The following is a 51,762-nucleotide window of genomic DNA, read 5'->3' on the forward strand; positions in this document are numbered from 1 at the left end:
AGTTAATTTTTATGTCTCTAAACTATCACTAACTATCTCAAAGCCTTATGCCTCCGTTTTTACGAAGATATCAAAGTTTTGCCCCAAAGCTTTGAACAGTCTGGCTTTGGAGTTTTCGGACAAGTCTTTTGCAACCGACCAAACCTAAGCGAGCTAAAGCAAAATCGTCCACGTCTAAGAAATCCGCCTCAACTAGTACTAAGCGCCAGTCCACTAAGCCACGCAAGATAACTGGAAAGTACCAAGAAAATTATAGTTAACCCGTCCTTAGCTAAAACCCGCATTTCTCACAAGCTTGAGGGAAGGGACAGAGGGGCAAAGTGCAAAGAACAAGGCACATTGAACTCTCCTCTGCTCCCACTAGTGAACCGGCACTTGCACAGGCTTTGAGCATCGGTTATAAATCCGGGTCAAACGGCTACGCCAAAGCGAAAGTGATGTATTCATATAATAGATATGGTCAGCCTTATAGCCACGCAAGGAACTCTGTTTGACCTAGAAACAGTTCTGGATTATGGGCAATCAATCCTCAACGTTGCTCAAGAACTCACCAAATCACTGATTGAGCAACGGACTATCTCCACCAGGACAATCCAAGCCCAGATGAATCGCTATTTTCTAGGCACTGCTGCGTCCGGTGCGTGGCAGTGGAAAGACGCTTACGAAGCTGTGGAAGTGGCGCAAATCTTATATCTGCGTCATCTGGGAATTAAGATTTTATCACAACAACCTCAAGTGGTTGTGCAACAATTAGAAGAATTAACAGCCCTCTGCCCAACGCAAACACGGCGCAGTGAAGAATCAGTACAGCTTCAGCAATTCTCGACACCTCTGCCGCTTGCTTATCTGGTAGCCAAAGCAGGATTTATACAAGCTACTGATTTGATTCTGGAGCCAAGTGCCGGAACTGGTCTATTGGCACAAATGGCTAAACTGCACAGTGCAAGTCTGATGCTCAACGAGCTTGCACCCGATAGATCGAAGATTCTGCGGCGATTATTCCCTGGCACTCCACTATTCTCAGTAAACGCGGAACAGATTAACGACTATCTGGTTGGCAAGACTCAGCCCTCAGTTGTGCTGATGAATCCACCTTTCTCTGCATCTCTCAAAATCAACAGTCGCAACCCCGACGCAACTAAGAGCCACATCAACTCAGCATTGCAAAGGCTAGCTGACGGCGGACGACTGGTAACAATCACAGCCAACTGGTTTTCTCCAGCTAACCCAAGCTGGCGAGAGACTTTCCTTAAGTGGCAGGAGAAGGCACGAGTTTTAATGTCAGTCGGGGTTAACGGCAAGGTGTACTCAAAGCATGGTACACAAGTCGACACTCGGATTACAGTGATCGACAAAGTTCCGGCTGACTCCAGCGAAATCCCTTGCATTACTGAAACTTTGGATCTGCCTGAAATACTGGCACTGATTCAGCAATTGCCTGGGCGTTCGTCTTTGACGTTGCCGCAGGCATCGCAATGCAATGCTGCAACTATTAAAGCTGCTGTCGTTGCAGCGAAGGTTCTTAAACTGCCAACGAAGCGTACAGCGATCGCTTTACCAGAACCCTCCGCAGAAATTTCAGATGTGGTTGTTCTGGAGTATGAGGTTATCGAATGGTCTGTTACTGAAGGACTCAAAGATACTTTATACGAAACCTATCGCCCACAGCGAATCCGAATCAAGGACGCTTTGCCTCATCCCTCGCTGCTTTGCGAAAGTGCAGCCCTAGCACTTGTCTCGCCACCAGCACCAAATTACAAACCGCATCTTCCTAGCAACATTATCACACAAGGCTTGTTGTCAGAGGCACAACTTGAAAGCGTTATTTACGCAGGTCAGGCGCACTGTGAATTTCTATCTGGGTCTTATATTGTAGATGATTCATGGGATAATGTGACTGTAGCAGCAAATAGCTCAGAAAATGCTGTAAAATTTCGTCGTGGCTGGTTCTTAGGCGATGGGACGGGTGCAGGGAAAGGAAGACAGTGTGCGGGAATCATCCTCGACAACTGTTGTCAGGGGCGGCAAAAAGCAATCTGGGTATCCAAAAGTTCTGCCTTAATTGAAGATGCCCGTAGAGACTGGTGTGCGCTCGGAGGTAGTGAAAAAGATATCATCGACCTGAGCAACATTAAACTTAGCGACCCAATCCCGTTCACCCAAGGCATCCTATTCTGCACCTACTCAACTCTACGATCCCAAAAGAATGGTAAAAGTCGGCTTAAGCAAATCGTTGAATGGGCAGGTAAGGATTTTGAGGGTACTATCTCCTTTGACGAGTGCCACAGCATGGGCAATGCAATGGCACAAGAGGGCAAACTTGGTATGGTTGCAGCATCCCAGCAAGGTATTGTTGGGCTGCGGTTGCAAAACGCACTGCCATCAGCACGGGTTATCTATGTCTCTGCGACTGGTGCAACTAAAGTCTCAAATCTCTCATACGCCAATCGCCTGGGACTTTGGCAGACTGGGGATTTCCCGTTTACCTCCCGTGAAGATTTTGTGGAATCCATTGAGGGCGGTGGTATCGCCGCGATGGAAGTGGTCGCCAGGGATCTCAAGGCTTTGGGACTGTATCTGGCGCGGAGCCTTTCATTCGAGGGAGTTGAGTATCAAACTCTCTACATTGATTTAACGCCCACGCAGGAACGGATTTACAATAGCTATTCTGATGCTTTTGGTGTTATTCATAATAATTTAGATAAAGCCCTGGAAGCTTGTAATATCTCTGGTGACAAAACTTACAACCGTGCTGCAAAGATGAGCGCGGTGTCTCAGTTCGAGTCGCACAAGCAAAGATTCTTCAACCATCTGTTGACTGGCATGAAATGTCCGCAGTTAATTAAAGCGATTGAAGAGGATTTAGCTGTGGGTAACGCCATTGTTATTCAAATTGTATCAACTAATGAAGAGTTGCTTAAGCGCCGACTCAATGAAGTTGCACCCGAAGAATGGAAGGATCTCAATCTTGATCTAACTCCACGGGAATATGTCATGGATTACCTGATGAGTGCATTTCCCATTCATTTGCATTCCATCTATTCAGGTGTTGACGGCTCAGAAAGATCCGAGCCAGTCTTTGATGCCGATGGTTCTCCAATTATTTCTATTGAAGCTGTAGCCTTGAGAGATGCCTTAGTAGATAAGTTAGCAAGTCTTGATCCAATCCCTGGTGCTTTAGAACAATTGCTGTGGCACTTCGGTAATAAGCAAGTGGCTGAAGTTACAGGTCGCAGCAAGCGAGTTCTCAAGGATGATTCCGGGCGTTTGTTTGTTGATTCGCGTGGTAGTGGCGCGAATATTGCTGAAACTGCTGCATTCATGCAGGGTGACAAACAAATCCTCATCTTCAGTGACGCTGGTGGGACAGGCAGAAGTTATCATGCTGATCTAAATGCTGCGAATCGTCGGCGGCGATCGCATTATTTGTTGGAAGCCGGCTGGAGAGCAGACAATGCAATCCAGGGGTTGGGGCGATCGCACCGCACAAACCAAGCATCAGCACCCGTGTTCAGACCTGTAACCACTAACGTCATAGGTGAACGCCGCTTTATCTCAACCATCGCTCGAAGGCTGGATAGCTTGGGCGCTCTTACTCGTGGTCAACGGCAGACGGGTGGTAATGGGATATTTGAGGCTAAAGATAATCTGGAATCGAACTATGCAGAACACGCGCTGTATGAATTATTCAGACAAATATACCAAGGTCGATTTTATGAAGTTCCACTAGGGACTTTTGAGCAAATGACTGGACTCTCGCTCACTTCCCACGAAGGCGGCATGAAAATCGATCTCCCACCCCTGCGCCAATTCCTTAACCGACTGCTGGCTTTACGCATTGATATGCAAAACATCATTTTCGAGCGTTTTGAGTTGTTGCTAAGTCAACAGATTGAAGCAGCGATCGCGGCAGGAATTTATGAGGTGGGAGTGGAAACACTTCGAGCAGAACGATTTAATATCGAAAGCTGTGAATCAGTTTATACTCATACTCAAACTGGTAGCGTGACCAACTACTTGAAGATTGAGCGCGTTCAGAAGAACAACATCAGAACAGCTATTGAGATGCTTGAGTTTGCTACTCAGTATCAGGGGAGACTGATTGTTAATACTAAATCTGGTCATGCGGGTGTGTCAATTCCAACTCACAGTCTATTCGACGCTGATGGTGGTGTTGTACCAAGAGTGTTACTCGTCCGTCCCCAAAAAGAAACACGTATACCAGTTAAAGATTTAGAATCTTCCACTTGGAAAGCGGTTTGTGTCGATGCGTTCATTGCTGCTTGGTCGAAAGAGGTAGATGCGCTGCCCAAGTTCACTACCGATTTCCTGCATTTGGTAACTGGTATTCTCCTACCCATCTGGAAAATACTACCACAGCAGAATAGCCGAGTATTCCGGTTGCAAACCAGCGATGGACAAAAGATTCTCGGTCGGGTGGTGAATGCTCACGACATTCAAACCGTGCGCGAACAACTTGGACTAAGAAATCAGGTGCTTTCTCCAGAAGAACTTGTGAAGCTGGTACTGAACGAGAGATATACACAGCAGTTACCGGGTGGCGTGACTTTGCGACGTTCTTTTATTGCTGGTGAACCTCGCATAGAACTGGTTAATGCTATCTCGCTGGCAGAGCGACTCTTAGCTGTGGGTTGCTTCACCGAGATCATCAACTGGAAAAAGCGGGTATTCATTCCGGTTTCAGACAAAGCCCCAGCTATTCTAGCGGCTGTGATTGAAATCTTGGGATAATTTCCAACCTCAAAGACCCAGATTTAGTGTCTGGGTCTTTTTATACCCTCAAAAAATTAATAATCGCTTTGGCAAGCGCTCCGCGAGGGATTGATGAAATTCTTGGGGAGAAAGCAATCATGGCTAAGAAAGAATTTGCAGCCGCCCAAGCTGTTGAGTTGTACATCGGCAGCTATCGGTTTGATGCTATCAGAATAGAGCAGACGAAAGAGTACCGCATGTCTCAAAATCAAATCCTTTCAACAATTGGTATCAATCGTAACTGGCTAATCACGTTACCTTTGAAAGCACCCAAAGTCTATCAAAACCTTGTAGAACAAGGACTAAATCATGTTACCCTTTTTGCGGAATATACTGTCAATGGCGTGGGAACCCGTGCTGAAACTATATCGGTAAAGGATGCCAGAATAATTTGGCGCTATTTCGACACGAAAAGTCCTTGTGTTCACAATTCAATGGATGCAAAAAGCTTTAACCCAGATGAGCGTACAACTACATAAACTGGTCAGCGATATCACTGGTAAGCTAATCAGCATTTAAGCTGCAACATAGTTGACATTGCCTTTATTTTTGATTTTCCGATACCACTTAATCAGTAGCTTACCTTGATTTAACAGTTTATCTAGTAAGCTAATCAGCATTTAAGTTGCATAAAAGCAGGACTGATGCTATTACTACGAGCAAATCATTCTGGAAAAATAAATAACGATTAGCTTACCGAATGGTTGAGGGATAGTCCACCTATGCTCACCTTACTGTCAACAATTTACCCCTGTCAATTCACTACGAATTTAGGCAAAGCTTTACTTAGTGCTATTCCTTACCTGATATTTGGAATAAATGTGAAAGTCTACCCAACTTTATGACGTGACTGAATAGTGACAGAGTAGGATAATGTCTTCGATCGCATCCTGAATAGACGTTATGTCATCCTTGCTAACTTTAATTGACCGAGAACCGAAACCTTCTGAACTCGGCATTTCTCCGTGCAGCAAATTGCCAAATGTCGAGTCACGCTCAAGGGTAACTTTGTCTGTTGACTCATTTTGGGGTGTAATTGTGTTTTGATTGTTTAGTTCGTCCTGAGCTGCGGAAGGTTTAGTCACAAACAGGTTAATGGATTGGGGAGGGTTGGCTATTGTATCTTTTAGCTTTAGGAAAAGCTGTACGCTCTTGAACTGAATTGACTTACCCCGGAGTTGGAATGGGAATCGCTCTTGTGTCAGGTCAAGTCTCATGCTTTGGGCTTTTGTTACTTCGTCACTGGGGTGCAGGAATCGATACCACTCAGTGGAGAACTCGTGCTTGGCACTGAACATCCGCAGCAGCCCTTCTGTCTGCTGTAAGCCCTTCAACGCGCCTTTGGCTTTATCTTGCAACAACTCTCCACCTTCACGGGCAGTATAGTTGAGCTTGATAATGACATCTGAGATGGTGTCGAAATCAAAGGCATTGCAGTCTTTGGGCATATCGAGTCGCCATCTGGAGATGACACCTGCACCTTCAAAAGGCAGATAACGTTCGTCTCTGAAGTTTAGCTCAAACATACCGCTGTCATTCTGGGCAGTACTAGTGACAATGGACTGAATTGCACCGAAGTTAGCGACGAAGCGATCATCATCTTCTCCTTCTACATAGGGGTCTACTGGGGTACTTTTGATCCGAGTCTTGTTATTCAGCAACGTGAGCGTACAGTTGATGCTGGTGTAAGGTCCTGTAACGCAGGGGATGGTGATATTGACGTTCTTAATCCGGCGTATGTAATGACCGGGATAATCCATATCGAAGAGTGCCTCAGGTAGATCTATCTCGCATACACCCATCTCTTTGAGAGAGATTAGCGCCAGTGGGTTGTGCAGCACTAAGGAGATATGCTTAGTGATCTCATACTCGCGTTTATTTTGGTCGAGGTACGCTACTTCCATACGCTTGAGATCGTAATGCAGTTTTTCACCAGCCAAGAGACCTTTTTTCAGGCTATCCCAGTAGCCAGGTTGGATGAATTTGGAATTGGTAATACCCAGTTCAAACTGATATGCTTTTTCTGTTCGCTTGGCAACGTCGTATGCGAGTTGATAGCTCTGGAAGTACAGGGTTGAGACTTGGGACACCATCCAGTTGTAAAGCTCCTGATTGGTGAACTTTTCCCCCATGTAGGTATCGACTTCCTTGGCGTTTTCTACTTGCAGGTCGTGATTTTTCAAATCTCGCTCTGCGATCGCCAAACGAATTTCGTTAGCTACAATCTGTTTATCAATTTGGTTTAATTCCTTAGCTGCCAAATCTTCCTGTAGTTTCCAATCGTCTTGTCTTCTGTCATACCCTCCCTTAATAGAGGCTATAGTCGCTTGATAGCTTATTAGGGAAGCCACCAAACTCATAAACCGACTATGCGCTTGTAGAGATTGTCCAACATTTGAACCGCCAAACCTCACCTTTACTACTGGGCTGCTAATGCCTGAAGTGCCTATATCAAATTCAGGAATTGAGAAGGCTGTGGAGGCGGCAAGTTCAAATCCTTGTCCAATTGTTTGCAAAACATGCGCTGTTTCTAATTTTGCCAGATGAAGTTTTTCATTGGCATTTGTGTACTCTCGACTGGCGTAGTACTGGTGTCGGGTTTCAGTGACTATGCGGGATTGAATCAAGCCCTCTAGTGTTGCCTTTGCTTCATCAATCTGCTGTTCTTTAATTTGACGCACAGCATCTAACAGCTTGATTTCATGACCGGAGCGCAGTAAGGATAGTTCCTCGGCGTCCTTCTTCTCAAGTGCTGAAAGCAATGCTGCGCCTAGCGCCTTCACGTCAGCACACAGTTCAACTGCTTTTTGCAGCACGACCTGGAAGCGATAATGGGGTAGTGGCGCGTTGAGGTCATTGAGAGCGCTGCCGATATCTATTCCTGCGGCAGCAGCCTTGACTAGAAGAGCTGGATCGATGGGTGGCTCGAAGAGCGGTAGTTCGCGAACTACGCCTTCGATGTTCATGCAATTGCGGATTTTGAACAGGCGATCGGCTACGGTATCCCAATAACTGAGCAATTTATCGTTCTTTGGAATGCAGAAGTACAGGATTGTCCCCAGAGGATGTGGAGGTTCAGGCTTAGGAGGAGCAGCTTTATTATCCGCTGCTCCAGCAAAATCATTGATTCCCAGTGTTTTTTTCTTTGAAGGACTTATCTTATCTTGCACTGGTGGCAATGTGTTTTCCACTTCGATAAGAGCATTGGAAAAATCGTCTAGGCGATCGCGCAAACTATTGTAGGTTTCAGGCTCGCGTTTTTGGGCTTGGATGCTCTGTGGACGTGGCCCCAATATCTCAGCCGCTAAGATATAAAGCTGGGTCGCTTCGTTGATAGACTCAATCGTATCGCGGCGGAAGAGTTGGTCTCCCCAAGCGATTAAGTTGTCGAGGTATTTCATGACCACAGCTTTTTGATAGGCTGTAATCCGCATTCGTGCAATTAGGTGGGGGTTAAAGGGGTTATTATTCCACTTCTCTATCTGAGCGACTAACGATTGCTTTTCTTTAGAATTGTCTTCATCTTCACTTAGCAGTTTCAGCAGTTTATCAATTCTCTTGGTGGCATCTTCATTGTCAACAAAGGGTTTGATTTTCCAAAAACGCTTTGTTCCAGAAACATCAGTACTGCGATTCGTAGGATCGAAGATATAGTGGAACCACTTGTGGGCTTCCTCAAATCGTTGATTCTGGCTCAAATGGTTAGCAATCAGGAAGGGTGCATGGAAGAAAAATTCCCAGTTGTAGAGTGAATAAGCTCCATCTAAGAAATCAAAGTCTTGCACGGGATGAGGAGACTTCACCGCAGATGTTGGGTCATACTCATCAAAAAATGTCGTGGAAAATTTTTGGCGATATAGCTTTTTAGTATCTATAGGGTTGAGGGTGTAATCTAGCCCGTATAAATTGAGATGCGTGATGATCTGCCCCACAAATGGGTGATAGAACATCTCAAACAAGTAGTGCTTGCCGAAAAGGGAGTTCCTAGCCATGTGAAGCTGACCATTTCTTGGAGGGTTTTGTAGTGAAAGCGCGAATGCTGCATTTGCATTTGAACCGACATTTGTTAATGGTGCTGCCGTTATTGTTATCGCATTGCTATTAGTGATGGTAGGCTCTTCTACATTCTTCCTGGTGAAATTGAGAAGTATGCCACTCCCTACTGTCTCTGGCAAGGCGGTATTCAACGTTATTCTGTCTAGCTGACGTTCGTGAGGTGTGACGAAGAACGTTCGGGTGTCATCCTCATAGAAGAACGGGGCTTGAGTCATGAAATCCCGGAACTGAGAAGGGAAAGCAATTGTGAAAATTCCTGGAGTTTTCTCAAGGGTTGGTAGATCCGTTCCTGGGCTTAACGCAAATCCGTTGCTGTCTACCTGACCTGAAATGAGTACAAGTGGTTCATCAGGAGATGCTTGACGTTGTTGATTCTCCAACAATTTCATGTCTTGGAAATAACTGTAACGTGAAGCCACTATTTCTGAAACTGTTTCGGCTAAAAGACTTTCTGTTTTAATATTCCCGTCCCCAAATGAGAGTATAAATCGTCCAATAATGTTAGTAGCTAAACTTGCCGCATAAACGGAAATTATTAGGTTTCCCTCTATACCCTCTATAATTGAAGCGAAGCGGTACATTCTTTTTGGTGGAAAGGCAGAGCTTTTAACAATGTTTTCATTTCCAGAAACTTTCTTTGCAGACCATTTTCCGTTTTTGTCCTCACTCCAAGCCAGTTGGATTTCCCAATATTTCCTCGGCTCACTTCCTTCTTCTTTTTCTTGCTGAGTTGGCTCGTTGGCTTTCTCAGTAAAGATGGGCCAGAAAAGGTATAATCGCTGGTTCCACACAACTGGAATCAGATGATTGCCTTCGATATCCAAATCAACTCGCTCCCAAGGTGTCCAATCGGCAGAATTTTCCCAGCGGCGATAGTAATAGATGTGAGGGATGCCCCGCGTGCGACCAAATACGTGGAGGATTTCTTCACCTTCCTGGTAGTACATACCGCTGATTTCCAGGCGGGCTACCTCGTCGAGTTTCTCTAGATAACGCCGGAAAGCCCCTTCCACCGTCTCTAATGTCACTTCGTTTTGCAGCAGTTCGCTTTCTAGGTCTTTGAAAAATGGCGATTTGTTATCCCGTAGTTCTGGCTCAATCCAATTTTCCGGGTAGAGGAAGACTTTACGGTTAGCTTCCCAGACGCGATACCACTTCTTCCAAGAAGTCCACTTGTCAGCGTCATCTGTCGTCATAGTCACGTCTGGCTCTAAGTTCATCAGGCAGCGCTGGATAAAGAGTTGCACTGAACTGATTGCCTGCTTGATGCGCGATGTCAGCATACAGGGAGCCATTTCGACATCGATTAGATAATGGGCAAAAAGGTCGTTGGTATCCTTGAACTTGGCATTCCCGCCCACCAGGTAACAGACAAGTGCATTCCGTTGCTGTATACGTAATTTATCCCGCAGCGGCGAAGCTACTTTGAGCCACTGGTCAAAGCCGTATTTCGCTTGGACAGCTAGGCGAATGCTGCGGGCTGCCTTGGCGGTCAGATCGGGGGTAAGCCACTTAAAAATTTCTTGGGCTGACACACCAAGCCGTTTGCTCATCTCCAAGCAAGCCTGAAATCGCGTCAGAGCTTCTCCATTTCGGTAATCTTCTGGGAAGGAGAGACTGATTAGCCCGTAGTTTTGTGTAGGTTCGTTGGGAAAATCATCAAGATGTTTAGCCAAAAGCCTCAGGTCTGATTCACTCCAGCCAGTCAGTTCGCTCAATACCTGAGCAAACGTTTGTCTGTTCTCTGCATTGAGTAATTTGAGCAAAGATGGATCATCTAGTCGTAGGGCATCCCGCATCTTAATCAAACGGAGTAACTTTTTCAATTGCGAGAAAGACACCAAAGACACACCAGTATTCTCGAAAGACAGGGCGTTCAAATTGATCAATAGCTCTGACCCGGACTCGAAAAGCCAGGGTAGCATTATGGAGGTGATGGCAAGTTTGTTGAGAATCAGAGCGATTTTCCACAAAAGTGTGAAAGTTTTGACAGCTTCTTCAAAAGCTTTGACGGCTTCTTCGGTTAACGTGTCGTTGATAAACTCTTGTTTGAGAAAAAACGCGATCGCCTTCTGGTTGGGTTCGGTGGGAACTATCACTAACTGCGTCAGTAAGAGTTCAGCCGCACGGACTTCCAGATTCAACGCCTCAGCCATTGCCCGGATGATGAGATTCTGGCTTAAGTAACGGCGCAGGTAATTTAGGAGAGGTTGCAGCACACTACTAAAGCGTTGTTCTGGTTCGGTAGGCGCGTTGTTAACCATGAGCTGAACCATAGCCTGGGCAACTTCAGGGAAAGAACCAAACTGCTCGTTTATAAAAGCTTCCGCATCATTTGGCAATGGCTGATTCCCCTGAATCAACTTCATCGTTTTTTGCAGCGTCATCGCTTTTTCGACTTCTTCACCTTCCAGGGGGAGCTTTGCTAAATTTGCTTTCGTTAATTCACCTGTTGGGTCAGGTGTCAAGGTGGTTTCAGCCGAGATTGTTTTGAGTCCATCTTGCAGTGTACTCAGAATCAAGGTAATGCTATCTGTTTTTGGTGCAACCCCAATTGCTGGTGTCTCAATATGCCACAACAAATAGGTCAATTCTGACAGGCTGAAAGCCGACTCCCAGACGAACCTCACTTCCTCCACAAATTGCATTGTTTCTTGAGGGGACTGGAATGGAATACCTCCAATTAGATACCAGAGCGTCAAGTATTCACGGACAGAGAGATGGAGAGATTTTGCCAGCGAGACAACACAGTATAAACCAGAGAGATTGGCTAAATTTAATTGATTGGTTATTGTTGGGCTTAGAGAATAAAAGTCTTCATTGCTGATGCCCAAAGCAGCAGCAATTGGGGCGATGTACTCGGTGATATCATTTGGGGTTGCTTTGAGTTCCGTGCCCGATCCATTCAGATCGAAAGGTTCGATCTCTTCTGGAGTGCTGAAGAAGGCTTTGTTGAGAAAGACTTCAGCATAGGGCGACTTATTGATTACTTCGCCGTCGAGTTCGTAGGTGCGAGTATCGAGTTTAGTTCCCCACCAGCTCAACAAGTGGGACAACGGAACTTTTAAATCGCTCTGTAATTGCTTGATATAGGACAGTTGTACTAGAAAGTTAGCGTTCAAATCCTCTACATTCAGGGCTTTAATTGCCCTTACCAAGTTGAATATGCTCCAGCCTAACTTCCGTTGTAGGCGAACAAAGCGGACTATTTTGAGTGCTGTTTTTTGATCGAGATTAATAATAGATGCCTTATCAAGATCGCATTCTTGACCGCTAAATTCAATCCGGAGATGCCCTTCTGGAAACGGTACTGTGCGTGGATTAATGAACGATGTAAGCAGCAATTCACGCAGTTCTTGATAGCTAAGTCCCGATTTCTCCAAAAATTTTGGTGCGTGTTTCAAGGCTTGCACCCAGTTTGAGGCTTCGCCTACATCTTCATTAGACATCCCCCACAACTTTTGTGGCTCGTTATCGAAATCGGAGTCAAGACCAATAATAATATTCCATTCCAATTCGGTCAGCCCTAGTGCTGCCATAGCAATGTCATAAATTGACGGTTTAAGTACTTCGCTATCTCCTCGATAAAATCTTTTCATTAAATCGGAGCGCTTTATCCCCAAATGTTCTAAATACACTCGCCCCTCTTCATTCCACAGATGGAAAGGCAAATTCCAGGGATATTTTTGCTCTTTGAGTATTTGGTAAGCTTTGATGTTTAGGTGTTCCGGCATGGCGCGTAACTCTTCTGCCGTGCCTTCTGTTTGATAGACTTTGTTGGTAGGCGCTATAGCATTTTCGAGAATTTCATTTACCAGGTCTATGTAGGGCAGTGGAGTGTTGGTGTTCTGGCAGGAAAGCTTAATATTGCCAATGTCACCTCTGCGTTTGGCAAATAGCTCATTCAGTGCGGTTTTCCCTCCTTTAGCAGATACCCCTGCCAAAAATTGCAAGCTATCAACAAGGTAGGCAGCAGGGCTGTAAATAGAGCAGCAGTGTTCGCAGGCACAGAAATCTGCGGAGCCAAACAAGGTCTTCCAGTTAGGAAGTTTCTGAGAAGGTTGATAGGCTATCGAGTCAATTACATTGAGGGAAATATTGTTCATCGCTGCACTATAATCAGCGAAGAGCGCTAGTGCCGTTGCAGCAGTTTGGCTGGCATTGTGGTAAAGAGTTAGTGCTGCTTCTGTGCCTCCAATTTGCTCGGCGTAGTTCCTGACGAAGGCACTTTGCCCCATTTCCCGGATGGCTTTGGCAGAAGTAATACCGCCTTGTCTCAAGGTTCGCACAGCAGAATAACGGTTAACTTCGGGGGCGATACGGAACAACCGTTCGGTGGTCTTCAGTTCTTTTCTCACACCCTGTTCATCTTCGATGCCTCTCAGAGCTTCAGGATGAGCTGCCAAATAGCGTTCAACTGGAGTTGATAATTCAAAATCTTGGTTGTTTGCAAAGAAGCGGTTTAAATCTGCTTGGTTGGCAAAAGGGCTGTCGTTGTCTTTTGCTAGGCGACTGGCGAACACGGCTGTCGGCAAGGTGGTTTCCATCATTCCGACCATTGCCTTGGCATAGTTCTCAGCCTTTTCTGCCTGATTCTCGCCGGAAATGTCTGGCGATGTGCCAATTTGTTGGTTATTGATTAACTCTAGCCAATCGGCAACATCAAATCGTGCTAAGTCTCGCAGATTGTTAACATCTGGTTTGGCTTTTAATGCTCCTACTAAGGGCAGATGATTGTTCGTCAAAATGCCCAATTGTAGGGTGAATTGCAATTGTTCTACTGCACCGTTTTGATTAAATTCGGAGTCTTCCCGTAACCTTGACCAGAATTCCTCAATTGAGCCAGTGTAAGCTACGTAACGAGTCAGGAATGCTACCCGTTTTTCCGGGTTCAAACCTGCGACTTCCAACAAAGCACCCAAGGAAAACTTGCCAGGAATTTCTGATTCTGATAAAGCGTATTCGACGCTGAATTCCTGGAGTCGTGCGAGAATTTTATCTAGAGACTCGCGCAGCCTTGCGGGAATGATGTTTTCATCTAAGGCATCTTCTAGGGAACGGCGCAGTACCTCTCTATCCTGGGAAAGCAAGTCGGGGAGAGTGGTGGGAAGCCCTTGGCGGAAGAATCCGTAAAACGCTGCTTCTGGTATGCCAGTTTCTGTTGCCAGCAGTGCGTCCAGAACATAAAAAGTAACCTGTTCCGGGTTTAGCTCATACTTGCACGTCAAGAAATCGATATCTTCTTCAGTGAGTGCGGTGGCGCTGACTCCTTCTGCCCGGAGAATGGGAATGAGTTGGTTGCTTAGTTGCGTGTACTCTGATGGCCCTGTGTAGGAACCACCGACAACAAGCTGCACGGTTTCTACGGGTTTTGCCTTGCAAATGGTGGGAGAGGCAACTAGCACGTTACCGCTTGAGTCAACAGCGCGGACAATCAGGCTGATACTACCTTGTTCGGGGCGAGGATACTCAATTTTATAGCGCCCTGCCTCATCGGATGTTGTTGTACCCAACTGGGTTTCGCGACGCAACCCCCTCTCGGCGGCTTGTACCTGTACGCCAACAACTGGAGTGCCGTCTACCTGAACAACTTCTCCCTGAAGAATGAATGACTTAGGTTGTAGTGCATCTACTGCTGCGTTGATGAGTCTGGCAGTTGCTTCATCTACGACACCCGTTGCTTCGATGCTTTGCTGTCTCTGGAATTCTTGTACAGCTAGGAAAGTGCTGTTACCAAATAAACTTTCTCTGTCTTCAATGGTGAAGCCGAGTTGGCGCAGTTCTTGTTGAAGGAGAGTGACATCTTCACCTGTCATTTTTACGGATAAGTTTCGTCCTTGCAGTTCCATGATTATCCTCCTTTATTATTTATTGGGCTAAAAACGTTTTCATGATACCTATACCAATGTCTTGAGGACTACTGGCTCCACATGCTCCTGGCTCTCTTCCAGGTCTTCGGCTCTCAAGTTTTTAAGTAGGGGAGCTAATTCTCGTCGGATTTTGTCAAAGAGGGCTAGGGGACGGAAAACCTTAGCGGGAATGGTTAAATCAATCTCTGCAACGGCTGGGGCATTGAACAAAATGGGCGAAGCAACCAGGACTGTATTATTGGTAGCAAGGCCTTTAACAACGAGGTCGGCTTTGCCTTTCTCTTGCTTGCGAAATTGATCTGCTTTATACGCAATTTGATAACCACCTTGGCGAACCGTTTGTGTTTGACCCAGAATTTGCTAGTTGCGTAAATCCATATCGAAAGCAGACACCAAAACCCCATCAGCCGGATCGCCATCGGCTTGACGGACTTGTCCTTTGACAATGAATGGCGGGGTAGTCAAAGCGTCCACTTCGGCGTTAATGCGTCGAGCGGTTTCTTCATTGACCATGCCGTTTGCTTCCAGCCCATGATCTCGCTGGAATCGTTGAACTGCCAGGAAAGTCATGGAGTCAAACAAGCCATTGACCCCAAGGGTAAAGCCTAGCTGATTCAATTCCGTTTGCAGGCGGTGAACATCATCACCGCTCATGTTGGGTTCAAGATTACGTCCTTCGAGATTCATGGTGAGAGCTCCTTACATCAGAACATCAATTGAAACTTAAACTTGCTTGCAACTGTGACCAACCACCTCATACTTGCTACGGAAACAAGATTATCAATCATGAAGTATTCAAAACGACCAAGGCACAGCTAAGGGTCCAGTATAGGTTCGTGGATTTACTTGTTGTGTGGGAGTTAGCGACGGTTCCTGCTTTTTCTGCTGAGATGCCGATTGCTGCCGCAAAGGGCGCTCTCCAGGCAACTTTTCTGCTTCAATATAATTCCAATGCCAGTATTCTCCTGGTAATTGTACAAATCCAAACTTTCGTGCCTTTTCTCCATCATCCTTTTCCATCCACTTTCGGAGTGATGAACTACCAAAAATTGATTTTTTAAAGTCAAGCGCGAGGGCACGCTGATGTTTGCTGTAGCCTGGAGTAGCATACTTGGGTCTAATTTCCTTAGCCAGATTAGCTGCTCCCTCTTGGGTTAAAGTTCCACCTTTCTTGAGGAAGGCTTTGAGTTTAGAATCAAAGCTTTTATTCCATGCATCGAACTGCTGATCTGCTGTCCTGTAGCTTGACTCTGGTGATGAGAGAAGTTTTTCAAATGAGAAGTTTTCTCCAAGTTCCAAGTTTGCCTGTGCTAACATAGCCTCCCCAGCGGCAAGCACATCAGATTGAACAAAGACACCTTTCTTAACTTCAGAAAGAAACTGAGCATCTACTCCCGAGACAAATCTAATTCCGAGGGCTTCACTTTGCTTCACAGCCTCTCTATAAACTTGCTTTTTGAATTCAAACTCTTGGTCTGATAAAGAACCTTGTGTTATGTCATCAATACGGTATGGGTTGGCTGGACTAAAGTCATCCAAGAGAAGGCGCTTCTCCAATTCAATGCCAGAGATCTTGGGTGGATCTGTTGAAGGAGATACCGTCTCTGGTTCCATCTCACCAAAGTTTTTCGCATTATTTCTTTGTTCCTTGGGTGGCGCAGCAAACGTCCCTTTGTCATCAACGTACTGGATTGGATTCCCATGAACATAGAGATAAAGGTTAAGCCCATCTTGTAACCCAATTGGGTCTGCCAATGTCCATCTACCCAACCATGATGCGTAATATCTTTTTCTGTGATAATACAATCCCGTCTCTTCATCTCGCTCTTTCCCGGTATAACGATACCGTTTCAAACTCACTTCAGCTATAGCGCGCCCAGCCTGATATGCTGTTGTACCATAGGGATGATATTCCTCATAGGAAAGCACTGCTCCATCCGCATCTAATTCTAAACTGACCGAACCTAAATGATTACCAAACTGATATCGAATCATTGGAGCTAATAAGAGAGTTTCACTGATGTTCTCAGGGTCAACGGTTTTCGTTTCTACGAAAGCAATTGGTTGCCGATCATCCATTACATGAAGTGTTTCTCGCTCCAGCTTCACCGTACCAATATCGCCACCATACTCTCGGTAAATTTCAAATCCACTCAGATAAATTCGCTCATTCTTACGAGTTGGGGTTTCTCCTACTGCTGCTTGGCGTTCCGTTACCTTCCGCACCCGTTGACCACTGCCGTCATAAACGTAATAGGTCGTTTCTGGTGTCCCCTCATTGACTACCTGCCGACTGGTCGCTTTTAACCGATCGCGATCGTCCCACTGCATCAACGGCAAATGAGGCATTGTTGTCATATTGCCGTGGGTATCGTAGGTGTAGGCGGCTGAAAACTCACCATCCCCATCACCAGGTCGGCTGGTTGCCAACAAGCGATTGCTGTCCTCTGCATATTGGTAACGGCGTGTCCAGTTGCCATTAGTTGCGGCGTGAATCATTGCCAGGATATTCCCCACGCCGTCGTATTCGTAGCGTTCCGTGTAGTTCCGCATCGCCTGACCGTCATTGGCATGAGGTAGCGGCATCACTGGGACATCCTGATGATCTGGCTGCGTATCCGCCAGTTGTCCAGCGTGTTCGCGTCCCTCCGCCCGCATGAGACGATAGAGAGCATCGTACTCATATCGCGTGCTGGGTGACACCACAGCATTATTGAAGAAAATTGTCTGTTGGGCATCATCCCGAATCTCGGTAATATTTCCCACCGGATCGTAGGTGTATTGCAAATCCTGTAGACGGGCATTATCTGATATGCGAGTGGTTAGCAACCGCACCAGTCGAAAGGTTTTTGGGTCATAGGTATAGGCTGTTCGTACCCCATTGCCATACTCAATTAAAGTCCGCTGACCCTTCGCGTCATAGTCAATGTTCTGCACAAAGACCGTTTCTGTTGCTGCACCCCGCAACCGCACGTACATTTGCTCCAGTAGATTCGCTTCGTTGTACACTGGGCGTGTCACGCTCTGGTCTGAAGTGGTTAACAAAGTGGGACGGTTCAGGGCATCGTATTCTGTATTGGTAGTAAACACCTGCGATTCCAGACTCTTGGTAGGGGAACCCTCTGACCAGTCAATTACGGGCGCTTTGTAGTCGGTAACCACTTGGCGCGTGACTTCCAGCAAGTTACCTTTGAAGTCAAACCGCTGATTCGTTATTAGCCCACTGGAGTCATAATGCTGGTAAACCTGTCCCCGTAGGTTACGATTCAGATCGTCCGGTTCCCCTTCCCCATAAATAAACCGTTCAATCACCTGGGGAGAGCCATCCTCAACTTGCAACTGCTGTTCTACGGGACGACGCAAGGCATCATAAACTGTGTGAAAACGACGACGTTCCAGCACGGGAGAACCCTCTTCCATCACCCGTTCGTTCTCATCCCAGGCATAGAACGGTTGTCCCGTCGCATCCATCAGCACCCAGCGATCGCCCGCATCCATGCTGTGCTGAAAAAGTAGATTTCCAGCAATGTCATAGCAGGGAACAAAGTCCGTTTCTGCACCAGGGAGGTTGATATACTCCATCACTCGATTCCCCCGCGCATCCTGAATCCACAGGGGTTTGCCTTCTATGTCGAGTTTGGTGTAGGTCAGATATTTGGCTTCAGTGATGACATCATTTTGCCGCCACTTATTGTGAGCGATCGCCACCACCTCCCGACCCAAACTATCGAGATGAGTCACCGCTGGAGTATTGGCATGAATTTCAGCAAGACCAGCAGCCCGTTTTTCCTCAGGCGTACCACTGGAATAGCGAGTATGCCAGCTATTGTTCGGTTCCAGCACGGTATCATTCCCATCGTAGGTTGCCATGAACCAGGGGGAAAACTCGACCCGACTGTAAGTGCCATCTGGCATCTCTGTGCGAACCTGCCGTCCGGCTGCATCATAGTAAAGAATCGCTGTGACTCCCACTTCCTGGGGTTCCTCAAACCGATGATCCGGTTCTCCAAGTTCGTTCTGGCTGAAATAGGGTTCGTACTGTTTAACAGGCTTACTTTTGTTGTTCAGAATTGTCTTGCCACTGGCAATCCAGCGTAATGAGCCGTCCTCAGTCTCCGGTTCTGCCTGGATTTTATTCACCAACACAGTCCCCATACCGTCTGAATATTCAAACGTAACCTGAAGCGGACTATCCTCGTCTCTATGCCGTTCGCGCATAATGCTACAGGCACAGGCAGGATGCTCACCCCAAGTCGTTGTGTCATCAGCATTCTGTTGTTCACCGAAGTAATACACATATCTGGCTGTCGCACTCTCTAGCCAGATTCGGGCTTGGCTCTCGTCGTAGGCATTCTCTACGAAAAAAGCATTCAGTTCTGTCGGGGCGGGATTCGCCAACGTATCATTAAATGAACTTAGGCTGTCTCCTTCCTCTCCTTTACCCATGACTGCCATTGCCGTTGGCAAGCCCAGCACATCAAAATAAACCCGTGAAAGATTGCCGTTGATGTCCCGCATTTCGGTTGGAGCCAGCACCCGAAAGTCAAACTGAGTAACTTGGGTTGTATTGCCAATGGGGTCAGTGCTTGACTCAATGTAGATATCTCGTGAGTCGTAGACCAGTGTTGTAGTTTGCCCAAAGGGATTGGTGTAGCGTTCTGGCAGATAGAAACGATCCGCAGCATCAGATGCAAAGCCAGCAATGCCAGAACGAATCCAATACTGACCACTGGTGTCCATATCCGGAAAGCGTTCTGCTAGGGTTGCTCCACTTAGATAGCCACTTAAGTCAGCGTTGTCCAGATTGCCACGTACTTCCGGTGTCAGGTGTTCCGGTTTGAAGACAGCATTCAGTAATTCATTCGTTAGTGCCAGCTTGTAAGTTTCGTAGGCCATGCCCAGGTGGTTCAGTTCTCCCCAGGATAAAGATGTTTGTAGGTCATCGCTGAAATAAAGCATCCGTACCAGCTCCACTAACCGCTTCTGGGGAGTCGTGCGATCGGGGACAATATGGTAAGGAATTTCTGGAATAGTATTGGCGATATCGCTTTGCCGCAGCTCTTCTAGGGTATAGTAAAAACCCTCAGCGGGTGCAATGCCCGTTAGTTCATAGGTTTTAACCTCGCAGGGTAGGCGTAGGCGGTAGTGGTCATCTGCAATTGCATCGTTAGTAAAGTGATTTTCCGTGTAGACCAGATGGCGCTCCTGCTGTACCTGGGCAATCAAACTTTCTGCTCCCTCTGGCAGTGTTTCATCCTCCTGCTGTGTGATGCGAGGATAGACTACAGCTACCGATTCCAGCACATTACCGTACTCATCGATTCGTAAATTCAGCGTGTGAGCAATACGCGGATCGGGTTGTAGAGAAGCTGGTTGTAAATCCAGTTCGTAGTGATAGGTAATTGCCTCGCTTTCAGTTACTAGAAAGACTGCATGGCGATTGATACCGCGAGGTTGGAGACGCTGAATGTGGCAGTTGTGAAAAGCAGTTGAAAATAGCTTGACTTTTCGTTCTTCACCTTGCTTCAGAGCATCTACCTCTAGTTCATACACCTCCTGCCGCAACATTATTCCCTTGCAAGCCCGCAATGCTTCCCGCCACTCCTCCGCACTGAGTCCTTCGCTGATGAGGTCGGGTTCCAACAGGATGTTCTCTTGAAAGTCCCCCAAGACATTTGTCTCATCGGGATTGAGTGCCTCAAACCAGCCGGGGAAATATTCGTCGGCAAACTGCGAAAGGATGCGATCGCGATCTAAAAACGCCCCTGTATGAAACCAGGTAATGGTCTTAACTGGAGGTTGGTACAGCGTCTGGTCATCGCTGACGTAGGGACTTGCAGTATTTCCAGCCGTAAAAGTCCCAAAATCTTCGATATCAGTTTGTTCGACCCGCCCAAATCCTCGGAATTCTCGTTCTACACCGTCAAAATACCCGTGGTGGTAGCTGTAGGTAGAAGTAAAACGGGTCTGTCGCCATTTATCGAAAACCGTGACCTTTTCTACCACATGAACCGGAAAGGGCAACTTGGTAATCCAAGGTTTACCCGCTAACTTATCTTGCAAATAAAATTTAGTAGAAGGCGCATACTGCACAACGGTCTCTGCACCTAAGTTGTTCACCGTTTTGAGCAACAAATGTGGCTTTTGCCCACCCATTAAATCGATGTAGCGCATGACACGACGACCATTACTGGGCAGGGGAGAAGACCACACCAAGCAAGCAGTTCCATTCCCCAATAGGTCGATTATCGTCACTGAAGCCACATTATCAATCGCTGGGAAATGTCTCAATGTGCGCTTCGCTGCCCAACCGTTGCCTGACTGATTGAAATAAACCTGAACGCCTTCGCCACTCAAGTACAAAATATCTGTTGTCCCAGAGCCATCAATATCTGCCAACACAATTCGGCGTTGATTAAAGATATCCGGTGCATCGAACCAAGGGGCATTATCCATCGTCACCTTCGCCCCAAACCGTCCATAGCCTAGATTAGGCCAGTAACAGACTTCTCCATTACGAATCCGTACAATATCCGTCAGTCCATCCCCCGACATATCCGCCAAGTGAATTGACTGGGTACTGTCGGCAAACACAACACGAGGCCCTTGTTCTTCATCCCAAGGTTGATGTACTCGTTTTGCCGCTCCAAACCCATCTTCAGCTAGAGATGGATACCAAACAAAACAATCATCTTCTGTAATCAGAATATCGCTGTGTCCATCACCATCTAAGTCAATAAACTTTAAGTTCGGGTTATCCCAATCCAGGTTGGGCAAAGACTTAAAGGCAATAAATGATTCCCAATTTTCGTCGTAAGTACGTTCATAAAAACCAGGAGTTGGACTACGTAAAGCTACCACATCAAGTTGACCATCACCAGCTAGGTCAAGAAACTGTGCGCCATTACTTAGAGCGATCGCAGGTTTGCTGGCAACCAATTCAACCGGAGCAAAACGCGCCTCTATATGTTCAGAACCATCAGTTTTAACAGTGTTAATCGGGCTGAGATTACGCTTGTAAAACCACCCATTCCCCTGTTCCGTCAAAATTCCTGACAACCCTTCTCCATCTAGATCCACCCACTGATACCGAGTTCCATCCAAACCTTGGGGTAAATTTTCTAAACTGGCAGGCTCAACTTCACGTACTGTCTCGTCAACATTAGCTTCACTGTAACTAAATTCCAGAGGGGGCAAAGATTTCTGTATATAGCCGCTTTCAGAATTTCGCTTGTAGCCCGTCTGCTTTACTGAAAGTAATAATGAATATATAGGATTGGGGACATTAGTAGGGTTTTGTTCGTAAGAATAGGTAAAGTCTAGCGATCGCACCAAACAATCTCGCCCAACATTTGCCTCATCTTGAAAGTGATGAAACATTAACACCCGTTGGCAGAGGCGATAAGTGCGAATTTCAAAACCAGCCCTATAAGAGGAGAATGAGTCATTACGAACCGACCACACTCCGGGGTCATTCGGTTTAGGATCAGTTGGATGATGGTCTCCATAATCAAACACCACTTCAAACAGCCAATCTGTCTCCGCGAGGTCAGGCTGCATCAATCGAGAAACCAGATTCCCGTATTTAATTCGCTTCAGGTAGCGGTTAGCTGAACGGCTTTCTGAGGTACGGTTGCGCTCGTGAGCTTGAGCTATATCCACACCCTCAGAATTCTCTGCGTTGTATTTGTAGAGGATGACATTGCCTTTATCGTCGTAACTCTCGCAGATTAGCCAACTAAAAACATGCGTTGGTTCATTAGGGTCAAAAATGCGGCTTTCGGCAGTTCTGCCATAAATTATCGTAATGTTGTCTTTAGAGATGGAACGCCAATGAGTCTCTCCCTCCAGGTTTGTCCAGCGTTCAATTCGGGCGAACAATCCTTCAATCCGAGGACGGTACTTGCGAATGCGGTATCCATCTCGTAAAGTTTCATCAAGTGTGCCATCTAATTCAAGTACAGGCACTAAATCTTCTGCACCAGAAAGAATAAAAATATCCGATTCTTCATCATCCCAGTATCGGGGTAAACCTTTGTCTGTCTTACGTGTAATTTCAGATAGTGACAAATTCCAGCCTAATCCGAACACCCCATTGCCTGCTCCCGAATCATAAGAGAGAGAAAGCTGTGGAGTAAAACCAGAACGACCTGGAGTAGTACTAATAGGCACACTCACTGAGCCAGTTCCAGTCACGGGATTAGCCGCAAACTTCTCCCCCATACCTTTGATCGCACCTCCCCCCTTTGGTAGCGATATCGCAGGTGGTAAGGAAAAATAGCTTTTATCTGTTTGGTCTACTTGATTATTACTATTCTTGTTTGAGTCTTCAAGCATACGTGTATTAATTTGTGATTACTGAAACTAACTATGTTCAATCAATGAATAATTAATAACAATGAGTTTTTTTATTAAAATTGTAAATCTTTTCAGTTCAAAAGAAGAAAGTCAGTGAGAGGAAAGTAGTTCCTCTAAATTTAATTTCTATAAGTTGTTCAAAATCTAATTTGTGTATTTTAGTAGCAGGTGAACAGGGATCTAGAGATTAATAAAGGGGTATTGACTTCCGTCTAAATCAAAAATATGCAAGTAAATTGTGAAATAACTATATCTAGCTTTTATTTATAAACCGTTCTTTTTAATCAGAGCTATGTAGATAGATGTAAACAAATTATTTTGCATCTCTATAAAACTAGACAGATTATCTTTTGTATATTATGCAAATATTTACAAAACTAAATAATTAAATTTGCGATTAAATTATTTATTAAGATAAATATCGAAATATTTTGCCAAATACTACGAATTGTAAATTTAATTAAAAATACTCGTAAAACATGATTTTGCATCATTTACGTCTCAAACTTAACTTGATTTTTCTAGTAAAAATATTGCCAGAGGAAATGGGCAAGTTTATGCTAATCATTGGCAACATCAATGATGTTTCCAATATTCTAAGTAGTTTTTCTTAATCCTTAAAGTGGATATTAGCAGTATCAGTAGATTTATAATAGTAGTAAAAATTAAGTAAATCTAAATTTTTTAACTAAATATTTGCTGTGTCTTTATTTAGCCTTGATCCTAGCGTTTACAAACAACTCTTTATCTTCTATAAAAAAGAAATATAGTTTACAGTTCTTATTATTTTTATTTTTAATATTTTCCTCTGTAAGCATTTTAATTGTCAAAATCCCCACACCAATAATGGTCTTTTACCAAAACCCGATATTTATATCTTCAAATATCCAAAAGTTCTTAAAAGCTTATGCAAGGTTCTAGTGTTGTTCACACGGCTCCACCAGTCGCAAAACTAAAGGCTTAAGATAGTTCTTCTGAGTTGAATGGCACACTTATAAACCTTTAAGGTATACTCCATAAGCGCTACAGCTTATCTTGGCTATTATTGAAGAGTGGAAAGTAAGTAGTTTAATTAATGTTGGGAAGTAAACTTACATCACCCTAAACTCCGCAAGCGTCCCTGTAGCCTTACAGCAGCATCAGCACATTCGTCAGTACTGCAATCTGTCTCTGTCGTGCTAATAGTTGCTCACTAACCCAGCCATACCCGCATCTGGTGAATTCTTTAGTGCAATCCTGTGCGGGCGTTAGTCATCCTTGCAATGAATATTTTTTCTCTATGAAATTCAAAAGTTCTTCCTCAAACTCAGTTAAATATGGTCGCTTCGCTTCCCTTAGATGCTTCAGCACGGCACGGGCAGCTTCTTCTAAATTCTCGCTTTCCCGTAGCTTACTGATGCGATCACTCTTAGAGAAATGCCAATTATCTACATCTTCTGAAATTCTATTGAGTTTTGTTCATTTCTAGCCAGTTGTAGAGTGGGAACTGAACTCTGTTGAGCGCTGTATAAATCATGTAGAGGGGTTCTACAGCACTCAACTAAACAACTGGCATAGCTGGATGTCAAGAAGCAGGAAGTTTTATCTTTTCCCTCGTACAACTTCTTCACTGTCCCGTTGTGTTGCTAACTCCATTGAAACTGCAACCCAAAGCCATTGGATGCCAATTTGCCAAAATTGTTTAGGGTGTTATCTCTCTGCCATATTCAGACTCCAAAACACTCAACAATTTCTCTTCCACCGCAGTAAGATAGGGTCGATTCACCTTCCCCAACAACTGCAACAGACTTTTGACTGTTTCCTCCAGTGAATCGGAATACACTCGATTAATGCGATCGCTAATTTCCCGAACCTGCTGACATTCCGCAGGCAGGTAGTTGTAAGATTTCAGGTGTTGTAAAGCAATGGTGTACACACCATCCCAGAGTTTTACAGTGCAGATGAATTCGCCCACATGGTTAACGATACCCCAACAGCCACCTTTGCCTCTCAGTTCGGGATTGTCCTTAGCAAGAATTTGGCACACTTCACCTAACTGGTAGGTGTTTGGTACTTTGGTTCTCTCCATTATTTTTTGCACAACGTCTTTCACGATCCTACCAGTGGGCACTTTCCCGCCAGCAAGTTCTACTGCTCTTAGCCATACTTCTTGCTGTTCTTGGGGTTCCAGTTTGGTCATGGGCCGAACTTGTCCTTCGCTGGTAGGTAAGATTTGTAGCTGATCGGAGTGGACTGTAGCAGGATCATCTTCAATTTCATTTTGTGTCCAATTTGGACACATTTTGATCAAATTATCTACAACTCCAGCAGCTTCAATTAATCTGTAAGGATGACGACGCTCAAACCCAAACCTGTCCTTGCAATACTCTTCAAAGGTTGAATGCGTCGAACGGTACAGCCGGCGATCGCGCAATTCTGCCAGTGCCTTACCCGCCTCAAAAAACGCTCTTTCCACACGCCGCTCTAGGTGAAGGCGATCGCGCTGTTCTTCCTCTGTCAACTCTGGAACTTCGACAGAGGTAACAGTTATGTCTGCTGAAACCGGATCTTCCTCGTTTGACATATTGATTAACGCCGTTTCCACTCTATGAAGCAAATCGACATTAAGTTGCAACTCAGTTGAGCTAATCTTGCTTAATACATATTCCGTAACTATCAGCAGTTATGGCTAATCCATACTGGGAAACGGATTTACCGAGCGCCAAATGCAAGGAATGGTAGCTTGAAGTTCATTGCAACGTAATAAATACTTAAGATGACAGAAGCGATCATCCCTTCAAGAGAAGCAAAAAAGTAACACTTAAAAGGTTTATTTCATTCGAGAGCATTAGCTGATTCCTTTACTGCCGTCATCAGTTCATCAAAACTGCACTCGTACAGTTTCATGAGTTCGCTGAACTGATCAATTCGTAGTTTTGGAATAGTTTTTCCATACTCCCAGTTACGAACGGTAGATTCTGCTATGCCTACACGGCTAGCAACATCTACTGTTCTTAGTCCTTTTCTTTCTCTTAGCTGCTTCATATTCATTACCTAAGTTTACCAAGAGTGTATTATATCTCATTAACTTATCTAGTTAGTAAACTCAGTTAAAATATTTCGTTGTGCTATTGACAAGCGCTAACGGGTTAGCAGATAATGACAATATTAGAGAAGCGCCCTGGACTCGCAATCTCAAGCGCTTCTCTTGCCCTAAATTTAAAGGCTCATCAATCATGACATACCAAATCTACAGCCAACAACAGCTGCACTTGAAATCGATTGCCCGTCTCAAGGAAATCTACAGCGAAATCGGCTGCACAGTCGAAGTAAGCGATAAACGTTGTAAGGATGCCTGGATTTCCGCCATTGTTAACTATCAGGCAAGCAAGGTTCAGAAACTCACCCCTGCTACCTCCGACAACCAAGCCCTCGCCCAAGCCGAACTCGACAACTACATCGCTGACCAAGCCCAAGTTGTAGCTCCCGAACCCCTCAGAATAGTCGAAATCTCGTTTGACCATCACGAATATTACGCTGATGACAAACTGGTAGCCAGCATCAGCAATGACGACAACCACTTAACGCAACGCTGGGTAGTAATGGTCAACGATAAAGAAGTATTCCGTGCCAACACTCTAATGCGTTGCGATCGCTTCATCTGCACTCACTATAAAGACGGCTCATTACCTGTGCAGGAACAACTTGCAACACCCCCCACGACCGAAAACCAAATCATGGCGCATATCTTCAACGAGTGCCAGAATTATGGGTTTGAAATTCTCGATGATGGGATTTATACCCACGATACTGAAGACGGCAAACTACGCAAATTGGGTCAAGTCGGATGCACTAACGGTAACTGGTGGGTAATCCAGGATTCTTCAGGTCAACAGCAGTATTCTAACTCAGTCTATGATGCAGTGCGATCGCTGTCGATGGCAGATACTTCATTTGCAACTGAACCCATTCCTGAATACTTGCAGCATCGCCCATTGCAACAGCTGACTACTGACGAATTACAGCAGTTGCTAAATGCAGAAGTGGCTAACTGTGAGCAGTTGTTAGACCGCCCTGTTGACGAACTGACCTCCCAGGACTGGGAATGGTTACGGGAATATGAGCCGTACTTGGAACTGGTAGCAGCGTAATTCCAATTCCCAATTCGCAATTCGCAGTTTAATTGCGACTTGCGAATTGGAAATTGCGAATTGATATTGCCCTTTCCCCCTTCCCCTAATCATTCACTCATTACAAATATGCAACCCACAATATCCATTCCCCAACACTGGGGCTACCCTCGCTTTCCCTTAGAACAGCGTACACAACAGGGCATCATTTTGGGACTTTATTACTATCCCTCTGGTACAGAGTTAGCTGAACAATTTGATGATGGTTGGCGCTATGTACTGATGCCTAACAAGAATTCTGATGAAATATCGTACTTGAAAGAGGATCAAATCCAACCGCTCACGCCAGAAGAATTATTCCAGCAAATTACCGCAGAGATTGACTTTTATCAACAGCAGATAAGCATTCTCAACCGACAGTTAACCGTATTAACTAAGGGTGCAAACAATGGCTAATTCTACAAACAGTTTTGACCGTAGAGCCAATCATTTGCTGCGTTTACTTCAACTTTGTGGTGGTTGTGTTCCTCTACACTCTCTCCAATGCAAAGTTTCAAATTCAGTAATTCAAACACTACTAGATAGAGAACTGGTGCAAGTACAGAACACGGGACGCGGCTTTTTGTTGGAGATTGCCAAGGATTTTTAAGTTATTAATTCCAGAGGAAAAAATCATGAAACTTTACGCGAAAACCATTTCAGCTACTCTGCCAGATTGGGCAAGCGTCGTTACAAAGAGCGCAGATTTATTTGAGGTTGAAATTAACGATGAACACCCGAATTTCCAATCTCTGCTTGAAGAGTTAGAAACCGAGATTGAGCCAGGAACATTCGGTGTGAAAGCTGAGGATTTATGTTCAAGGCTCGGTATTGAAATGTTTAATCCGCATCTCTGCCAATTACTTGAGCAAGCCCAAAATCTGATATCCCAGATTGCTACACACCCAGATTACAAACAACTCTTGTCAGCAGGGTATCAGCCAGATTTAAACATTGCCGATGCTCAAACTGCTTTGACTTATCTGCAATGGGAGTTAGAGCGGAATCAATAACTTTCTATTTAGAAAAAAAGCGATTGCTTGAATATCAGCTTTTCTTCAAGCAATCGTAAAGCACTGAAAGTTTACGTTACAAACCACCAATTATCACACATCCCAACAAAATATGGTTACTGAAATCAAACTAGGTTTATGCAACCCTCCCGAACCCATCTATTTATTTGTCAATCAGGGGGAAGTAGACGGTGAATCATTCGTTTGGTACAAGTTTAATATCAGCCAGGATAAGAAAATCCCTGTGACCCAAAGAGCATTAACTGGGTACTTATCAGAACTGCGATTGACCACCAAAGAATTCAAAGGCAAGGACAATCTCAAACTCGATATTGTTGTCAGTGCCGATGAACTTTATGTAGTGAGAACTGGCATTGAAACCAATTTTGCTAAAAGCTTCCTTTTAGCTGCCTCATTAGTCCAACATTTCTCCAAACCACTGATTATCGTTGCTACTGCTGGCGACGAGAACACGGTTTTTTGTAATCTTTACGATGCTGCAAGCAAAACCAAGATTTACAGAGAATGGAGTAGAGATTTGGATTGGGCAACTATCATTCGTGACATTCAATCCCGCTTAGGTGGCACATCCTCAACTATTCTATCCTCAACTATTCCATCCTCAACTATTCCATCCACACCAAAACTTAGCGTAGTACCTCAACCAGTACATCCTCAAGATTTGCGAGTTAAAAATATTCGCACTTTGCTTGATTATCCGCTTGATTTAGTCAAAGAGTGGTTGCAATTTCAGGATGTTGACCGCCCAAGTCTACTTGATATTAACCAGATTAATGAACTAATCAAAACCATGTGTTTAGCTTGGGCAGCAGGCAAGTCTGACCATCCCAATCATGCTGAGTCTTCATATCAAAATCAGGTTGTTGATGCTGTTGGCTTAGGTGCTGATGAATTAACGGCAATCAATGGATGGATGCAACAGTTGCAAACTGCAAAAGCTGGAGCAGTGTAAATCACAAATCAGGATTCAGAATATTTTTACTTCTGAATCCTCAATTAATCAAATAGGAATTACCCATGAGAATTATCGTCACAGTAGTCGAAAAAATCGTCAGTGAAGCGCACATCGATATCCCTGATGGGCTGAATCAATCTGCTATCAAGCAGCACATCGTAGACCGCTACAACAGTGGGGAAATGTCCACAGATATGAACATCTTTCAAGTTGACTTTGAATCTATTACTGCTCGGATTGTACAAAGACAGGCAGACACCAATTCTATCTCTTCAGAGAAGGAGGTAATCAGATGAGTATCAAATGGACTGATGAAGAACTCGCAATTATTGAGGCGAAAGCTGAAGTCTATACAGTCAAGCAAATAGCTTCAATCCTAAAAAGACGAGGATATCAACGCACACCTGTTGCAATTTACCTGAAGTTAAATAACTTAGGTTATTCAGCCCGTCCCACTCTTGATAACTACTCTTGCAAAGAAATTGCTCAAGTTCTTCAATTGAATTTCTCAACTGTCACAAGGTGGGTAAAAAGAGGATGGCTCAAAGCCACAAGACGCTCTGCTAGACATTACCAAATTCGGAAATGGGATTTAAAACAGTTTTTTGACAATCCCCCACAATCCATTAAAAAACGTATTGCTGCTCTTGATGTTGAAGCGATTAATTACCTATTAGGGAGACAAGCATGATTGACCACATTAACGCACTTCAAACAAGCTGGTATCTCTCTCCACCTTGGCGTGGAACAATTCCACCTATTGCAGTTAATTTACTGGAGAGAGTTTTTCTCCGCACAACAAGAACATTTGGTTACTGCTGCGGTATGCAATGGAAGCACGAATGTTGGATTTATTCAATTGATTGCGGAAAAGAAATCCGCCACGCCACACAAAACCAAATCATCGGGACTGGAGAATTAGAAGCCATCAACGTGCAAAAACCTGCTTTCGTTTTGGGCGAAAGAGTAATCCTCTGTTCTCACGACAAGGGAACAAAACAACGGCTGATTTTGGGGATTGCGCTGGTGCATAATTCTTGGTTTTACCTCGTTGAATTGATGTCACCAACGTTAATTAAGACACCAACTATATCGAATCGCTTCTCCCTGCTTGGTGAAAAAAGTTTGGTGCGGGTAAATGTTTAAAGTCTTGAAATTTACTTAGGAGTCGAACAAGATGAGTTTACCTTTAAATCAAAATGTTTTAGTCGAGTCTCCATCATTAAGAACTTCTGCACTTTCTAACCTAGATGATTCTCGCGCCCAAGAAGTTCTCAGCAAAGCAAAGGCAATAGTGTTCGCTGTATGGAACGGGGAGGGATGGGCCACAGTTGAGCAGTTAGCCCAGTATTTTCAATCTTCTATACCAGCTATTAAGCATATCTACGAAAGAAACAGTAAGGAGTTTCAGGCTAAGGAAACCAAAAAACTAACTGGTAAAGACTTGTCTGATGCTCGCTCCAAGTTGGAGCTAGCATCCCGAACAGCCCAAGCCAGAGTCTTTTCACCTTCTGGAACACTCCGCATCGCAATGTTGCTCACTGAATCGGAAGTAGCTGCTCAAGTGCGAACAATCATCTTAGAGCTAGTTGCAGCAGTGCCTAGCATTACACCCAAAGTTGATACTCCCACTGCCCCTACCCCTGCCTTGCCACCGGTTGAGCAGCGCCTACAAACTTTGGTCGAAGCGATGAAGACTTTAGCAGAACTTACAGGTGGCAGACTCAACCCGTACATGGAGCAGCATTTTCAAGACTTCGCCGCTAATCTCTTAGCCCAACACAATCAACAAGCCCTTTCTGGTAGCAAAGAAAAATGGATGGGCGTTGTGAACTTTGCAGAGAGCGAACTGGGAAAGAAAGTCCCATTAAGCGGTTCGCATTATCGCGGTCATCTCGGTACTTGGGTTCGCACATTTTACCCACAACTAGGAGAGCGCCAGGAAATGCGCCTGGTCAATGGCACTCAGCAGCCAGTTTTCGTTTATGCCTGCCACGACCCAATTGTTGCAAATGGATTGACCAAAGCAATTGAGGAGTTTTTCGCTCATCCAAACCCAACTGCTGCACTCAGGCAGGCAGGGGCTTTTGCTACCAAGAAGCCACAGGTATTGGTCAAAAAATAAAAGCGAACGCACTCCTTAGTCTAGGGCGGTCGCTTGGTTGCAATTGCATCTGTGATCAGTGCTGGGTTCATCGTATCAGTTTTCGCTTCATCACCCGAACTCAAAAACAAGCTTTTAGATTTTCATCAAAAATAAGGACAAACTCTCATGCAACAACTCACACTTTTCTCTGAATCAATTCCCGTTCTTCCAGTCACTTATTATCCCGATTTCTTAAGTCTTGAACAGGCCAATGAACTCTACCAACACTGTCTACAACTAGAGTGGCAACAAAATCAAATCAGGATCGCGGGTAAAACAATGTCCGTCCCCCGCCTGGAATGCATTTATGGTGACAAAGGCTGTGATTACCTCTACTCGAACAGCGTATTTTTGAAACCCCTGACTTGGACAGACAGTCTGGCTAAGTTACGAGACAGAATCACTGTGCTAACTGGTTATAAGTTCCGCATTGTCATTGGAAATCAATACCGCAGTGGCCAGGATTCAATCGGGTGGCATTCCGACAATGAGCAATCAATGGGTATAAATCCAGCCATCGCATCAGTCAGCCTGGGGTCATGTCGCAAATTCCAAATCAAACCGAGAAATGGCAAAGCTAATGACTTCTGGCTGGAACACGGCAGCTTGCTTGTAATGCACCCTGGCTGCCAGTCTACTCATCTGCACCAAGTCCCCAAAACCAACAAAGTAGTTAGCACCCGTATCAATCTGACCTTCCGACCACACACAGGAGGCGGGAAATAACGCTGTAGCTGGCTATTGAGGATTTCATAGCCAGCACAAGCTCTTCACTTCAATTTTAATCGGCGGCATGGGTGCAATGCCGCTTCATTTCCATGCGTCAAAAAACAGAGGTAATATGCGTATAATCGAATCTGATTCTCACTTCAAACATTTACAAGAATGGCGAGGCAGCGGAGTTGACGAAGAAATCATTGCTCTGAATGTGCGTTCGCTGTCTGGGACTTTACCCTACGAATATCTCCTCTACAGTCCCAAAATCTCCCGCCGCAATGATGGACGACTGCGCGATCGCGATTTAAAGAAGTACCAGCACATTGAACTAGGCGGCTGGTGGTGCAATGGCGTTGATCCCCTCAACAACTACGTCAGTATGATGTGGGGCTGCTTCAAACCCGACCATCCCAGACGTGACCGCCAAAAGATCCACAAATTCATCAAGTATGAACACCCATTCAGAGAAGGTGCGATTCGTTGATTAGTGAATCACGGTAATCAGTCCGTAAATAACTAATCCAGTCTGACAGCAGATTACTGTCATTAAAAGGCTGAACTCTCGGTTAGATGTAGGTGAAAGCCCTACCATTCAGACTCAGAATTGACTCCTTACCTGCCCACACCGAACAAGCTCGTTTCTTGTAGAGTGAAGCTGGGAACAGGGCGCAATCAGACAGCCGTTGCGGGTTGACACTGGCGCTAACAGGGAGTTCCCATGATGAAACAGAGCCTAGAAAAGCAACTCAGTATGAAGCAGGGCGCAACAGCCATAACCCCTGACCTCACTGGAGACAATTCCCGCCGAATCCTTCTTCTTAATATCGGTAAGAGTCTAGGGAATCCAGTAGTTGAATTGGCTACATCTAACGGAACAATCAATCCAACCGAGGGAACGAATAAAAACGATTTGTGAGTCTTGGGGCAGTCGAACCCCAGGTAGGTAAGACGGGATACGGAACTCTCACAAGTCGGGTAGGACGCAACGTAATTGTTGCGAGGTGTTCAGAATACACAAACCAGAGAAGAGAAAATGATTAGACACAGTAGACATACTAGTGAATCTTGGAAAGCTTTACAGTGGAAGAAATTCCGCCGAAATCTTTTCCGCCTTCAAAAGCGCGTGTATAAAGCGGTTCTTGTTGGAGACAAGCGGAAAGCTAGGTTACTCCAAAAGCTTATTCTTAAATCCACCTCGGCTCGATTTCTTGCAATTAGACTTGTATCTCAGCTAAATGCTGGTAAGAAGACGGCTGGTATTGATGGTAAGAAATCCCTCTCATTTGAAGAACGCTTCAACCTTGAAGAACTACTGAAAATGAACAGTGGAAACTGGAGGCATCAAGGACTACGGGAAATCCCCATCCCTAAGAAGGACGGGACTACCAGAATGCTAAAAATACCAACCATCGCGGATAGAGCCTGGCAATGCCTCGCAAAATATGCACTAGAACCAGCGCACGAAGCCACTTTCCACGCTAGGAGTTATGGGTTTAGAACAGGGCGCTCTGCCCACGATGCACAACAGTACATCTTCGTAAATCTCCGCTCCAACAGCAAAGGAATAGAAAAACGAGTAATCGAACTCGATATTGAAAAGTGCTTCGACAGGATTAACCACTCAGCAATTATGGACGAACTCATTGCCCCTAAAAGCTTAAAACTCGGTATCTTCCGATGCCTCAAGGCAGGAGTTAACCTAGAATTCCCCGAACAAGGAACGCCCCAAGGGGGAGTAGTTAGCCCACTATTAGCCAACATTGCACTTAACGGGATTGAGAGTATACACAGATACCACTACGACTATAAAAAAGGTAGCAAGGTACACGACAAAACACCAAATAAGTCAATCGTCGAGCCATCAGCCCGATACGCTGATGACATGGTTATCATACTCCGACCCGAAGATGATGCAACAGAGATACTTGAAAGAATCAGCGAGTTCCTCCGCAAACGCGGAATGAATGTAAGCCAAAAGAAAACCAAAGTTACCGCCGCGACAGATGGGTTTGATTTCCTCGGCTGGCACTTCAAAGTCCAGAAAAACGGAAAGTTCAGAAGTACTCCCTCAGTGGATAACTTTAAAGCCTTCCGTAAGAAAGTAAAACACATCGTCAACAACTCGAATTATGGTGCTACCACAAAGGCTGAGAAATTAGCCCCAGTAGTTAGAGGTTGGAGAAACTACCATAAGTTCTGCAAGATGGACGGGTCTAAAAACTCGTTATACTACATCCAAAAAAGAGCTTATACGGTGTTTAACAAGGAAACCAAACAAAACCGCTACTCTAGTAAGAAATTACTAGACAAAGCATTCCCAAAGGTTTCGTACTCCGAAAACAAACACGTCATGGTCACAGGAACAAAATCCCCCTACGACGGTGATACATCCTACTGGAGCGAACGTAAAAGTAAGCTCTACGATGGTGAAACCTCTAAAGCTCTTAAGAAGCAAAACCATAGATGTGCTTCCTGCGGCTTAAAGTTCATCGATGAAGAACGGGTTCACTTGCATCACATCGACGGAAATCATGCCAACTGGAAGAAAAATAATCTTGAAGCAATTCACGAGAGTTGCCACGATTACAAACACATGAGCAAAAGCGCAAGCTAAGAACATCGGGAGCCGTGTACACGGAAACGGGTACGCACGGATCTAACTGAGAGGTGCGGGAGATAATACTCCCCATCGACTCAACCAGACACGCGCTTTCTTCCTCTTAGTACCGAATCGCATCTGGGTGAAAGTCTCCAATCGTAGCGGCATCCCCATCACCGAAGAAGACTTGCAGCATCCTGGCGGTTTCTGGCACTGGGTTTGGCAACATAATGTACCAGTCACAATTGTAGAAGGTGTCAAAAAAGCGGGGGCGTTACTGACTGCGGGTTATGCAGCGATCGCAATTCCTGGTGTTAACGCTGGATACCGCACACCCCATGATGAGTACGGTACTGCTATTGGTAAGCCAAACCTCATCCCCGACTTGAAACATTTCGCAACACAGGGCAGACAGGTCAACATTTGCTTTGACCAGGACAACAAACCTGAGACAGTTCAACGGGTAAGAACCGCTATCAGTCGTATGGGACGACTGCTGGTAAATGAGGGTTGTTCGCTGCGAGTGATTGATTTACCATTCGGGGCAGAGAAAGGGGTTGATGATTTTATCGTTGCCAAAGGGCAGTCGGCATTTGATGCGCTCTACAACACAGCAGTTGCATTGGAGTTGTGGGAAATAAAGCTGTTCACTCTGTTGACCTATCCTCCAGCGATCGCACTTAACCAACGATTCTTGGGCCAGCTTCTCGTCCCCGAAGGTGAAAAACTGATTGTTCTCAAAGCTCCCAAAGGCACTGGTAAAACCGAATGGCTGTCTACTGAGGTGGCGAAGGCGCATGACCTTGGACGTAGGGTGTTAATTATCACCCATCGCATCCAATTAGGTGAGGCATTATGCGATCGCTTTGGAGTGAATTATGTCACAGAAGTTCGCACGAATGAAACAGGCACATTATTAGGATACGGGGTGTGCGTTGATTCGCTGCATCAAGAAAGTCAGGCGCGATTCAACCCTAACGACTGGGCGAATGATGTGATTATTATTGATGAATGTGACCAAGTATTCTGGCATTTGCTCAACTCTGGTACTGAAGTGCAAAAGCGTCGGGTGTCCGTTCTCAAAAACCTTAAACAACTGGTACAGAATGTTTTGGGCAGCAGTCAGGGAAAGATTTACCTATCAAGCGCTGATGTTTCCGACACAGATGTAAAGTATGTTTTATCACTCGCTGGGGAATATCGAGTTAATCCCTTTGTCATCGTCAACAATTATCGGCACGTAGCCGGAAACTGTTACAACTACTCTGGCAACAACCCGAAGAATTTGATTGCGGCACTGGACAAAGCCATTGCCAAAGGGGGGCATCATTTACTCTGCTGTTCTGCTCAAAAGGCAAAATCCAAATGGGGAACCCAGGCGCTTGAAGAACGGTTTCGTCGCAAGTTCCCTCACCTGCGGATTCTGCGGATTGACAGCGAATCTGTTGCAGATCCCTCTCATGCAGCTTTCGGTTGTATCGCTCATCTGAACGAGATTCTCACCCAGTATGATTTGGTTATCGCCTCTCCAAGTCTTGAAACTGGAGTCAGCATCGACATTCGAGGACATTTTGATGGTGTTTGGGGAATATTTCAGGGAGTGCAGCCGGTTAATTCCGTGCGGCAGATGTTGGCAAGGGTTAGGGAAACAGTTGACCGTCATATCTGGGTGAGAGAGTGGGGGATTGTCAACGTGGGTAATGGCTCTACATCCATAGGGGGATTGCTCAGAAGTCAACACGTCGCAACACAAGCGAACATTGCGCTGTTGTCGGCGGCGGATAATGACGATTACAGCTTTGTTGACCAGAATTTTCAGCCCGAATCTTTGCAGACTTGGGGTAAGCGTGGTTCCGTGATTAACGTCGAGATGCGGCGCTATCGAGAATCTGTGCTTGCGGGTTTGGTCGAAGATGGGTACACCGTTATTGATGCTGACGATGCCGACGATGATGAGACTGGCGCAGTAATCGAGTCGGTTAAAGCCGCCTCTGTTGAATTGTATGCTGTGGAGTGTAAAGCGATCGCAGATTCTCCAACCATCTCTGATGTCGAACTCAAGAAGCTGCAAGACACAAGGGCGAAAACCAAAACTGAACGACACCAGCAGCGTAAAGCCGAATTGTCTCGCCGCTACGAAATTGACGTGACCCCTGATTTGGTTGAGAAGGATGACGACGGCTGGTATCCTCAACTGAGAATGCACTATTACTTGACGCTGGGGCGAGAATTTCTGACCAACCGTGATGCGAAACGGGCTAAGGCGCAAGCTGAAGCCGGGAATAATGCTATCTGGAAGCCGGATTTTAACAAGGGGCAAATGTTGCCGGCTGTACTGTTGTTAGAAGAACTGAATCTGTTGCAGTTGCTCACGCCTGGGGAGCAGTTGCGGGGGTCTGACGAGGCGATGCTGGAGTTTAAAGCGCTGGCTGTAAAGCATCGGCACGTTATCAAAAATTACCTTCACGTGACTATCTCAGAAAAACTGACTTCCATAGCGATCGCACAGAAACTACTTGCCAAGATTGATTTGAAACTGGATTACGTTGGTCGGTTGGGTAAGCGTGAAAATCGGGAGTGCGTTTATCGGTTTGTTGCCCCTGATGATCAGCGTGATTCAATTTTTGGGCAGTGGTTAAATCGAGATGAAGTGTTTCTTAGTGAGTCGGTGTCAGTCAGTAATAAAATAAGTACAACTACACCAGTAACTGACACAACATCACTATCCATATCGCACAATACTGAAGTGGTGTCAGGCACTAATAATATAGTCTTTGCAACACCACTCAGTGACACAGCACTAAATACCCCAGAAAATATTGCGATTCTTGGATGGAAAGGGCTGATGGTGAAAATGCAGCTTGGGCTAAATAGCGCTGGCTCGTTCTACAGTGAGTTAATCTCCAAGGTTGGCTCGGCTGTCGGCGTTGCTGATGGGGAGCCTTACTGGAATGGCTATCTGGGGCAGTGGCAGGTTTGGGTTAAGTTTGCAGACGAGTGTAGGTCTGTGGTGTGCGATTGGCTGGTGGCGGTGTAGAGCAATCACTACAGGAAACTTGATGTGTAGATTTTAGTGCAGGTATTGATTAATATAAGCGCATTAGCTAACAATCCAGTTAATACATAGTTAGGTTTACTCAAAGTATGTTCACGAAATTTGCGCTGCGGGTACTTTCGCTTACCGTAATGTTTTTTGGATGCTTTGTAATATTTGAGTATCCAGTGTAGGGGAATCGATGATAATTATCCATTTGAAATTGTTTATATTAGAGACTGAGATAACTGTGTTAATTGGGAATTCTTTGACTCCAATGACAAAAACAATAATTCATGCAGGATTTGCTCACTAGTAAAGTGCCAAACAAAAATCTTAAACAGTTTGATTTTAAAGATTATTTAAAACAATTATTAAAAATAAATTCATGCCCACGTCTATTTATCACATTACCCATATTGATAATTTACCCTCCATTCTCAAATCAGGAGGATTGATAGCAAACAGTAGGCTTAGACAGAGACAAACAAATTATCTCGATATTGCTCATGAAAATATTCAAGATAGACGAGCTAGAACTGAAGTTCCCTGTGGAGCAGGTGGATATTTACATGATTACGTACCTTTTTATTTTGCTCCACGCTCTCCCATGCTTTATGCCATTCATAAGCAAAATGTGGATGGATACAGTGGAGGACAAAAGCCAATCATTCATTTGGTTTCTCAAATAGAAGCAATAGAAAACTCAGAAATAGCTTTCGCATTTACAGATGGACATGGCATTATGGATTATACTGATTTTTATGATGATCTTTATGCTTTAAGTCATGTAATCGATTGGGAGTTAATGGAGTCAAAATACTGGTTTGATACTCCAGATGATCCTAACCGTAAATGTAAGCGACAAGCTGAGTTTTTAGTACATGAATTTTGCCATTGGAACCTAATTAAAGAAATTGGTGTAATCAACTTGACAATACAAACACAAGTTAGAGAAATATTACAGAAATTTAATATTCAGACCCCAATTAACGTTTACTCTAATTGGTACTACTAATTTTATTTCCTTAAATTGTACAATTCTATTACTGTTAAGACAGTTAAGAGAGATGATTGAAATTAAGCAAGGCAACCTATTAGAAGAAAACGCCGAAGCCCTAGTTAATACCGTTAATTGTGTCGGTATAATGGGCAAAGGTATCGCCTTGCAATTTAAGCAAGCCTATCCTGAAAACTTCCGCCAATACGAAAAAGCCTGTCGTGCCAAGGAAGTACAACCAGGACAAATGTTTACTGTAGCTACAGGAAGTCTATTTAATCCCCGGTATATCATTAATTTCCCTACCAAGCGCCACTGGAAAGGAAAATCAAAAATCGAAGACATCAAAAGTGGACTGGTGGCTTTAGTCACCCAAGTAAAGGAACTAGGCATCACCTCAATTGCCATTCCTCCATTAGGATGCGGTAACGGTGGTTTAGATTGGACACAAGTGAAACCCTTGATAGAATCAGCCTTTGCCCAACTCCCAGAAGTGCAGGTAATTATTTTTGAACCGACAGGCGCACCAACTGCTGAAAAAATGCCTGTTGCGACTAAAATACCCAACATGACCCGTGGACGTGCCATCATCATCCACCTCTTAGAACTGTACGGTATTCCGGGTTATGAATTGACCAAGCTAGAAATTCAAAAACTAGGCTATCTCTTGCAAGAAGCGGGGGAAACTTTGAAGCTTAATTATGTAAAAGATAGATATGGCCCCTACGCTCATAACCTGAATCATGTTTTAAAACATATTGAAGGACACTACATTCGGGGCTACGGTGATGGAACTAGCAAATCTGACAGTGCTGAAATTTATGTATTACCAGCAGGTAGAGAAGCAGCACAAGTATTTTTAGCCACTACACCAGATGCCCAGGCGCGGTTAGAGCAAGTTAGCAAGCTCATATATGGTTTTGAAACACCCTATGGTATGGAATTGCTGGCCACAGTCCATTGGGTTGCAACCAAGGAAGCCAGCCCTGCCCAAGATAGCGAACAGGCTATATCCTTAGTGCATGAGTGGAATGAGAGAAAACGTACTCTTTTTAAGCCTCAACATATTCGCAAGGCTTGGCAACGTTTGGATCAGCAAAATTGGTTAAATGTTAAAGTTTCTGATTCGCATTAACCGTGAGACAGGGAAACGTGGGACCCAAAAGGATTGGAAATTAGATGCTAGCTGTCAGATTGAAGCACAGCGCAATTGGTCAATAGACTGTAAACCTGCACCTTGGACTGGACAGTGTTGGCTCTTTCTACAGTTGACTTCGCAATGTTTATTTTAGCCCAAGATTGAACCTGAACCAACTTCCCACTGATGTTTGAGCAATTCTTGATAAGTCGTTTCCCTTATCATCATCTGCTTATAGAACATCTGCAAAAATTCTTGAGCTTGTTCACGGGACATCTGCTGCACTTGATCAGAAAAAGTTCTCAGGCTAAATTCTTGTTCTAAAGATAATTCAATGGGTTGGTTCATAGCTTTTGAATTTGCTTATGTAAGCAAACATTGCTTTATATAAATAAATGTTACGATAGCTTTACAAAAGATGAAGGGGTGTAAACCGTACTGGCGTAGGTTAGAAATGCCGTATCTGCTGCTGGAAACCTTGATATCACTCCATTGTGCCAACCCAAGTAAAAACTTAAGTTCTAAAGTTTCTTACTAAGAGGTTTTTAAAAGCATTTTTAGCCTCTGCTTGCGGCTGGCGATCGCTCTTAGAGCCTGTCAAGAAACAACTTTTACAATTTATTATCTAGAAAGCTTACTGAGAAAGCATTTCTAGCTCAAAAGAGGCAAGGTTCTTACATGACAAGCTCTTAAGGCGGGCGAAACAGCGCCATCGCTCTTGGAGAAGATGGGCACTTACCCCGACAAATTTGCTCAACTGGTTACAGATGCGCCGCATTGGACTGAATGGATGGCTTGATTTACACCCAAGCTTGGTATTAGACCAATAAACTATTGCTTGCTACTTATGAAACTGCCACTTCAAGATGTTGAATGCAGTTTCATAAGTAGCAAGTGCTTGTTGATAAGTTGCGAATGCTTCTGTATACTGCTTGTTGGTTAAGTATAGTTCGGCTAATCTTTCAATCATCATTCCGTGATAACTAATATCAATTGCATCACTGTGCTATCGAGAAAAGGCACTATCTTAAAGCCTTAATAGCCTTTGTATAATGCTGTTGAGATAATTGTAGCTCGGACAGCTTTTCGAGAGCGAAACCCTTGCGCTTAAGAGTTTTGAGGTCATTAGGAGCAAACTTGAGTCCAGTATCATAGATAGCGATCGCCCCATACCAGATATGGATGATCGCCCCTATTTTCATGAGGCCCTTGTTGCCGTTTTATAATGATAGGATGCAAAAGCTTACCATCACCCGACCTGACGATTGGCATCTGCATCTCCGCGACGGTGCAGCACTGAAAGCGGTTCTGCCCTACACGGTGCGTCAGTTTGCCCGCGCGATCATCATGCCGAACTTGAAGCCCCCTATCCGCTCGGTGGTAGATGCGGCTTGCTATCGCGATCGCATCCTCGCCGCCATTCCAGAGGGACAACAGTTTGAGCCATTGATGACGCTCTACCTCACCGACAACACCAGCCCCTACGACATTCTCCGGGCGAAAGAATCCCAGTTTATCAAAGCGGTCAAGTACTACCCAGCCGGTGCAACGACCAACTCAGACTCCGGTGTGACGGATATTCGGAAGGGTGATCGCGTCTTTGAAGCGATGCAGCAGGTGGACATGCCGTTATTACTGCACGGGGAAGTGACCGATAACGATGTTGATACGTTCGATCGCGAGAAGGTGTTTATCGAGCGACATTTAATCCCCCTCAAGCAGCGATTTCCCAACCTGCGGGTGGTGCTTGAGCATATCACCACCTCCGATGCGGTGCAGTATGTCCTGTCTGCCAACACTATCGCGGCAACAATTACGCCACAACATTTGTTGTTTAACCGTAATGCCCTGTTCAAAGGCGGCCTTCGCCCCCATTTTTATTGCCTGCCCATTTTGAAACGGGAGGAGCATCGTCAGGCTTTGTTGCAAGCGGCAACGTCGGGGAATCCGAAGTTTTTTCTAGGTACCGATAGCGCTCCCCATACCCGCACCAGCAAAGAAAGTTCCTGTGGCTGCGCGGGATGCTTTTCGGCTCTGCACGCCCTTGAGTTGTATGCCGAAGCATTTGAAAGCGTGAAAGCCCTGGATAAACTGGAGGCGTTCGCTAGCTTCTATGGCCCAGATTTTTATCAACTGCCGCGTAATACCGAGCGAATTACCTTGTCCAAAACGACTTGGCGCGTTCCTGATGAAGTTCCATTTATGGAATCTGGGCTTATACCTTTGGGGGCGGGGCAGGAAATGACATGGCAAATGGTATGACATTTGCATTGTGCATCAGCCGTTGTGGAATCCTGTCGGTTAGCTTAGACCAACGAGTAATTTGAATCCTGGCTCAAATTTGAGTCTGCGAATCTTCTATTTTAAGTGGTGATCGCCTTAGCAGAACTTTAATATTTTAGCAGAATTTTTGTTTAGCCTTTTGACCAAGGTGTAGTGCTGCTCGGACTTGTGCTTCGGTTTTTTCAACAGCGTTGGCTAATTCTGTCATTGTTGGTTCGCGGTCTAGCTGTTGAGTGAGTTCATTTTTAGATTGCTCAATGACAATCATTTCTTGTACAAGTCTTGCATAAGCGATTTCTTCCTCTGGCTTTAATAAAGGATACTGACCAATTTCTTGCAAATAGATGCGAACCATGTCGGAACTCAGGCTGGACATACAAACTTTTCGACTTTTTTAAACCAGGGGATTTAAAAGTATAAATCAAATAGCTCATTAAAATTTTCTATTTTTAACCGAGTACCGTGGGTTTAAATCCCGCAGTTCAAAATCGCGCAAGTTTTGGGTCGGGGTCTAAATCCCCATCACAAAACTTAATTACGAATTATTTAATAGCCAAGGCATATCAATTTAGTCCTGCCTGAAGTAACCTCTGCTTCAACCTTGTGTACCGCCGTTGGTCATCAGTAGAGCGCACCGCCAGAGAGATCGCTTTTTTTGCTCCTACAACAATCGCTAACTTCTTGGCACGGGTCAGCCCGGTGTAAAACAGGTTCCGGGTCAACATCATATAGTGCTGCATATAGATTGGCAGAACTATCACCGGATATTCTGAGCCTTGGCTTTTATGTATAGTAACGCTCCAGGCTAAAGTAATTTCGTTAAGATCAGCATAGTCGTAAATCACAGTATTCTCTCCATACTGCACGATTACTTCTTGTTCAACAGTATCAATGTCGGTGATAATTCCCAAATCTCCATTGAAGACTTCACGCTGGTAATCATTCATTTGTTGAATTACGCGATCGCCAACTCGCAGTATCATCCCACCTCTGTTAATCTCAACCTTGTCAGGACTGGGTGGGTTGATTAACTGCTGCAACACAGTATTAAGGTTGCGAGTCCCTACCAAGCCCCGCGACATTGGACAAAGTACTTGCACATCAGTAGCAGGATTAAAACCTAAGCGAGGAATCAAATCGGTAATCAATTCGCAGATTGCTTGCACTCCATGTTCAGGCTGATGACCGCCGCCATGCCACAGACAATCAGACACAGGATTGTCAGAGATTGGCTCGATTGTGGGATAAATTCCTCGATTAATTTGGTGAGCAGCAGAGATGATTGCGCTCTGTTGAGCTTGGCGAAATACCTGGGTCAACCGCACCACGGGAACTCGCCCAGAATTGATCAAGTCAGCAAGTATTTGACCTGGCCCCACAGATGGTAACTGGTCAATGTCACCCACCAACAATAGTAGAGCGCCAGCCAATACTGCTTTAACTAAGGAGTAAGCCAGAAACAAATCAAGCATCGAAGCTTCGTCAGCGATAATTGCCGTGTGGGGCAAAGGATTTTCGCTATCGCGCTTGAAACCCCTTGAGCGGGGGTCAAATTCTAACAAGCGATGAATAGTTTTAGCTTCCAGCCCAGTCATTTCACCTAAGCGTTGAGCAGCCCGTCCAGTTGGTGCTGCCAAAGCAATAGATTTACCCATTGCTTTCCACAGGCTGACAATCGTGTGAGTTGTGAAGGTCTTTCCAACGCCAGGGCCACCTGTGAGGATCATGATTTTGGAATAGGCTGCTGTTTCTACAGCTTGGCGTTGCTGTTCTGAAAGCTGAATTTTACGGCTGGCTGTAAAGCGGTCAATCCAATCACGCACACGCTCAATGTCAGTGCCAACAGGATTTTCCAAGCGTTGGCGTATCAGTTGAGCTAAATTTTGTTCAGTATGAAAGTAAGTCGGTTTGTAGCAAAGTAGCCTTTTTTCTTCATCCCGCTCTCTAATCAGCTCGTCTGCCAGAGCCATATCTTTAATAATGATCGCAACCGCTTCTTCTGTGGGCTGATGAGATTCGGTTGTCAGCAGTTTGATTACCGACTCAATCAGTTCACTTTGTGGCAGGTAACAGTGACCATCTTCGGCAGCTTCACTTAGACAATGGATAATCCCCGCACGGTAACGAAATTCTGAGTCAGGGGCAATTCCGATATTTCTCGCAATCTTGTCAGCAGTCAGAAAACCAATCCCATAAATGTCGGCTGCTAACTGATAGGGGTTCTTGGTAACAGTGGCAATCGCTTCATCCTTATATTGCTTGTAAATCTTCACAGCATAAGTGGTAGAAACGCCATGCCCCTGGAGAAACACCATTACTTCTTTGATCGCTTTCTGAGTTGACCAAGCGTTTTTGATTAAAGTAATCCGCTTTTTAGCGATGCCCTGAACTTCAATTAATCGCTCTATCTGGTTTTCGATGATGTCCAGGGTTTCAAGCCCAAAGTGAGCTACGATGCGTTTGGCTGTTACTGGCCCAACACCTTTTATGAGTCCACTGCCTAAATATTTCTCAATTCCGGTGAGAGTGGCTGGTTTGGTTTCTTGGTAATTGATGACTTGGAACTGCGGCCCAAATTGTGGATGGTCACGCCAGAAACCAGTTAGTTGTAAGGTCTGCCCTGGCTGAATATTGGCAAAGCTGCCGACGATTGTTGTGAGTTCGTTGCTACGGGGGCGAGTCAGTCTTGCCACTGTGTAACCCGATTCAGCAGAGTAAAAAGTTAAACGTTCTACAACTCCAGTGATTGTTTCGTGTTGGGGAAAGGCGCTTACTTGTTGAGGGGAAAGATTAGGGGGAGTGGACATTGCTTATCATCAGATGCCGCACATCATTATAATACTGGAATTCAGTCAATTATAGTACATAAATACTAATTAAACAGCCACTATTAGTATCATCTAAAACTCAACCTAATTTACCTTCATCACTTCTATTTGTTATAGTTCTAGGCTTATCTTTTTCTTGGGTGGGACTACTGCTGATTTTTTGGGTGCTTGAGGAGGGCGACAGCTTTTAGAGGTTTTCCGAAAAGTTAAAAAAATTTTCTCTGGAATTAACAGATTAACCTTTATTGGATAGCTCTATTCTTTTGTCAATTTCTTGTAGCTTACTTTGAAGAGCTTGACGAACTTCTTCAAGTTGATTGTGATGAAATTCCTCAAAATTAATAGAACGGATAGTTTTAACTGTTCTAATAACTTTTTTATTTTCATTACTTGAAATATTGGCAGATTTATACTGGCTTAGTGTCTCTTTAACTAAAGCTTTGGTTTGGCTCAAAGAAAGCCTTTCTTGTATGACTCTTTGGGCTAACTGAACCCTAATTTTTCGAGATTGAGCCTCATTAAGCTTTAGTTGAGTGGCAGAAAGCTTGTTCAATTCCCTAGCTTTACTGGCTTCTAGCCCTTCTTCTCGGATAGCAGATTTTAAATCTGTTGATAGTTTCAGCAAAGGAAAAATATTAGTATCAATAGAAGTAGGGTTAAGTTGTAATGCTAATATAACATCAAATATTTTCTGTTCTTCAGCACTTTTAAAGTCAACAGATTCTAACCACTGCCGTTGATTTTCCTGAGAAGCTATTCGGATCTCAGACAACTCCAAATTTTTACGATTACGCTCTAGTCGGCTCATAGCTGCGTTAAGTAGACGTGGAATGTTATCTTTCTGTTCTGACAACTCAGGATAGTCATATATGATTTGTTGAATTAAAGATTCTGCCAAGTCGAGAGTATTAAGATCCTCTCTATGCAAAGTTGTTGAAAGGGCTTGTCGATGAAGTTCACGATCATCTGCTTCGATCCCAGTAAGTAGAAATACAGCCTTTAGAGTATTCCATCCAATCTCAGGTGCAGATCGCCATCGTCTTTCTCCATCAAACAATAAGTATCTACCATTAGACAAAGGAATGAGAATTACAGGAGTATGCTGTCCTTGTTTTCTAAGGAGTTCAGCCATTCCCTGTATGCTAGCTTTAGTAAAAGTTTGTCTAGGCTGGCGAGGATTTCGATCAATCAAGTTAATTGGAACTTCTGAAACTCCTTGTTTGTCAGCTAATTCTGTAACTAGCTCTTGAATACGGGCTTCTAGAACAATTTTTTCTTCACTATCAACTTCCACGGCTCGAAGTTGATTAATTTCAGCTTCGAGTTCCTCAACTCGTTTAGTTAAATGATGAATTTTTTGTGATTGTCCTGCATTTGCAAACGCATTAGAAATATCTGGTTTTAGCATTAGTCCTGACTCATTAGCTCTATAATTTTGGTAACGATGGGGTCAAAGTCTTTAATAGCTTCACAAGCAGGTGCAAATAAATGAATGGGAAGCCCTACTCCACTCGCATTAATAAATTGGTTTGATTCTCTAATTGGCGGAAAACATGAAATTCCAAGCTCTTGTAACTGATTAGGGATTTCTTCTCCAATGTTTCGATGGGCGGCTACTTTCTTTATATTTACTTGTGATGGTACAAACCCTAATATTTTAGGCTCTGGTCGTAGTCGTAACTCGTTGATCTTGTCATAAAACCAATTAATCAAACCTGCTGAACCATACAAAGCTTTATATTCTAACTGCATTACAACCAATATGTCTGTCGCTGCGGCTAAAGCTACTAGACCCATAGGTTCCAGACCACCTGGGTTATCCAGAATAATAATGTCAGATTCAAGCGGATAGTCTTCTAAACGATCATGAAGCAGGTAATATTTTCTGGAATGAGAGTAAATTTTATGAATACTTTCTTCTAACGGAGCGCCGCCTAAAATAACATTGACATTATGGATTTTGTTTTCCCAAATAGGGAACAAAGGGTAATTGCCTTTGAAATCATCCCTGAAAACAGACGCTAGGGTTTTTTCAGGAGGAGGATCTTCAGTTTGTGAAAAAGCTCCCGTAAAGATTTTAAGAGAACCTAATGGGTCTAGTTCAATAACTGTGACTGAGTAACCTTTTTTGCCAAGGATGTACGCTAAATGTGTTACTAAAGTTGTTTTTCCAGTTCCACCAGCATTGGATTTAACATCTAATCTAATTTTTCTTTTAACTGCTTTCTTTTTCATAGCTCAAAAACTAAAGGCTTATGGAGTAACGTTACTCCACTTTTTGAGAAAATTCTAAGATCCTGCATGGAGTAATGCTACTCCATGCAGGATCTTAGTGTAATTTATCTAATTTTTATAAAAATGTTGCACTAAATATTAGCCGATTTATGCAAGGTCATCAATGACTGTAGAAGTTGAGTTTTAAAAGAATACTATATATGGCATCTACAAGTTGCCTTAAAAAGCAGAAGCAATAAGGATAGTTATAGTTACATTAAAAATAGTCTGTCAAAAACTTCGACTCCAATGAGCATAGAATCTACTAAGCGACCACCCAAGGCACAACAACCAAAACTGATCAAGCACATCCCTGCGGCGAAACAACCAGAGGTGCAGGATTTGACCAACAGTGATGCTCAAGTAGAACTATACCAAGATGTAGCAGAAACACCTGCTATTTATGCAGTCCTAAAAACAGTAGCTCAGTCAACCGAGAGTGCATCTAAACCAACAGAGAAACAAGAGCTATTTAGCCCTACCCCGGCTGATGACAAGTTGCCGGAAGAACTCACAACTGGCCAACAGCCCGGCCATGTCCCTGTCAATGAAAAACCCATAAAGCCGCCAAAAGTTGAGCCGCAGGTGACTGGCAAGCGCAACAAGAAAAAAATAGATTTACCACCAGCAGCCAAACCTCATATACCCTTTCAAGACCGCCCCGAAGAAACAGAATTACCGCCATCACCCTGTCAGCACATGCAATTCCTGGATTGCAACTCGGAGGTAGGGCGTGTGATATTCGAGTGCTACCACTGCAAGCAGGGGATAATCAGCGAGTACACCGGAGAACCCGTAATGGGCGAGTACAAAGGACGACCTTCAGTAATTTTCACAAAAGTAAAATGCCCCAACTGTGAGCAAACAGCGATTAGACTGCAAGCAAGGGAAGTACTTTCGACTACGGCGATACCTTCACCTTGGGCAGAAAAGTAAAATATGTATCGACTGCTTTTTTTAACTCGTTATATGGGAAGATTTTAAAAATTGCTCATGGGGTATATATAGGGGCTATATATACCCCATGAATAGGTTAGGACTTTAGGGACATTTTGACCCCTATATAGGGTATATATAGGTGCTAAGTAGGGTATATTTGACTGACTGATATTTTGTACCCCACTTAGCCCCCAAGGGGTTATGATAAACTCTTGAGTCTGGAGAAAAAAAGGCTCTTGAGCAGGGGAGCAAGAGAAAATTGTTTGCATTAACAATTATAGTTATCGGTGTAAGAAAAACTAATTATTCTGCTGAAGGTCAGAGTTCTCCATTTTGAACAGTAAATAGTAAACACTAAGAACTGTTTTAATTCTCTCCTCTGCTCTCCTGCCCCTCTGCCCCTCTTCTCCCCCACTTCACCTGAACAGATAACTTTCACAAATACAAAGTCTATTACCTTTCTCTTTATGTCTAACATTCACACCTTGCAAAAAATTTTTCCTGCTGGCTTTGATAACGGTTACGGAAGCCTAAAACTTTTAGTCGAAGGGTTTGAAGTGGTTCGTGTCCCCAGCTATATAACCAATGCCGAGATGGAAGATGTACCCGGACGAGTAGTTTTTAACGGCACTGCTTACACAGTCGGAGAGTCTGCTTACCGCACAGGGAATTATTTTGACCGCAACACAGACAATAATGAAAATAAAGTCAACAACGCATTATTGACTTTATTGGGTGCATTGGCGCATCTACCACACCGTAAAGCTTGGCACTTAAAATTAGTCGTCAGCTTACATGATGTTGCTCTGGCATCAGAACTACAAAAAGTACTCAATGGAGAATATCAGCCAATACTTGCTGGCAAACAATCAGATGTAAAAGTAGAAGTCCTGAAAGTTGTGCTAGAGGGGATGGGTGCATTATTTGGGCATCCACTACCCAAAAAATTAACCATTTTAGACTTTGGCAATGGAACAACCCTGTATTCTCGTTACAACCGAGGTCAGCGAGAAGTTCACACTGCCTACCCCATAGGTGTAGAAGTTCTCATCGATGATATCTCCCAAAAGATGAAACATTTAAATGGAGGAAAAATTGGGGATGCTTCCAAGATCCGATTTTGTCTGGAAATGGGGCATACCCGATACAGCCGTGACATCGATATCAAAGATATATATAGTGCTTCTTTAAAAGATTGGTATGAAAAATACTTGAAGAAAGTGGTGAATCTCACATTGGATGCCAAGCACCAAGGGGATGAAATCTGGGCTATAGGTGGAGGCTGTCTCTTACCAGGATTTAAGAAGCTGTTGGAGAAAAACGGCTTCAAAATCCTGGACAATCCGGTAGAAGCCAATGTCTCTGGGCTTTTAGAGATGGCAAAGACCATTAACAGTAAGAACCCAACTACTACATCTTTTAAGTAAAGTTATAACAATGGCAGATAAAAAAGACTTAGCACCGGAAAAAGTTCGCCTCAAAGATAATTACCGAGAGCGCATATTTGCAGAATCGCAAAAACTAGATAAAAGCTACCTGGACACGCTTTACTTTATAGTTGATTGCTATTTTGTTTTCATCAAGGCTGGATTACCTGCACAACTTTTACCTTCCCCACCTATTAATACTGAATCAAACCAACTCACGTCTTGGACTGCAACTCCATTTCCAGAGGAGAAAGAAGAAGATTATGGTGGGGAAACATTCAGCCTTGATTTTGATTTGTAATCGTCAAAGGAAGTTGGCAACGCTAAAGAAAGGGAATTAGCCCTGAAACTTTGCCAGACCTCAACTGTAACAATTAATGTAATAATTTTTGCAACGCCAATTTTCTTAGTTGGGCATTATTCAACTCCAGTAATAACAAAGTTGGACATTTTTTGTTATTCCCGGTAGGATTATTGCTATGAGCCTATCAAGAGGTAGCAGATGAACGTTTCTCTGACCATAGAACTGGAAAAGTGGGTGCAATCCAAAGTTGAAAGCGGTATGTACACTTCGGCTAGTGAAGTGATCCGTGAAGGTCTGCGGCTGCTCAAAGACCAGGATGCCCTCAAAGCAATACGCCTTGCCGAGTTACGTAGGGAGATACAGCAGGGGATTGATAGCGGAGAATCTACACCGCTAAACATGGATGAAATTATCGAATTGGCTAAACAACAACGGCAGACGAGAGAATCCCCATAATGGCGACAATTCTTATAAAACCGTTAGCACAAGCTGATTTATTGGATATTTGGAATTTTATTGCCAGTGACAGCTTTGATAAAGCAGATCAGCTTCTAAAAAAAATAGACAGTCAGCTCAAAATGTTGGCATCAAACCCAGGTATGGGAAGAAAACGCGATTCCTTAGCACCAAATCTGCGAAGTTTTCCAGTAGGGAATTATCTAATTTTCTACCGTTCTATAAACCAAGGGATTGAAGTTATTCGTGTTATACATGGGGCAAGAGACATTCAAAGCCTTTTTGAAGAAGATGATGAGTAAGTCGTTCTTCAATAGTTAGATTTTTGCCAACACTCCTGCTTTCTCTTTATTACTTGCGAAAAAATCAGTTTTGAACATCCTTACAGTTGGCTGACTGTATACCCTGCTCTAAAGCACTCGATAACTGCATCTAAATTACCTGACTTTAGATGTGCCAGACCTTGATTATAAGAAACCTGTGCTTGCTCTAAATTAGCCGTCTCCATAGTGCTGTCCTCCTTTTCTATTGCTTAAAAAGGCTATTCTAGGATAAATCTATCTTTGTATGTCTATTTGTTGTGTTTGAGATTTAGCTAGTATTTTATCAATTTGAGTATTAGCATCCTCAAAAGTTTGCAATATCTGTGGAGTTACTTTATTAGTCTGCACCTTGCCAGATTGCAAGTTTAAAATTATCTCCCCATCTTTCTGCGAAATAGTTAAATCCCTCTGCTGGGTATTGAAAGCCAAGTCATAAATCTTTCCTTTAACTTGAGTACTATTTTCATCAGACTTACCCCAGACCATGCCAATCCTTTGAGCAATTTGAGTCAACCGACTGATTTTTTCAAGCTCAAATGTATCTTTATTCATTACTGTCAACGCTGACTCTGATAATTGCTCACCAGCTTTAAACCCATTTGCCACTTCTACAATGCGTTTTTTGTAATTCTCCGACTTCCCTAACTTATCTGCGGCATTGTACCAATTTCTCAAGTCATCAATAGTGACTGTCGGGGATTTCTTTACACCTAGAGATTCGGTTTTTGTACTATTAGTAATGTCTATTGTAGAAGGAGTAGTGGAGAGTGATGGAGTTATAGATTGGTTAGGTGGGGATTGTGCTGTTTGTTCTGGTGGTTTCAAAAACTGTGGTCGTGTGGCGAGGGAATTAACTCTTTGTTGATAGTCACTATTTGATTCAATCACAGCCCCAAATTTCTTGGTCATGCTCGACAAAGTTTTGGCAGGGATGGAGCTATCAACCAAGTTAAATACCGCTAGACCTTTTTTAGTTTCCCTGATAACATCTTCTGTTGGTACTTGCTGCCATTCAACTTTTTGAGCAGTTAACCACTTAGTCACAGTATCAGCTTTCTGGTTGTCAACAGCCAAGCCCATGACTCCAAGTTTTTTGTTTG

At 44.2% G+C, this 51,762-nt stretch carries 38 protein-coding genes and 1 pseudogene; 24 read left to right on the forward strand and 15 right to left on the reverse strand.

Annotated elements, in window-relative coordinates; translation table 11 throughout:
- Positions 1–456: 456 nt before the first annotated feature.
- Positions 457–4,752, forward strand: a complete 4,296-nt coding sequence (locus tag H6G92_RS27845) for a strawberry notch family protein (RefSeq protein WP_190898628.1) — start codon at positions 457–459, stop codon at positions 4,750–4,752.
- 119 nt (positions 4,753–4,871) lie between these two features.
- Entirely contained in the window at positions 4,872–5,252 is a 381-nt protein-coding gene (locus H6G92_RS27850) for a hypothetical protein (protein ID WP_190898630.1), read from the forward strand.
- Positions 5,253–5,612: 360 nt separating this feature from the next.
- Here H6G92_RS27850 and H6G92_RS27855 read toward each other — a convergent pair whose 3' ends face one another.
- From H6G92_RS27855 to H6G92_RS27880, 6 genes are all read right to left on the reverse strand, one after another.
- On the reverse strand, positions 5,613–14,678 hold the full coding sequence (locus H6G92_RS27855) for a Tc toxin subunit A-related protein (protein ID WP_190898640.1): 9,066 nt from the start codon (positions 14,676–14,678) through the stop codon (positions 5,613–5,615).
- A 48-nt stretch (positions 14,679–14,726) separates the two neighbouring features.
- Entirely contained in the window at positions 14,727–14,909 is a 183-nt protein-coding gene (locus H6G92_RS27860) for a hypothetical protein (RefSeq protein ID WP_190898642.1), read from the reverse strand.
- Between the two features lie 150 nt (positions 14,910–15,059).
- Positions 15,060–15,386 carry a peptidoglycan-binding domain-containing protein gene (locus H6G92_RS27865; protein WP_190898644.1) on the reverse strand — a complete coding sequence of 109 codons (327 nt, stop codon included), beginning with the start codon at positions 15,384–15,386 and terminating at the stop codon, positions 15,060–15,062.
- 108 nt (positions 15,387–15,494) lie between these two features.
- Positions 15,495–23,036, reverse strand: a complete 7,542-nt coding sequence (locus H6G92_RS27870; protein WP_190898646.1) for a SpvB/TcaC N-terminal domain-containing protein — start codon at positions 23,034–23,036, stop codon at positions 15,495–15,497.
- A gap of 1,702 nt (positions 23,037–24,738) precedes the next feature.
- Positions 24,739–25,620, reverse strand: coding sequence for a hypothetical protein (locus tag H6G92_RS27875; protein WP_242059336.1), 882 nt, complete (start codon positions 25,618–25,620; stop codon positions 24,739–24,741).
- Between the two features lie 251 nt (positions 25,621–25,871).
- On the reverse strand, positions 25,872–26,081 hold the full coding sequence (locus H6G92_RS27880) for a helix-turn-helix transcriptional regulator (protein WP_306422112.1): 210 nt from the start codon (positions 26,079–26,081) through the stop codon (positions 25,872–25,874).
- A 191-nt stretch (positions 26,082–26,272) separates the two neighbouring features.
- Between H6G92_RS27880 and H6G92_RS27885 the strand changes: the two genes are divergently transcribed.
- From H6G92_RS27885 to darG, 16 genes are all read left to right on the forward strand, one after another.
- Complete coding sequence (locus tag H6G92_RS27885) at positions 26,273–27,187, forward strand: hypothetical protein (protein ID WP_190898687.1); 915 nt, start codon at positions 26,273–26,275, stop codon at positions 27,185–27,187.
- Positions 27,188–27,295: 108 nt separating this feature from the next.
- Positions 27,296–27,622 carry a hypothetical protein gene (locus tag H6G92_RS27890; protein ID WP_190898648.1) on the forward strand — a complete coding sequence of 109 codons (327 nt, stop codon included), beginning with the start codon at positions 27,296–27,298 and terminating at the stop codon, positions 27,620–27,622.
- A complete protein-coding gene (locus H6G92_RS27895) occupies positions 27,615–27,815 on the forward strand; it encodes a hypothetical protein (protein ID WP_190898650.1) in 201 nt (66 codons plus the stop codon). Before H6G92_RS27890 ends, H6G92_RS27895 begins: the two co-directional genes overlap by 8 nt.
- A 25-nt stretch (positions 27,816–27,840) precedes the next feature.
- Positions 27,841–28,218 carry a hypothetical protein gene (locus H6G92_RS27900; protein ID WP_190898693.1) on the forward strand — a complete coding sequence of 126 codons (378 nt, stop codon included), beginning with the start codon at positions 27,841–27,843 and terminating at the stop codon, positions 28,216–28,218.
- A gap of 112 nt (positions 28,219–28,330) precedes the next feature.
- Entirely contained in the window at positions 28,331–29,191 is an 861-nt protein-coding gene (locus H6G92_RS27905; protein WP_190898652.1) for a hypothetical protein, read from the forward strand.
- Between the two features lie 65 nt (positions 29,192–29,256).
- Complete coding sequence (locus tag H6G92_RS27910) at positions 29,257–29,490, forward strand: hypothetical protein (RefSeq protein ID WP_190898654.1); 234 nt, start codon at positions 29,257–29,259, stop codon at positions 29,488–29,490.
- Positions 29,487–29,885 (forward strand): helix-turn-helix domain-containing protein, encoded by a 399-nt coding sequence (locus H6G92_RS27915; protein ID WP_242059337.1) that lies wholly within the window; start codon positions 29,487–29,489, stop codon positions 29,883–29,885. The genes H6G92_RS27910 and H6G92_RS27915 overlap by 4 nt, the downstream gene beginning before the upstream one ends.
- The gene (locus H6G92_RS27920) at positions 29,882–30,340 is read left to right on the forward strand and encodes a DUF1392 domain-containing protein (protein ID WP_190898656.1); all 459 of its coding nucleotides are present in this window, start codon (positions 29,882–29,884) and stop codon (positions 30,338–30,340) included. The genes H6G92_RS27915 and H6G92_RS27920 overlap by 4 nt, the downstream gene beginning before the upstream one ends.
- Positions 30,341–30,371: 31 nt before the next feature.
- Positions 30,372–31,319, forward strand: a complete 948-nt coding sequence (locus tag H6G92_RS27925) for a hypothetical protein (protein WP_190898659.1) — start codon at positions 30,372–30,374, stop codon at positions 31,317–31,319.
- Between the two features lie 147 nt (positions 31,320–31,466).
- Positions 31,467–32,066: an alpha-ketoglutarate-dependent dioxygenase AlkB family protein gene (locus tag H6G92_RS27930; protein ID WP_190898661.1), complete on the forward strand. Its 600-nt coding sequence runs from the start codon at positions 31,467–31,469 to the stop codon at positions 32,064–32,066.
- 115 nt (positions 32,067–32,181) lie between these two features.
- Positions 32,182–32,541 (forward strand): hypothetical protein, encoded by a 360-nt coding sequence (locus H6G92_RS27935; protein WP_390625476.1) that lies wholly within the window; start codon positions 32,182–32,184, stop codon positions 32,539–32,541.
- A gap of 234 nt (positions 32,542–32,775) precedes the next feature.
- A complete protein-coding gene (locus tag H6G92_RS27940; RefSeq protein WP_190884851.1) occupies positions 32,776–32,973 on the forward strand; it encodes a hypothetical protein in 198 nt (65 codons plus the stop codon).
- A 117-nt stretch (positions 32,974–33,090) separates the two neighbouring features.
- Positions 33,091–34,671 carry a group II intron reverse transcriptase/maturase gene (locus tag H6G92_RS27945; protein WP_190898663.1) on the forward strand — a complete coding sequence of 527 codons (1,581 nt, stop codon included), beginning with the start codon at positions 33,091–33,093 and terminating at the stop codon, positions 34,669–34,671.
- 127 nt (positions 34,672–34,798) lie between these two features.
- On the forward strand, positions 34,799–37,693 hold the full coding sequence (locus H6G92_RS27950; RefSeq protein ID WP_313890001.1) for a plasmid replication protein, CyRepA1 family: 2,895 nt from the start codon (positions 34,799–34,801) through the stop codon (positions 37,691–37,693).
- A gap of 385 nt (positions 37,694–38,078) precedes the next feature.
- Complete coding sequence (gene darT, locus H6G92_RS27955) at positions 38,079–38,708, forward strand: type II toxin-antitoxin system toxin DNA ADP-ribosyl transferase DarT (protein WP_190898665.1); 630 nt, start codon at positions 38,079–38,081, stop codon at positions 38,706–38,708.
- Between the two features lie 52 nt (positions 38,709–38,760).
- The gene (gene darG, locus H6G92_RS27960) at positions 38,761–39,825 is read left to right on the forward strand and encodes a type II toxin-antitoxin system antitoxin DNA ADP-ribosyl glycohydrolase DarG (RefSeq protein ID WP_190898667.1); all 1,065 of its coding nucleotides are present in this window, start codon (positions 38,761–38,763) and stop codon (positions 39,823–39,825) included.
- A 153-nt stretch (positions 39,826–39,978) separates the two neighbouring features.
- Here the strand turns inward: darG and H6G92_RS27965 are convergent, their stop codons facing one another.
- The 3 genes from H6G92_RS27965 to H6G92_RS27970 all read right to left on the reverse strand — a co-directional run bounded on the left by H6G92_RS27965 (position 39,979) and on the right by H6G92_RS27970 (position 41,030).
- Complete coding sequence (locus H6G92_RS27965) at positions 39,979–40,176, reverse strand: NblA/ycf18 family protein (RefSeq protein WP_190898669.1); 198 nt, start codon at positions 40,174–40,176, stop codon at positions 39,979–39,981.
- 493 nt (positions 40,177–40,669) lie between these two features.
- Complete coding sequence (locus H6G92_RS40490; protein WP_277926784.1) at positions 40,670–40,801, reverse strand: hypothetical protein; 132 nt, start codon at positions 40,799–40,801, stop codon at positions 40,670–40,672.
- Positions 40,802–40,850: 49 nt separating this feature from the next.
- Positions 40,851–41,030, reverse strand: a complete 180-nt coding sequence (locus H6G92_RS27970; RefSeq protein ID WP_190898672.1) for a hypothetical protein — start codon at positions 41,028–41,030, stop codon at positions 40,851–40,853.
- A gap of 31 nt (positions 41,031–41,061) precedes the next feature.
- Here H6G92_RS27970 and pyrC point away from each other — a divergent pair, with 31 nt between their 5' ends.
- A complete protein-coding gene (gene pyrC / locus H6G92_RS27975; protein ID WP_190898674.1) occupies positions 41,062–42,090 on the forward strand; it encodes a dihydroorotase in 1,029 nt (342 codons plus the stop codon).
- A gap of 136 nt (positions 42,091–42,226) precedes the next feature.
- On the opposite strand, the gene H6G92_RS27980 is transcribed toward pyrC, so the two are convergent.
- From H6G92_RS27980 to H6G92_RS27995, 4 genes are all read right to left on the reverse strand, one after another.
- Positions 42,227–42,466, reverse strand: a complete 240-nt coding sequence (locus H6G92_RS27980) for a sigma-70 factor domain-containing protein (protein WP_242059338.1) — start codon at positions 42,464–42,466, stop codon at positions 42,227–42,229.
- Between the two features lie 208 nt (positions 42,467–42,674).
- On the reverse strand, positions 42,675–44,918 hold the full coding sequence (gene recD2, locus H6G92_RS27985) for an SF1B family DNA helicase RecD2 (RefSeq protein WP_190898678.1): 2,244 nt from the start codon (positions 44,916–44,918) through the stop codon (positions 42,675–42,677).
- 256 nt (positions 44,919–45,174) lie between these two features.
- Entirely contained in the window at positions 45,175–46,347 is a 1,173-nt protein-coding gene (locus H6G92_RS27990) for a ParB/RepB/Spo0J family partition protein (protein ID WP_114083930.1), read from the reverse strand.
- Positions 46,347–47,174, reverse strand: a complete 828-nt coding sequence (locus H6G92_RS27995; RefSeq protein WP_104899617.1) for a ParA family protein — start codon at positions 47,172–47,174, stop codon at positions 46,347–46,349. The genes H6G92_RS27990 and H6G92_RS27995 overlap by 1 nt, the downstream gene beginning before the upstream one ends.
- 288 nt (positions 47,175–47,462) lie before the next feature.
- Here H6G92_RS27995 and H6G92_RS38905 point away from each other — a divergent pair, with 288 nt between their 5' ends.
- The 5 genes from H6G92_RS38905 to H6G92_RS28020 all read left to right on the forward strand — a co-directional run bounded on the left by H6G92_RS38905 (position 47,463) and on the right by H6G92_RS28020 (position 50,641).
- Entirely contained in the window at positions 47,463–48,149 is a 687-nt protein-coding gene (locus H6G92_RS38905) for a hypothetical protein (RefSeq protein ID WP_199345001.1), read from the forward strand.
- 470 nt (positions 48,150–48,619) lie between these two features.
- Positions 48,620–49,579 carry a ParM/StbA family protein gene (locus H6G92_RS28005; protein WP_190898680.1) on the forward strand — a complete coding sequence of 320 codons (960 nt, stop codon included), beginning with the start codon at positions 48,620–48,622 and terminating at the stop codon, positions 49,577–49,579.
- A gap of 10 nt (positions 49,580–49,589) precedes the next feature.
- Entirely contained in the window at positions 49,590–49,880 is a 291-nt protein-coding gene (locus H6G92_RS28010) for a hypothetical protein (RefSeq protein ID WP_190898682.1), read from the forward strand.
- A 201-nt stretch (positions 49,881–50,081) separates the two neighbouring features.
- Complete coding sequence (locus H6G92_RS28015) at positions 50,082–50,339, forward strand: type II toxin-antitoxin system ParD family antitoxin (RefSeq protein ID WP_179070153.1); 258 nt, start codon at positions 50,082–50,084, stop codon at positions 50,337–50,339.
- Positions 50,339–50,641 (forward strand): type II toxin-antitoxin system RelE/ParE family toxin, encoded by a 303-nt coding sequence (locus H6G92_RS28020; protein WP_190898683.1) that lies wholly within the window; start codon positions 50,339–50,341, stop codon positions 50,639–50,641. The genes H6G92_RS28015 and H6G92_RS28020 overlap by 1 nt, the downstream gene beginning before the upstream one ends.
- Positions 50,642–50,721: 80 nt before the next feature.
- On the opposite strand, the gene H6G92_RS40495 is transcribed toward H6G92_RS28020, so the two are convergent.
- Together H6G92_RS40495 and H6G92_RS28025 are read right to left on the reverse strand one after the other, a co-directional pair.
- Complete coding sequence (locus H6G92_RS40495) at positions 50,722–50,847, reverse strand: hypothetical protein (RefSeq protein WP_277926785.1); 126 nt, start codon at positions 50,845–50,847, stop codon at positions 50,722–50,724.
- Between the two features lie 49 nt (positions 50,848–50,896).
- Positions 50,897–51,762 (reverse strand): annotated as a pseudogene (locus H6G92_RS28025) (hypothetical protein); the annotation flags it as partial.

The sequence above is a fragment of the Nostoc foliaceum FACHB-393 genome (genome assembly GCF_014698505.1).
Classification (GTDB): domain Bacteria; phylum Cyanobacteriota; class Cyanobacteriia; order Cyanobacteriales; family Nostocaceae; genus Nostoc; species Nostoc foliaceum_A.

Bases quoted from the DNA above. Each gene is read 5' to 3' on its own strand.
- darT (WP_190898665.1), top strand. From the start codon at position 38,079: ATGCCCACGTCTATTTATCACATTACCCATATTGATAATTTACCCTCC.
- recD2 (WP_190898678.1), bottom strand. From the start codon at position 44,918: ATGTCCACTCCCCCTAATCTTTCCCCTCAACAAGTAAGCGCCTTTCCC.
- H6G92_RS27855 (WP_190898640.1), bottom strand. From the start codon at position 14,678: ATGGAACTGCAAGGACGAAACTTATCCGTAAAAATGACAGGTGAAGAT.
- darG (WP_190898667.1), top strand. From the start codon at position 38,761: ATGATTGAAATTAAGCAAGGCAACCTATTAGAAGAAAACGCCGAAGCC.
- H6G92_RS27920 (WP_190898656.1), top strand. From the start codon at position 29,882: ATGATTGACCACATTAACGCACTTCAAACAAGCTGGTATCTCTCTCCA.
- H6G92_RS27905 (WP_190898652.1), top strand. From the start codon at position 28,331: ATGGTTACTGAAATCAAACTAGGTTTATGCAACCCTCCCGAACCCATC.
- H6G92_RS28010 (WP_190898682.1), top strand. From the start codon at position 49,590: ATGGCAGATAAAAAAGACTTAGCACCGGAAAAAGTTCGCCTCAAAGAT.
- H6G92_RS27870 (WP_190898646.1), bottom strand. From the start codon at position 23,036: ATGCTTGAAGACTCAAACAAGAATAGTAATAATCAAGTAGACCAAACA.
- H6G92_RS40490 (WP_277926784.1), bottom strand. From the start codon at position 40,801: ATGATGATTGAAAGATTAGCCGAACTATACTTAACCAACAAGCAGTAT.
- pyrC (WP_190898674.1), top strand. From the start codon at position 41,062: ATGCAAAAGCTTACCATCACCCGACCTGACGATTGGCATCTGCATCTC.
- H6G92_RS27945 (WP_190898663.1), top strand. From the start codon at position 33,091: ATGATTAGACACAGTAGACATACTAGTGAATCTTGGAAAGCTTTACAG.
- H6G92_RS27890 (WP_190898648.1), top strand. From the start codon at position 27,296: ATGCAACCCACAATATCCATTCCCCAACACTGGGGCTACCCTCGCTTT.
- H6G92_RS27935 (WP_390625476.1), top strand. From the start codon at position 32,182: ATGCGTATAATCGAATCTGATTCTCACTTCAAACATTTACAAGAATGG.
- H6G92_RS27990 (WP_114083930.1), bottom strand. From the start codon at position 46,347: ATGCTAAAACCAGATATTTCTAATGCGTTTGCAAATGCAGGACAATCA.
- H6G92_RS27940 (WP_190884851.1), top strand. From the start codon at position 32,776: ATGATGAAACAGAGCCTAGAAAAGCAACTCAGTATGAAGCAGGGCGCA.
- H6G92_RS28005 (WP_190898680.1), top strand. From the start codon at position 48,620: ATGTCTAACATTCACACCTTGCAAAAAATTTTTCCTGCTGGCTTTGAT.
- H6G92_RS27880 (WP_306422112.1), bottom strand. From the start codon at position 26,081: ATGAAGCAGCTAAGAGAAAGAAAAGGACTAAGAACAGTAGATGTTGCT.
- H6G92_RS27970 (WP_190898672.1), bottom strand. From the start codon at position 41,030: ATGAAAATAGGGGCGATCATCCATATCTGGTATGGGGCGATCGCTATC.
- H6G92_RS27850 (WP_190898630.1), top strand. From the start codon at position 4,872: ATGGCTAAGAAAGAATTTGCAGCCGCCCAAGCTGTTGAGTTGTACATC.
- H6G92_RS38905 (WP_199345001.1), top strand. From the start codon at position 47,463: ATGAGCATAGAATCTACTAAGCGACCACCCAAGGCACAACAACCAAAA.
- H6G92_RS27875 (WP_242059336.1), bottom strand. From the start codon at position 25,620: ATGTCAAACGAGGAAGATCCGGTTTCAGCAGACATAACTGTTACCTCT.
- H6G92_RS27885 (WP_190898687.1), top strand. From the start codon at position 26,273: ATGACATACCAAATCTACAGCCAACAACAGCTGCACTTGAAATCGATT.
- H6G92_RS27865 (WP_190898644.1), bottom strand. From the start codon at position 15,386: ATGAATCTCGAAGGACGTAATCTTGAACCCAACATGAGCGGTGATGAT.
- H6G92_RS27915 (WP_242059337.1), top strand. From the start codon at position 29,487: ATGAGTATCAAATGGACTGATGAAGAACTCGCAATTATTGAGGCGAAA.
- H6G92_RS28020 (WP_190898683.1), top strand. From the start codon at position 50,339: ATGGCGACAATTCTTATAAAACCGTTAGCACAAGCTGATTTATTGGAT.
- H6G92_RS27980 (WP_242059338.1), bottom strand. From the start codon at position 42,466: ATGGTTCGCATCTATTTGCAAGAAATTGGTCAGTATCCTTTATTAAAG.
- H6G92_RS40495 (WP_277926785.1), bottom strand. From the start codon at position 50,847: ATGGAGACGGCTAATTTAGAGCAAGCACAGGTTTCTTATAATCAAGGT.
- H6G92_RS28015 (WP_179070153.1), top strand. From the start codon at position 50,082: ATGAACGTTTCTCTGACCATAGAACTGGAAAAGTGGGTGCAATCCAAA.
- H6G92_RS27930 (WP_190898661.1), top strand. From the start codon at position 31,467: ATGCAACAACTCACACTTTTCTCTGAATCAATTCCCGTTCTTCCAGTC.
- H6G92_RS27895 (WP_190898650.1), top strand. From the start codon at position 27,615: ATGGCTAATTCTACAAACAGTTTTGACCGTAGAGCCAATCATTTGCTG.
- H6G92_RS27910 (WP_190898654.1), top strand. From the start codon at position 29,257: ATGAGAATTATCGTCACAGTAGTCGAAAAAATCGTCAGTGAAGCGCAC.
- H6G92_RS27845 (WP_190898628.1), top strand. From the start codon at position 457: ATGGTCAGCCTTATAGCCACGCAAGGAACTCTGTTTGACCTAGAAACA.
- H6G92_RS27965 (WP_190898669.1), bottom strand. From the start codon at position 40,176: ATGAACCAACCCATTGAATTATCTTTAGAACAAGAATTTAGCCTGAGA.
- H6G92_RS27900 (WP_190898693.1), top strand. From the start codon at position 27,841: ATGAAACTTTACGCGAAAACCATTTCAGCTACTCTGCCAGATTGGGCA.
- H6G92_RS27995 (WP_104899617.1), bottom strand. From the start codon at position 47,174: ATGAAAAAGAAAGCAGTTAAAAGAAAAATTAGATTAGATGTTAAATCC.
- H6G92_RS27925 (WP_190898659.1), top strand. From the start codon at position 30,372: ATGAGTTTACCTTTAAATCAAAATGTTTTAGTCGAGTCTCCATCATTA.